Source organism: Bremerella sp. JC817 (genome assembly GCF_040718835.1).
GTDB lineage: Bacteria > Planctomycetota > Planctomycetia > Pirellulales > Pirellulaceae > Bremerella.
The window spans coordinates 1,037,771-1,095,441 of sequence record NZ_JBFEFG010000280.1; the positions used below are offsets into that span (position 1 = coordinate 1,037,771).

General features: G+C 57.8%; 51 protein-coding genes (2 of these 51 running past the window's edge). 24 read left to right on the forward strand and 27 right to left on the reverse strand.

The window, feature by feature from the left end; translation table 11 throughout:
* From AB1L30_RS22640 to AB1L30_RS22650, 3 genes are all read left to right on the forward strand, one after another.
* Window positions 1-392: the final stretch of an ATPase, T2SS/T4P/T4SS family gene (locus AB1L30_RS22640; RefSeq protein ID WP_367016247.1), read on the forward strand. 1,309 nt of this gene lie to the left of the window's left edge; the window shows 392 of its 1,701 coding nt (coding positions 1,310-1,701); its start codon lies beyond the left edge, outside the window; it ends in the stop codon at window positions 390-392.
* Window positions 393-475: 83 nt separating this feature from the next.
* On the forward strand, window positions 476-1,045 hold the full coding sequence (locus AB1L30_RS22645) for a hypothetical protein (protein WP_367016249.1): 570 nt from the start codon (window positions 476-478) through the stop codon (window positions 1,043-1,045).
* Between the two features lie 42 nt (window positions 1,046-1,087).
* Window positions 1,088-1,840 carry a DUF4190 domain-containing protein gene (locus tag AB1L30_RS22650; RefSeq protein ID WP_367016251.1) on the forward strand — a complete coding sequence of 251 codons (753 nt, stop codon included), beginning with the start codon at window positions 1,088-1,090 and terminating at the stop codon, window positions 1,838-1,840.
* Window positions 1,841-1,938: 98 nt separating this feature from the next.
* Here AB1L30_RS22650 and AB1L30_RS22655 read toward each other — a convergent pair whose 3' ends face one another.
* Window positions 1,939-2,892, reverse strand: a complete 954-nt coding sequence (locus AB1L30_RS22655) for a sugar phosphate isomerase/epimerase (protein ID WP_367016253.1) — start codon at window positions 2,890-2,892, stop codon at window positions 1,939-1,941.
* 214 nt (window positions 2,893-3,106) lie between these two features.
* Between AB1L30_RS22655 and AB1L30_RS22660 the strand changes: the two genes are divergently transcribed.
* The 4 genes from AB1L30_RS22660 to AB1L30_RS22675 all read left to right on the forward strand — a co-directional run bounded on the left by AB1L30_RS22660 (window position 3,107) and on the right by AB1L30_RS22675 (window position 8,820).
* Entirely contained in the window at window positions 3,107-3,940 is an 834-nt protein-coding gene (locus AB1L30_RS22660) for a TerC family protein (protein WP_367016255.1), read from the forward strand.
* Between the two features lie 154 nt (window positions 3,941-4,094).
* Window positions 4,095-6,860, forward strand: coding sequence for a PSD1 and planctomycete cytochrome C domain-containing protein (locus AB1L30_RS22665; protein ID WP_367016257.1), 2,766 nt, complete (start codon window positions 4,095-4,097; stop codon window positions 6,858-6,860).
* A gap of 84 nt (window positions 6,861-6,944) precedes the next feature.
* Window positions 6,945-8,414: a DUF1501 domain-containing protein gene (locus AB1L30_RS22670; RefSeq protein WP_345088438.1), complete on the forward strand. Its 1,470-nt coding sequence runs from the start codon at window positions 6,945-6,947 to the stop codon at window positions 8,412-8,414.
* Between the two features lie 133 nt (window positions 8,415-8,547).
* A complete protein-coding gene (locus tag AB1L30_RS22675) occupies window positions 8,548-8,820 on the forward strand; it encodes a hypothetical protein (RefSeq protein WP_345088436.1) in 273 nt (90 codons plus the stop codon).
* A gap of 221 nt (window positions 8,821-9,041) precedes the next feature.
* Here AB1L30_RS22675 and AB1L30_RS22680 read toward each other — a convergent pair whose 3' ends face one another.
* The 16 genes from AB1L30_RS22680 to AB1L30_RS22755 all read right to left on the reverse strand — a co-directional run bounded on the left by AB1L30_RS22680 (window position 9,042) and on the right by AB1L30_RS22755 (window position 30,101).
* Window positions 9,042-10,202, reverse strand: coding sequence for a TlpA disulfide reductase family protein (locus AB1L30_RS22680; RefSeq protein ID WP_367016259.1), 1,161 nt, complete (start codon window positions 10,200-10,202; stop codon window positions 9,042-9,044).
* 193 nt (window positions 10,203-10,395) lie between these two features.
* Window positions 10,396-11,529 carry a TlpA disulfide reductase family protein gene (locus AB1L30_RS22685; RefSeq protein ID WP_367016261.1) on the reverse strand — a complete coding sequence of 378 codons (1,134 nt, stop codon included), beginning with the start codon at window positions 11,527-11,529 and terminating at the stop codon, window positions 10,396-10,398.
* A 115-nt stretch (window positions 11,530-11,644) separates the two neighbouring features.
* Entirely contained in the window at window positions 11,645-12,850 is a 1,206-nt protein-coding gene (locus AB1L30_RS22690) for a TlpA disulfide reductase family protein (protein ID WP_367016263.1), read from the reverse strand.
* Window positions 12,851-13,114: 264 nt separating this feature from the next.
* Window positions 13,115-15,289: an alpha-amylase/4-alpha-glucanotransferase domain-containing protein gene (locus AB1L30_RS22695; protein ID WP_367016265.1), complete on the reverse strand. Its 2,175-nt coding sequence runs from the start codon at window positions 15,287-15,289 to the stop codon at window positions 13,115-13,117.
* 163 nt (window positions 15,290-15,452) lie between these two features.
* Entirely contained in the window at window positions 15,453-16,469 is a 1,017-nt protein-coding gene (gene galT, locus AB1L30_RS22700; RefSeq protein ID WP_367016267.1) for a galactose-1-phosphate uridylyltransferase, read from the reverse strand.
* Between the two features lie 29 nt (window positions 16,470-16,498).
* Window positions 16,499-17,980, reverse strand: a complete 1,482-nt coding sequence (glgA, locus tag AB1L30_RS22705; protein WP_367016269.1) for a glycogen synthase GlgA — start codon at window positions 17,978-17,980, stop codon at window positions 16,499-16,501.
* Between the two features lie 526 nt (window positions 17,981-18,506).
* Entirely contained in the window at window positions 18,507-18,929 is a 423-nt protein-coding gene (locus tag AB1L30_RS22710) for a hypothetical protein (RefSeq protein WP_367016271.1), read from the reverse strand.
* 114 nt (window positions 18,930-19,043) lie between these two features.
* On the reverse strand, window positions 19,044-20,006 hold the full coding sequence (locus AB1L30_RS22715) for a DUF1559 domain-containing protein (protein WP_367016273.1): 963 nt from the start codon (window positions 20,004-20,006) through the stop codon (window positions 19,044-19,046).
* Window positions 20,007-20,392: 386 nt separating this feature from the next.
* Window positions 20,393-21,058: a TrkA family potassium uptake protein gene (locus tag AB1L30_RS22720; protein WP_367016275.1), complete on the reverse strand. Its 666-nt coding sequence runs from the start codon at window positions 21,056-21,058 to the stop codon at window positions 20,393-20,395.
* Between the two features lie 6 nt (window positions 21,059-21,064).
* The gene (locus AB1L30_RS22725; protein WP_367016277.1) at window positions 21,065-22,441 is read right to left on the reverse strand and encodes a potassium transporter TrkG; all 1,377 of its coding nucleotides are present in this window, start codon (window positions 22,439-22,441) and stop codon (window positions 21,065-21,067) included.
* Between the two features lie 94 nt (window positions 22,442-22,535).
* Complete coding sequence (locus tag AB1L30_RS22730) at window positions 22,536-23,189, reverse strand: DUF6580 family putative transport protein (RefSeq protein ID WP_367016279.1); 654 nt, start codon at window positions 23,187-23,189, stop codon at window positions 22,536-22,538.
* 365 nt (window positions 23,190-23,554) lie between these two features.
* Window positions 23,555-24,697: a poly-gamma-glutamate system protein gene (gene pgsW / locus AB1L30_RS22735; protein ID WP_367016281.1), complete on the reverse strand. Its 1,143-nt coding sequence runs from the start codon at window positions 24,695-24,697 to the stop codon at window positions 23,555-23,557.
* Window positions 24,694-25,182, reverse strand: a complete 489-nt coding sequence (gene pgsC, locus AB1L30_RS22740) for a poly-gamma-glutamate biosynthesis protein PgsC (RefSeq protein ID WP_367016283.1) — start codon at window positions 25,180-25,182, stop codon at window positions 24,694-24,696. The genes pgsW and pgsC overlap by 4 nt, the downstream gene beginning before the upstream one ends.
* A complete protein-coding gene (gene pgsB, locus AB1L30_RS22745; RefSeq protein ID WP_367016285.1) occupies window positions 25,179-26,372 on the reverse strand; it encodes a poly-gamma-glutamate synthase PgsB in 1,194 nt (397 codons plus the stop codon). Before pgsB ends, pgsC begins: the two co-directional genes overlap by 4 nt.
* Window positions 26,373-26,773: 401 nt before the next feature.
* Window positions 26,774-29,155: a VIT domain-containing protein gene (locus AB1L30_RS22750; RefSeq protein ID WP_367016287.1), complete on the reverse strand. Its 2,382-nt coding sequence runs from the start codon at window positions 29,153-29,155 to the stop codon at window positions 26,774-26,776.
* Between the two features lie 196 nt (window positions 29,156-29,351).
* Window positions 29,352-30,101, reverse strand: a complete 750-nt coding sequence (locus AB1L30_RS22755) for a hypothetical protein (protein ID WP_367016289.1) — start codon at window positions 30,099-30,101, stop codon at window positions 29,352-29,354.
* 595 nt (window positions 30,102-30,696) lie between these two features.
* Here AB1L30_RS22755 and AB1L30_RS22760 point away from each other — a divergent pair.
* From AB1L30_RS22760 to AB1L30_RS22780, 5 genes are all read left to right on the forward strand, one after another.
* On the forward strand, window positions 30,697-31,596 hold the full coding sequence (locus tag AB1L30_RS22760; RefSeq protein ID WP_367016291.1) for a hypothetical protein: 900 nt from the start codon (window positions 30,697-30,699) through the stop codon (window positions 31,594-31,596).
* Window positions 31,589-33,352, forward strand: coding sequence for a bifunctional diguanylate cyclase/phosphodiesterase (locus AB1L30_RS22765; protein ID WP_367016293.1), 1,764 nt, complete (start codon window positions 31,589-31,591; stop codon window positions 33,350-33,352). Before AB1L30_RS22760 ends, AB1L30_RS22765 begins: the two co-directional genes overlap by 8 nt.
* Before the next feature lie 642 nt (window positions 33,353-33,994).
* Entirely contained in the window at window positions 33,995-35,014 is a 1,020-nt protein-coding gene (locus tag AB1L30_RS22770; RefSeq protein ID WP_367016295.1) for a DUF1559 domain-containing protein, read from the forward strand.
* Window positions 35,015-35,133: 119 nt separating this feature from the next.
* Entirely contained in the window at window positions 35,134-35,586 is a 453-nt protein-coding gene (locus AB1L30_RS22775; RefSeq protein ID WP_367016297.1) for a carboxypeptidase regulatory-like domain-containing protein, read from the forward strand.
* 138 nt (window positions 35,587-35,724) lie between these two features.
* On the forward strand, window positions 35,725-36,213 hold the full coding sequence (locus AB1L30_RS22780) for a magnesium-dependent phosphatase-1 (protein ID WP_367016299.1): 489 nt from the start codon (window positions 35,725-35,727) through the stop codon (window positions 36,211-36,213).
* Here AB1L30_RS22780 and AB1L30_RS22785 read toward each other — a convergent pair.
* The gene (locus AB1L30_RS22785; protein WP_367016301.1) at window positions 36,210-36,614 is read right to left on the reverse strand and encodes a hypothetical protein; all 405 of its coding nucleotides are present in this window, start codon (window positions 36,612-36,614) and stop codon (window positions 36,210-36,212) included. The two genes, AB1L30_RS22780 and AB1L30_RS22785, sit on opposite strands and share 4 nt — an antisense overlap.
* A 93-nt stretch (window positions 36,615-36,707) precedes the next feature.
* The gene (locus tag AB1L30_RS22790) at window positions 36,708-38,069 is read right to left on the reverse strand and encodes a PhoPQ-activated protein PqaA family protein (RefSeq protein ID WP_367016303.1); all 1,362 of its coding nucleotides are present in this window, start codon (window positions 38,067-38,069) and stop codon (window positions 36,708-36,710) included.
* Window positions 38,070-38,345: 276 nt separating this feature from the next.
* On the opposite strand from AB1L30_RS22790, the gene AB1L30_RS22795 reads away from it, so the two are divergent.
* Complete coding sequence (locus AB1L30_RS22795; RefSeq protein WP_367016304.1) at window positions 38,346-38,882, forward strand: hypothetical protein; 537 nt, start codon at window positions 38,346-38,348, stop codon at window positions 38,880-38,882.
* A gap of 47 nt (window positions 38,883-38,929) precedes the next feature.
* Window positions 38,930-39,451, forward strand: coding sequence for a hypothetical protein (locus AB1L30_RS22800; RefSeq protein ID WP_367016306.1), 522 nt, complete (start codon window positions 38,930-38,932; stop codon window positions 39,449-39,451).
* Here AB1L30_RS22800 and AB1L30_RS22805 read toward each other — a convergent pair.
* Window positions 39,429-40,487 (reverse strand): HAD family hydrolase, encoded by a 1,059-nt coding sequence (locus AB1L30_RS22805; protein ID WP_367016308.1) that lies wholly within the window; start codon window positions 40,485-40,487, stop codon window positions 39,429-39,431. The two genes, AB1L30_RS22800 and AB1L30_RS22805, sit on opposite strands and share 23 nt — an antisense overlap.
* Before the next feature lie 102 nt (window positions 40,488-40,589).
* Window positions 40,590-40,955: a hypothetical protein gene (locus tag AB1L30_RS22810; protein WP_367016310.1), complete on the reverse strand. Its 366-nt coding sequence runs from the start codon at window positions 40,953-40,955 to the stop codon at window positions 40,590-40,592.
* Window positions 40,956-41,158: 203 nt separating this feature from the next.
* Between AB1L30_RS22810 and AB1L30_RS22815 the strand changes: the two genes are divergently transcribed.
* The 6 genes from AB1L30_RS22815 (at window position 41,159) to AB1L30_RS22840 (ending at window position 48,076) form a co-directional block, all read left to right on the forward strand.
* Window positions 41,159-43,534, forward strand: coding sequence for a hypothetical protein (locus AB1L30_RS22815; RefSeq protein WP_367016312.1), 2,376 nt, complete (start codon window positions 41,159-41,161; stop codon window positions 43,532-43,534).
* 21 nt (window positions 43,535-43,555) lie between these two features.
* The gene (locus AB1L30_RS22820; RefSeq protein WP_367016314.1) at window positions 43,556-43,825 is read left to right on the forward strand and encodes a hypothetical protein; all 270 of its coding nucleotides are present in this window, start codon (window positions 43,556-43,558) and stop codon (window positions 43,823-43,825) included.
* Window positions 43,826-44,086: 261 nt separating this feature from the next.
* Window positions 44,087-45,019 carry a DUF1559 domain-containing protein gene (locus AB1L30_RS22825; RefSeq protein ID WP_367016316.1) on the forward strand — a complete coding sequence of 311 codons (933 nt, stop codon included), beginning with the start codon at window positions 44,087-44,089 and terminating at the stop codon, window positions 45,017-45,019.
* A gap of 111 nt (window positions 45,020-45,130) precedes the next feature.
* Window positions 45,131-45,625, forward strand: coding sequence for a hypothetical protein (locus tag AB1L30_RS22830; RefSeq protein WP_367016318.1), 495 nt, complete (start codon window positions 45,131-45,133; stop codon window positions 45,623-45,625).
* A 33-nt stretch (window positions 45,626-45,658) separates the two neighbouring features.
* Window positions 45,659-46,810: a PepSY-associated TM helix domain-containing protein gene (locus AB1L30_RS22835; protein ID WP_367016320.1), complete on the forward strand. Its 1,152-nt coding sequence runs from the start codon at window positions 45,659-45,661 to the stop codon at window positions 46,808-46,810.
* 162 nt (window positions 46,811-46,972) lie between these two features.
* Window positions 46,973-48,076, forward strand: a complete 1,104-nt coding sequence (locus AB1L30_RS22840) for an alkene reductase (RefSeq protein ID WP_367016322.1) — start codon at window positions 46,973-46,975, stop codon at window positions 48,074-48,076.
* A gap of 78 nt (window positions 48,077-48,154) precedes the next feature.
* Here AB1L30_RS22840 and AB1L30_RS22845 read toward each other — a convergent pair whose 3' ends face one another.
* The 4 genes from AB1L30_RS22845 to AB1L30_RS22860 form a co-directional block, all read right to left on the reverse strand.
* Entirely contained in the window at window positions 48,155-48,586 is a 432-nt protein-coding gene (locus AB1L30_RS22845; RefSeq protein ID WP_367016324.1) for a carboxypeptidase-like regulatory domain-containing protein, read from the reverse strand.
* A gap of 27 nt (window positions 48,587-48,613) precedes the next feature.
* Window positions 48,614-49,678 (reverse strand): DUF1559 domain-containing protein, encoded by a 1,065-nt coding sequence (locus tag AB1L30_RS22850; RefSeq protein ID WP_367016326.1) that lies wholly within the window; start codon window positions 49,676-49,678, stop codon window positions 48,614-48,616.
* A gap of 265 nt (window positions 49,679-49,943) precedes the next feature.
* Window positions 49,944-50,366, reverse strand: coding sequence for a carboxypeptidase-like regulatory domain-containing protein (locus AB1L30_RS22855; protein ID WP_367016328.1), 423 nt, complete (start codon window positions 50,364-50,366; stop codon window positions 49,944-49,946).
* Window positions 50,367-50,449: 83 nt separating this feature from the next.
* On the reverse strand, window positions 50,450-51,376 hold the full coding sequence (locus AB1L30_RS22860; protein WP_367016330.1) for a DUF1559 domain-containing protein: 927 nt from the start codon (window positions 51,374-51,376) through the stop codon (window positions 50,450-50,452).
* Between the two features lie 306 nt (window positions 51,377-51,682).
* On the opposite strand from AB1L30_RS22860, the gene AB1L30_RS22865 reads away from it, so the two are divergent.
* From AB1L30_RS22865 to AB1L30_RS22875, 3 genes are all read left to right on the forward strand, one after another.
* On the forward strand, window positions 51,683-52,231 hold the full coding sequence (locus AB1L30_RS22865) for a sigma-70 family RNA polymerase sigma factor (RefSeq protein ID WP_367016332.1): 549 nt from the start codon (window positions 51,683-51,685) through the stop codon (window positions 52,229-52,231).
* Window positions 52,232-52,311: 80 nt separating this feature from the next.
* The gene (locus tag AB1L30_RS22870) at window positions 52,312-53,679 is read left to right on the forward strand and encodes a FecR family protein (protein WP_367016334.1); all 1,368 of its coding nucleotides are present in this window, start codon (window positions 52,312-52,314) and stop codon (window positions 53,677-53,679) included.
* A 169-nt stretch (window positions 53,680-53,848) separates the two neighbouring features.
* Window positions 53,849-54,103: a hypothetical protein gene (locus AB1L30_RS22875; RefSeq protein WP_367016336.1), complete on the forward strand. Its 255-nt coding sequence runs from the start codon at window positions 53,849-53,851 to the stop codon at window positions 54,101-54,103.
* A 149-nt stretch (window positions 54,104-54,252) separates the two neighbouring features.
* Here AB1L30_RS22875 and AB1L30_RS22880 read toward each other — a convergent pair whose 3' ends face one another.
* Both AB1L30_RS22880 and AB1L30_RS22885 read right to left on the reverse strand, forming a co-directional pair.
* Complete coding sequence (locus AB1L30_RS22880; protein WP_367016338.1) at window positions 54,253-54,702, reverse strand: hypothetical protein; 450 nt, start codon at window positions 54,700-54,702, stop codon at window positions 54,253-54,255.
* A gap of 77 nt (window positions 54,703-54,779) precedes the next feature.
* A complete protein-coding gene (locus AB1L30_RS22885) occupies window positions 54,780-55,739 on the reverse strand; it encodes a DUF1559 domain-containing protein (protein WP_367016340.1) in 960 nt (319 codons plus the stop codon).
* Between the two features lie 883 nt (window positions 55,740-56,622).
* On the opposite strand from AB1L30_RS22885, the gene AB1L30_RS22890 reads away from it, so the two are divergent.
* Window positions 56,623-57,671: the 5' portion of a PAS domain-containing methyl-accepting chemotaxis protein gene (locus AB1L30_RS22890; RefSeq protein ID WP_367016342.1), read on the forward strand. The gene runs 946 nt beyond the window's last position; the window shows 1,049 of its 1,995 coding nt (coding positions 1-1,049); it begins with the start codon at window positions 56,623-56,625; the stop codon falls past the right edge of the window.

Genomic DNA, 57,671 nt, shown 5'->3' on the forward strand with positions numbered 1-57,671 from the left:
ATGGCGTGCTGTACATGCGACTTTGCCGCCGACTGTGCAAAGGCTGCCGTGAAGAGTTTGAACCAAGCGTGCAGTTGCTCAAGCGATTGGGCATTCCGCCGAACAAGGTCGAGAAGTTCTACAAGACGCCCACGCCTCCGGGGCCTGATGATCCGAAGAAGCCGCCATGCGAGCTTTGCGGTGGCATCGGTTTCCACGGCCGCGTCGGCATCTTCGAGTTGATGAAGGTGAACGAAGGGGTTCGTCGCGCGATCGCCAAGACGCCTAAGCTGGAAGCGATTCGTGCCGCCTCGAAGCAGGCCGGCAACCATACGTTGCAGGAAGAAGCCATTCGGTTAGTGGCCAGCGGGGTGACCTCGCTGGAAGAGATCAGCCGCGTCTTCAAAGAGTAAGCGGTGTTATCGTTGGGAACGGCCGCTGCCGGCGTTCCCTTTCGCCTCTGCCGACTATCCATCCAAGAATCGACAACAATACCATGTACTCGTTTGTGTTCTTCTTTCTCCTGCCGATCGTGATCTTCGCGGTGGCGTGGAGTCAGTGCTTTTGGACGAACCTGATCAACGGTCTTTTGATTGTCTTGTCGAGTGCGTTGGCATTTAACTATGCCCAGTTGCTCGCCGACATGATCAACAAGCAAGCCCCAGAATGGAGCGCGTTCACCGAGTTCGGTGTGATGTGGTTGCTGTTCTGGATCATCTTCTCGTGCTCGAAGTTCCTGACGATGAGCTTGTCCAAGTACCCGGTGCGGTTTGGTGGCAAGCGTGACCCCTGGTTCGACTTCATCGGCTGCGTGTGGGTGATGAACCTGATGTACGGTTGGATCTGCTTCACCTTCTTCGCTTCGCCCATCGGCGACCCAGGCTTCATCAACATGATGGCCAGCCGCGGCACGCCAACCAACATGATGGGCATGATGTACGGTGCTTCCGTCATCGGTTTGCCATCGCACTTGGGGATGACCGGCAGCCAGCCGTTCGATCCAACGAAGTGGGCCAAAAGCCGCCTCGAGCGTGCCCGAGACGAAGTGAACAACGTCTCGAAATAAGTTTGCAGCTCGACGTTTCCTTTCTCTTTCGATACAAGTTTCATGACCGAGACCACCGAGCCATCGACCGAGTCCCGTTTTTCGGCTGAAAACGAAGACCTGCTAGAGTACCGCGAGCTAAGCCGACTGGCGATCGCCGCGATGGTGCTGGGGGTTCTCTCGGTGCTGTCGATCTTCACGCCAGTGCTGTGGATCTTGCCGGTCCTGGCCATCATCCTCGGCCTGGTCTCGTACTTTCAGATTGCCAAATCGGAAGTGCTGACCGGCAAAGGGATGGCACTCACCGGCATCGGCCTGGCCGCCATCTGGCTAGGTATCGGCGTCACCCAAGGCGTGGTTCGCGATCGGATCATGCGCGAGAACTCACGCGTGATGGCCCAGGCCTGGCTCGACTTGATGTTGGAAGGGAAGATCCTGGAATCGCATCAGTTGACCCTCTCGCCGAAAGGCCGCCAACCAGCGAGTGCTTCGCTGGAAGGGCACTATCAGAACGATCAGCTTCAGAAAGAAAGCCTCGAAGGTTTCAAGTCGCAAGAGTTCCTCGAACGGCTTCAAGACCGGACTGGCGGTCCGCTCGAATCGAAGTTCGTCGCCGACGAGCCGACCACGCATGACGAGTCGGTCTATTACGGTCGCCACTTGTTCGATGTGATCGACAAAGACTCCGGCGAACGTCTCTGGCAGGTGCAAGTCATGATGAAGCGTCAGGCCGGCTTCGGCGAAGAGCAGAACGTCTTCCACTGGGTCGCAGGTTCAATCTCGGTGACGGAAGTCTATCCGGCTGCCCGCAAGTAATCGCTCGGCAAGTTTCGTTGCCGAAGCGTTCGCACAAAAAAGGTCCGCTGCCAATCTTGGCGACGGACCTTGTTCGTTTCTTGAAGGAAGCTGCCTGCTTAGCTGAGAGCCGACTCGACGCTTGCCTTCATTTTGTCGAGACCTTCTTTGGCGACTTCCAACGCATCGCGCTTCCAGTACTCTGGGTTGAACAGCTCCAGCGAGAACACCCCGCTAAAGCCATTACCGACCAGCGTCTGGATCATCGACTTCAGCGGAGCGACGCCATCGCCAGGGAAGACGCGGGCACTGTCGTTGATCTTTTCACGGGGTGGCTCGGCCGGGTAATCGTTCATGTGGAAGACCGGGATCACGTGACCACTGATCGCTTCCAGTCCGCTGAACGAAGAACCGCCTTTGTAGATGTGATAGACGTCCGGCATCATGCAGGCACTCGGGTGATTCGCTTCGGTGACGACCATCGCGACTTCGCCCAGACGGTTCAGGTTCGTCGAGAAGCCCCACAGTTCGAGCTCGGGCACCACGCCGGCCGCGTCGCCGACTTGCAGCAGGGCGTTGTAGCGCTGGGCGACTTCCAGCAGATCGAGCTTGGGGCCATTGGTGGCACCAGCCGGAGGGGCCGCGATCCGCGTTCCACCGATGCTCGCCACCAGGTCCATGTCACGCTTGGCGGTCTCGAGGCCTGCCTTGCGCTTCTCGGGGTCGTCGACGATCCACTGGGCGAAGCCAATCGCGCTTTCGACCTTCAAGCCAAGGTCGGCGATCCGTTTGCCCAGGTCGTGCAGGCTCTTGCCGGAATCTTTGTAGTCCTGAATCTTCGAGATCCATGGCTCGATGCCGGTGTAGCCTGCCTTGGCGGCGATTTCGACCTCTTGTTCGATTGGCAGGTTCTGGCCGCGGATCGTGCTGGTGTTGAAGCAGTAGCGGAGCTTCGGAGTCGATTGGTCGGCGGCGGAAGCAGTCGTGTGGCCGATCAGCCCGGTGCCAAGTGTCGCGAACGCGGCTGCTCCGGACATAGAAAGTAGGTGTCGACGATCAATAAACGAGCTCATGGGCCGAAGTCCTCAGGTGGGAAGGAATATGCAGGTCGATTCATTGTGCTTGCCTTCAGGGTGCCACGCAACGGCGGAAAGTGCCAATTTCTCTCGGGAAAACGGCATGGTTGACGAGTTGGCAGTGGGGTATGATGCGACTGACAATCAGGTATTGCCCGTCTGAGATTTCTGTCGGTTTTACGCCGCATTTGGATACCCAAAGAGTAGCACCATGTTGGAAGCGTTGATTGCGGTCGTAGCCTTGGCGGCCATGGAAATCGTTCTTGGCATCGACAACATCGTGTTCATCGCGATCGTTTCGGCTCGGCTTCCGGAAGAACAACGTTCTGGGGCCCGCCGCTTGGGCCTACTGGCAGCTTTGGTTTCGCGCATTGTGCTGCTGTTCGGTATCTCGTGGATCATGAGCCTGGACGAGCCGTTCTTCTATTGGACGTCCGTGCTGGGCGATATCGAATACCTGCAGCATCACGAATCGATCAATGCGATCTCGGTCAAAGACCTGATCTTGCTGGTGGGTGGCTTGTTCCTGATCCGGCATAGTGTGATCGAAATTCACGAGAAGCTGGAAGGGGAAGAGCACGAAGATTCGCAGGAAGAGGTCAAGCACGCCACCTTTGGCCGCGTGATCTTCGAGATCATGTTCCTCGATATGATCTTCTCGCTTGATTCGGTGATCACCGCCGTCGGGATGGTGCAAAGCGAAGTGACCGCCTTCGGCATGACCTTCTCCGGGGTTTGGCTGATGGTGATTGCGGTGCTGATCTCGGTCGGTGTGATGATGACCTTCGCCAATCCTATTTCCGAGTTCGTCGAGAAGCACCCAACCATCAAGATGCTGGCCCTCAGCTTCCTGATCTTGATCGGCGTGATGCTGGTGGCCGAAGGGGCTGGCACGCACTTCGATAAGGGGTATGTCTACTTCGCGATGGCGTTTGCCCTGGTGGTCGAGTTCCTCAACTTGCGGATGCGAAGTGTCAGCCGCAAGCCGGTCGAACTCCGCCAAAAGAAGGGGGCTAGCGAAGTGGGGCCTGCGGAGGGCTCTTAATCGGACCTTCTACCCTGGATTTGGGGGTAATTTAAGGTCTCGCTCTGGCAAATCCACTTGGCCCTGGCCAAGCCGTTGCGGTAGAATGGAGGGAGCACGAAATTTCGTGTTCCCGCCTATTTTTTACCCCCACCTACCAGCAGCGTACGAATCTATGCGAATTATCGCGTTGTCACTGGTCGCTTCGGCGACGATGTGCCTGCCTGCCATCGCATTGGCCGAGACCAACTTCCCCCCTGAGCATGTCGAGTTCTTCGAGAAGTCGGTGCGCCCAGTGTTCATGAAGCATTGCGTCAGTTGCCACGGCCCCGAAAAGCAAGAGGCTGGCCTCCGACTCGATGCGCGCTCGGCGATCCTCAAAGGTTCCGACTCCGGCAAGGTGGTGGTAGAAGGCAAGCCAGACGACAGTGGTCTGGTGCAAGCCATCCGTTACGAAACCTACGAGATGCCGCCTGCTGCCCAGATGCCTGCCGAAGAAATCGCGGCGGTGGAAAAGTGGGTGAAGCTGGGGATGCCTTGGCCTGAAGAAGACGAGGCCCTGCAGCCGATGTCGTTCGACGATCGGTTGATCAACGACAAGCAGCATCATTGGTCGTTCCAGCCAATCCAAGATCCAGCCGCTCCGGAAGTCTCGGGCGATTGGGCTCACAACGAGATCGACCGCTTCGTGCAGAAGCGCCTGGCGGAAGCCGACCTGGCACCTTCCAAGATGGCCAGCCGTCCGACGTTGATCCGCCGTGCATCTTTCGACCTGACCGGCCTTCCGCCGACCCAGGCCGAAGTCGATGCGTTTGTGAACGACGAAAGCCCGGATGCCTTCGCCAAGGTGATTGATCGCTTGCTCGCTTCGCCGCAGTACGGTGTGAAGTGGGGACGCAACTGGCTGGACGTCGCCCGTTACTCCGATACCCGGGGTTACTTGAACGACGGCCAGGATCGCCGCTTCCCGTATGCCCACGCCTACCGCGACTATGTGATCGACTCGTTCAATCTTGATACGCCTTACGACGAATTCCTGAAGGAGCAGTTGGCTGCCGATTACTTCGCCGAAGAAGGGGACCGCCGCCTGGCAGGGCTCGGGCTGATTCGTATCGGTCGCCAGTTCCTCAAGCATCAAGACACCATCGACGACCGCATCGACGTCGTCACGCGTGGCGTGCTCGGTCTGACGGTCAGTTGTGCCCGTTGCCACGACCACAAGTACGACGCGATCAGCATGGCCGATTATTACGGCATGTATGGCATCTTCGATCAGATCAACGAAACGATGCCGCTGGTCGGTCCGATCGACGCCCATCCGCAGTATCCAGAGTTCAAGCAGAAGCTGGACGAACTGCAGAAGGAACTCGACGAGCACAACACCAAGGTCGAGACCGCCGTCCGGACCGAATCGACGACCAACTTCTTCGACTTCGTCGTTCGCGCCGTCTCGAAGAAGCAAGATGTCGAGATCGCCAAGTACGAGCAAAACGAACTCGATCAGAAGAGCGTGCGTCCGCACCTGGTGAACAAATGGAAGCAGTTTGCCGACCGCCTCTGGAAGCCAGAAGATCCGATCTGGGGGCCGCTGTGGAAGGCCCGCGACATGGGCGAAGAAGCGTATGCCGAGCAGCACGAAGCGCTGCTGGGTGAATGGACCGGCGAAGGAAGCAAGCTGAACGAAGCGATCCGCACCGCCCTGGCCGAGAAGCGTCCTGCGACGCTGCCAGCCCTGGTCGATACCTACGACGAACTGCTCAAGCCGCTGGGGCAAGCCTATCGCGAAGCTGGCTACAACAAAGATGCCGTCAAGCCGGAAGGCCCGACCGCCGAGATCGCCAAGTCGCTGCTGGGTCGGTTCTCGCCGATCGTGCTCGACGACAACGACGTTCGCCGGGCCGCCTATACCAGCGAGAACAACCACAAGAAGAAGCTGGAAGGCAAGATCCGCGGTCACGAGATCGACGCCGCCGGTTCCCCTCCACGAGCGATGGCGGTCGCCGAACGTGAGAACGTCAGCGATCCAGTCATCTATCTGCGCGGCGACCCAGGTCGACGTGGCGACAAGGTGAAGCGTCAGTTCGTTCGCGTGCTGGACGAATCGGAACCGCAGATTTACACCAACGGCAGTGGTCGTTTGGAATTGGCCGAAGACCTGGTCTCGGCCGACAACCCACTCACCTCGCGCGTCATCGCGAACCGAGTCTGGATGGGGCACTTCGATCAGCCGCTGGTGCTGACCCCTGGCGACTTTGGTGTTCGCAGCGATCCGCCTGCCAACCCACAGTTGCTGGACCACCTGGCCAGCTACTTGCAGAAGAACGATTGGTCACTGAAGAAGCTGCACAAGCACATCATGCTGTCGGCAACCTATCAGCAGTCAAGCGAAGACCGTCAGGATGCCCGGGCCAAAGATCCCGAGAACCGTTTGAACTGGAAGATGAACCGACGCCGGTTGACCTTCGAGGAAATGCGAGACGGCATGCTGTCGGTCAGTGGCAAGCTCGACGAGTCGCTCGGCGGCCGCGCGGTGAAGATCCTCGACGATCCGTTCCCGCCACGTCGCACGGTTTACGGGTTTGTCGATCGCCAGGACCTGCCGAACTTGTACCGGGCCTTCGACTATCCGAGCCCCGATGCCACCAGCCCGGAACGATCCAAGACGAGCGTTCCGCAGCAGGCGTTGTACTTGCTCAACAGTGCGTTCGTTCAGCGTCAGGCCGCAGCGTTGGCCAAAGACCTCGAAAAGAACGACCAGCTTGATAACCAGAAGAAGCTAGACCAGCTTTTCCATGCGGTGCTGCAGCGCGGACCGCGACCCGATGAAAACGAGTTGTTCCTGGCCTATGCCGAGAAAGCTCAGAACAATGGAGACTGGACCGCTTGGGACAACATTGCCCAGGTCTTGCTGGTTTCCAACGAGTTCATGTTTGTCGATTAACGTTCGCCGCGACGAAGGGTGCTCCTGCTGGCACCCATGCACCTTGTCAGCAGGCGACACCGCAATTGAAATCGAAAGATCACTATGAACAGCCAATACTCACATCATCCAGAAGCTTGCCACAATCGTCGCGATTTTCTGACGCGGATGGGAACCGGTCTCGGAATGATGGGACTGGCCGGTATGCTCGGTGATGAAAAGCTGCTGGCAGCCGATGCCGAGTCCGCCGCTCAGGCCAGCTCGTATGGCAATCCACTGGCTCCCAAGTCGCCTCACTTCCCAGCCAAGGCGAAGCATGTCATCCACTTGTTCATGACCGGTGGTCCTTCGCACGTCGATACCTTCGACCCGAAGCCGCTGTTGACCAAGTACCACGGCCAGCCACTGCCAGGTGGCGAGAACCTCCGTACTGAACGCAAGACGGGTGCCGCGTTCGCTTCGCCGTTCAAGTTTCAGAAGTATGGCCAAAGCGGGATCGAAGTCAGCGAGCTGTTCCATCACACGGCTCAGCATATCGACGACATCGCCGTCATCCGTTCGATGCAGGCCGAAGTTCCCAACCACGAACCATCGCTCGGTTTGATGAACTGCGGTGCCTCGGTGGCGGTTCGTCCTGCCTTCGGTAGCTGGCTGACCTATGGCATGGGTACGGTCAATCAGAACCTGCCTGGCTACGTGGTCATGTGCCCACACGGCTATCCGACCAAGCAAACCCAGAACTGGCAGTCGGCCTTTCTGCCGGGTGTCTATCAGGGGACCTACGTCGATACGCGTTACACTGAAGTCGAAAAGCTGATCGAAAACGTCAAGAACTCGCATCTGCCGCTCGACCAGCAGCGCGAACAGGTCGACCTGCTGCAGAAGATGAACTCGATGCATCGTCAGCAGCGAGGTTTCGACCCGGCCCTCGATGCCCGCGTGCAATCGTTCGAGCTGGCCTATCGTATGCAGATGGAAGCGACCGACGCGTTCGACGTGACCAAGGAACCGAAGAACGTCCTGGAAGCGTACGGCGATGGCATCCAGGCCCGCCAGATCCTGATCGCTCGTCGCCTGGTCGAACGGGGCGTCCGCTTTGTCCAGGTCTTCCACGATCAAGGGCAGCCATGGGACAGCCACGACGACCTCGAGAAGTCTCACCGCCGCCTGGCAGGTCAGTGCGACAAGGCGATCGGGGCACTGATTGCCGACCTCAAGCGACTTGGCCTGTTCGAGGAAACGTTGATCCTGTGGGGTGGCGAGTTCGGTCGTACGCCGACCGTCGAACTGCCGAAGCCAGGCTCGAACGCCGGCAAGATCAACGGCCGCGACCACAATCACTACGGCTTCACCTGCTGGCTGGCAGGGGGCGGTATCAAGGGTGGCCAGGTCTATGGATCGACCGACGAAACCGGCTTCAAAGCAGCCGAGAACCCAGTCCATGTCCACGACCTGCACGCGACCATGCTGCACGCGTTGGGCTTCGATCACAAGAAGCTGACGTACCGCTATGCTGGCCGCGACTATCGTTTGACCGACGTTCATGGCAACGTCGTCCACGAGCTGTTGGCTTAATCGCGAATCGGCTTTCCGGCACTGCCATGCTCTTGAAAGGCAGTGCCGAGCCAACCGGTCGCGAACCGATTGCCGTGCGGCGTGTCTTGTCGGGGATTGTCACTTTCCCGGTTCTTACCAAGGCCCCTAAGTCATGGCACGATGCGAACTCTGCGGCGCCGAGGCGTTCAACGACCATCATCTAATCCCGCGGCATTGCCATCGCAAGTCGTGGTTTAAAAGCCGTTTCAGCAAAACGCAGATGCAGCAGACGATCGATGTCTGCGCGATGTGCCACCAGATGATCCATCACCTGATTCCGGACGAGAAAGAATTGGGTCGCCAGTACAACACCATCGAGACGTTGTCGGCTCATCCAGAGATGGAGAACTATCTTACCTGGAAGCGGAAGCGAGTCCGCTGTTAGAGGCTGCGATTTGCAGCGAGTGTTTCTTTCTCGAAGCAACCACCAAGGACGCAGAGGGCACTAAGGGGGAGACAGCCGTGTGGCTGGCGAGGATCAAACCGATCTGCCTGATCCATCGCTCGACACAAGACCGCCGGATACGCTCTGCGTTCTGGGAGACTGTTCCGGGAAAAAGGGTTCCACACCGCGCCCGCCTAAGCGGCAGCTAACAGGGCGACGGGCTACGGTGTAGAGTCCTTTTCTGCTTCCTTCAAATTCGGGGCTTCCACGTCGGGAAACATCTCGGCCAGTAGTTCGGCCAGCTTCTCGCCGCGGGCTTCGGTATCCAAGACAATGCCATTGCGATCGACCAGGATCATCTGTGGGATCGCGTTGATGCCGTAGTAGACGGCGTTCTCGTCTCGGAAACCTTTGTAGTCGTCTCCTTCGGCGTTGCAGACGACAATCCAAGGGATCTCGCGCTGCGACACGAAAGTTTCGACGATCGATTTCGTATCATCCAGGCTGATGCCGACCACCTCGAACCCGTGCGGGTGATAGGCGGCGTACAGCTTCTTCAGGTTCGGGAACTCGCCGATGCATGGGCCACACCAGGTCGCCCAGAAGTCGACCAGGACCACTTTGCCTTTCAGCGAGGCGAAGTCGAGGTCTTGGCCATCCAGCCTCTTGCCCACCACGCGGATCGGATTGCCGACCAGGTTGATGCGACGCGAGAAGCCTTTCAGCTCTTCGGCGATGGCCTGGGCCTTTTCGTCGGACGATTCGGCGAAGTGCGAAGCGAGGCCATCGGCAATCTTGGAGGCGACCGCGTTGTCGGACACCATGCTCAAGTTCTTGGCCAGCGTCGTTGCCAGTCGCGTCGACAAAGGTCCGACCGGCATCGCTTCGATCTCTTGCTGCTTCTGCTGCATCAATTCGGTACGGGCTTCGGCGTCCAGCGAGCGAGCCAGCAGCAGTTCCAAAGTCAGTTGACCATCGATTGCTTCGGTCTTTACGGCCAGGTCTTCGTGTTGAGCGTATTTCTGCAGGTCTTCCTTCAGCAGGTCGACGCTGTCCTCCTCGCCCAGGTTGGCGAGCGTCAGGCGAAGCGAGAACCGCATCCAGACCATCTTCTTTTTCAGCTCGGCATCGGAAGGCATCTCCCAGACGACATCCATCATCTGGATACCCTTGAGCAGACGCTCGTTGACCGGCAGCGGATTGGATTGATCTCGCATGAAAGCGTCGGTCTGCTTCCAGCCTTCTTCGGCGTTGGCTGGGGCAAACGTGGTTTCCGCGGGCTGGGTCGCCGGGTCGGTAGCTTTCGCGTCGTCAGCATTCGCCGGAGCAAGCGCCGCGAGGGAAAGAACCAATGCGACCGAAACCTTCCACCAATCTTTCATCCACCTCTCCTCAGTTCCTAGCACTGTGTGATGGTTCCCCAATGAGTGGAAATCCATGCCTGCGGTTCTATTCTAGACCACGAAAAAAGGCTGCCTATTTTCATATGCAGCCATCGTGGTTATTAAATTGTTGCACGCCGGGTGGTTGTGCCGGTCCCTGATTGCCACGACCAAACGTCGGCATCGGAAGCACTTAAGGTGTTTCGTCGGCGGGCTTTTCGGCAGGTACTTCCACGTCAGGAAAGACCTCTTTCAGCAGCTTCGTCAGCCGCCGCCCGCGAGCAGAAAGCGCAATCGCCTTGCCATCTTTCCCCAGCAGAAACATCGCAGGAATGCCGCGCACACCGTAGCGCATCGCGTTGGGATTGAACCAGCCAGGCGTTCCTTCGGGCGGGGCATCCCAGACGAAGGTCCATGGCAACTCGCGTTCTTTCAGGAACTGCGTGACCGGCTCTTGGGTGTCGTCGAGACTGATGCTGACGATCTCGAGCCCGTGCGGATGATAGATCTCGTACAGACGTTTCAACTCGGGGAACTCGCGGATGCAAGGACCACACCAGGTCGCCCAGAAGTCGATCAGCACGATCTTGCCTTGCAGGTCTTGGGCGACATCGAGTGGGGTGCCATCGAGCCGCGTCGCTTTGATTTCGATCGGTGTGTCGACCAAGGCCAGTTGATTAGCCATCCCTGCTAGAAACTGCGAGTAGGTCGCCAGCGGTTTCGTTTGGATGCCGGCAAAGTGCTGGGCGATCTTCGAGGCCAGCTTGCCGGCAACGACCGGGCCATGCACACCATGCACGCTATCGATCAGCAGGAACGCAAGGTCGCCGGTGGCGGTCGACGGAGGGTTCTCGAGGACGCAGGCCTCTGCCTGATCGAAGTAGAGTTGCTTCTCGCGATTGGGCAGCGTGATGATCTCTTGCAGTTGATATTCCAGTAGTGAGCAACGGGCGGCGATCGCGACTTGCGGAACCTTACTGTGGCTTTTCTGTTCCAGGAAGTTCTTCGCGTCGAAACGGGCTCCCTGGTTGCCAGCCGCGCCGGCCTGATAGAGATAGCGGGCCTTCGTTTTCATCGCCTTGGTCTCTTCTTCCGGGCTCGGTTGAAGATCCCAGACCTGATCGATCAGTTTGGCCGCTTCCAACAGATCGTCGCTGGTGCGTGGCTGGGCTGCCTCGCGAGCCTTGATCAACACGGCTTCGACGGGGGAAGGTTCTTCGGCGGCGGGCTGGTCGGCTGCAGGTTCGGCCGACAAGCTGACGGACGAAAATGCGATGATCCAACCGGTCAGCAAGACTCGGAGCAGGGGAGAGAGGCCGAACATCATGACGATCCTTCGGTTCCATCAGGGCATGAAAAATGGCTGCTTGAAAACTCAAGCAGCCATTCAGCTTATCGGGGAAAGCGTTGTCACTCAACGAATTGGGTGACGGCAGCCAGGCTTATTCGCTGGCAGCTTCTTCTTTCTTTTCTTCTTCGGCTGGAACTTCGACGTCTGGGTAGGCTTCGGCCAGCAACTGGTCGAGCTGATGACCACGAGCGGTCAGCGACTGAACCTTGCCATCCTTACCGACGAAGATCATCGTGGGGATCGCATCGACACCGTAGAACACGGCGTTCTTGTCATCCCAGCCACGTTCGCCTTCGCCACGTTCGGTGTAGACGATGGTCCATGGCAGTTCGCGTTCTTCGACGAAGGTCGCAACCTTTTCACGGGTGTCGTCCAGGCTGATGCCGACGATTTCAAAACCGTGTGGGTGATAGATCTCGTACAGACGCTTCATGTTTGGGAACTCGGCGATGCAAGGACCACACCAGGTTGCCCAGAAGTCGACGACGACCGTCTTGCCCTTGAACTTGGAAGCAAACGCCAGGTCTTCACCATCCAGCGTGGTGCCGGTGATTTCGATCGGGTTGCCTGGCAGTAGCAGACGGTTGCTCAGACCAACCATACGTTCGTACGCTTTGGCAAGCTTTGGATCGTCGGCATCTTTGAAGTGAGCGGCGAGGACAAGCACTTCCGCGGCGGCCTCGGCTGGTTCCATGCTACGCGACAAAGCACGAGCCAACTGAGCGGCTTGCTGAGCGGTTGCTGGCGATGGTTCGCTTTCGAGAATTGGTGTCTTGATGCCGTTGATGACGGCTTCACGTTCGTCGGCAGGTAGCTCTGCCAACATGCTGAGCTTCATGTTCATCAGCGCGGTCTTGGCTGATTCGACCACCTTTTCGTCTTCATCTTCGCTGCTGCTGAACTTTTCGAGCATGGCCATCGCCTTCTTGCCCGCTTCGGCATCGCCAGAGTTCTTCAGCGCCATCAGCAAGCTGACGTTCATGTTCATCGCGCGGACTTTTTCTTCCGGCGTCAGATCCATGGTCCAGACTTCGTCGAACATTTCGGCCGCTTTGGCGAAACGTGCTGGAATCGGGAGCTTGTCAGGGCCGCCGGTACGAGCCACAGCAAAGGCTTCGTTCATGACGTCGATAGGCTTCTTGGTTTCTTCCGAATCCGCTTCGGCGGCCGCTTCGGGCTTTGCTTCGACCGTGGCTGCCGGCTTGGCATCTTCTTCGGCAGCGTGAACAAGGCTGGCACTACCCAACAGACCGATGGCCAGCGTTGTGGACCAACTCAATTTCCAAGCGAACTTCATCGCTAACTCCCTGTTTCTGGTTTCTGGCTAAGAGTACGAACGCGTCCGCCCTCGCGCTATTTAATACACGACATTGTAAAAGTGGTTGGCCGAGAGACCAACTACGATATTTACGATTTTGCGTAAGTCGTGTCAGAAAGGTGCCAAGTTTCACCTTGGTGGCCAATTCGAGCTCGCAAGAAACGAAACATCCCACCACGATGGATGGGATGTTCTGGTCGTTTCGAGCGGGGTGGATTCCCCCTGAGCGGCCACGAGCAACGCTTAGCTTGCGTTGACGCTTTCGCGAACGTCTTGCGGCATGCGGCTTTCGGCCAGAGCGGTGTCGATTTCCAACTGCATAACAACGCTCCAGCGGCCTTCGGCATCGCCTTGGACCCACCAGTGAGGCATCATGCAGACGCTCTGGTGAACCATCTCGAAGCCACCTTCCGATTGGCTGACGGTCGAGATCGGGAAGGTCCACACGCTGGTCGGACGATCGGCACTCCAGCGGCAATCGACGCCGAGCCATTCGTCCTTCAGACCGAGGTCTTGGACTTCGTGCAGGTCGAGGTTGGTACCGAGGTGGCCCAGCTTGTTGCCGTTGGCCTGGTGGAAGTAACGATCGTCGGCACCCGATGGGAGACCGGCCATGTTCATTTCCACGGCGAAGTGCAGGACCTGATCTTGTGGCAGGCCTTCCAGCATGTAGGCGATTTCCAGCGTGCTGCTGCCGGCCGACATGGTGACACCCTTGGTGATCTTCAGCGGGATACCCCAGGCATTGCCGCTACGCGACATCTGGACCTGGATCCGATCGGGGTTGCGGCGGATCTTTGCTTCAAATGGCGATCCGACAAAGTCGCCACGTTCCATAGCGTTGTTCAGCGCGACTTGGTCCAGCGAAGCGTTGTTGTCGAAGAAGTGATCGACCAACATCTTGCGCTGGTGGTTGTCGTACTGCAGCATCTTGTCGAGGCCTTCCTGCTTGAAGACCACGCGATCGTGGATCGACGCGACTTCGCCATTGCCCGACGACGGACCGGCGAGCACCTTGCGGTGATACGCTTCGGGACGACGCGACAAGGTGGCCAGCAGGTTGTGGCAGATCGAACGGATGTCGAGTTCGTACAGCATGCCGCCGGTGGCCGGAGCCAGCAGAGCGATCAGCTTGTCGTCTTCCAGGCGAACTTCCTGGCGAGCATCGAGGTTGAAGTCGGCGACTTCCGCTTCGATGAAGTTGCTGCCTTTGTGTTCGGCTTGATCGAGCAGGTTGTCGGCGGCGATCAGATGCTTGTAGACCGCATTGCGAAGGTGCGGCAGGTACGTGCCACCGAAGGCACCGTGCCAGTAGCTGCAATTGCACTGACCACGATACAGTTCGGTCTTGGCCTGGGCGAGCAGTTGCGAGTCGCAGCCGTTGGCTTCGGCAGCGGCCAGGCGATTGCTGATGCCCAAGGCACGGCAGTACATTTCGTCCGTTTCGGGGTAGCGAACCTTGAAGTTACGCCAGTAACCGCCACGGATGTACTTCTTGATGTTCGGCCAGTTGGCGTCATGTTCCAGCGAGTGGACCAGGTCTTCAAATTCAACCTGCTGAGCGGCTGGCATCGCCCACTCGGTCATTTCGCGGTAGCTGCCTTCTGGGATGTAGGTCTTGCCGACCGGAGCCAGGGCTTCGGTTGCTTCGGCTAAGGTAGTCGTCAGCAGCCAATCTTTGTTAGCGGTCAGCAGTTCGAAGAACTGGGCCAACCAGCCGCGATCGTAGACGTGTGCCTTGGTGTCGGGCCAGGTACCGAACTTCTCGCCGTCGTCACCGAAGACCAGGACCGAGTTCGGGAACTGGTTGGCGACACTACGCATGTATTCGATGGTGTCTTGTGCTGGTGCGAATGGCAACAGGTATCGCAGGCGTTCGCTGCCAGGAAAGACCGACAACAGCTTGCCGCATTCTTCGGTCACGTAGTAACCGTACAGATCGTCTTGCGGGATGCCGGCGTTCTTGAAGTGGAAGTCGTCCAGGATCGTGTATTGGATTCCGGCATCGGCAATGTCGGAAGTGAGCGGCTGTTCCCAGACCCGTTCTGGCATCCACATGCCCTGGATCTTGGCGCCCAGGCGATTGGTCAGCCACTGGGTGTAGGTCGAGATCTGACCGACGCGATCGCGCGGCGGGATCATCGGCAGAATGGCTTCGTAGAAAACACCACCGATGATTTCGATGCGGCCGCTACGGACATGGGCAGCCAGGCGATCGAGGTATTCAGGATGGTGAACGTCCAGCCATTCCATCAGCGGACCGCTGGTGTGGAGGCCGATCTTGATATCTGGGTAGCAGTCGAAGACGTCCAGGAAAGGAAGGTAACTGTCCTGGTAAGCCTGCTCGAAGACGCCATCAAAGTTGCCGATCGGTTGATGGTTATGCAGTACCAGGCACAGACGGATCGTGTTGTTCATAGGTTTCTCGGGGGAGTTTCCTGGGAGTCGGGGAGGTTTTCGGCGGTGTTCGCCTGATCGATACACGACGAATCGGCAGAACCATTGCCCTTTAGCTAGCTTTTCTAAACGACTTTGCCGGACGAGTCACCCTAAACTAGAGGGGTCGTGCGGTCCGTATCGATCAGGCCGGCTGGCGAAGGAGTTGAGCTGCCCGCTCTGGAGAAACAGGATTCACGTACAGACCCGTGCCCCACTCGAACCCGGCCCTAACCGTTACACGTGGCAAAACCTCTACATGCCAGTGATAGTGATCCGCAGGGAATGTGTCAAACGGCAACGTGTGAATCAGGTAGTTATATGCCGGGAAATTTAATGCCTTTTCCATTCGCCCGACCAGCGACTTCAACAACAAGGCAAGCTGTTCTAACAGCGTAGAATTTGCGTCCCCGAAATCGGCCTGAGGTTGCCGCGGCAGAATGCACATCTCTAGCGGCAATCGCGAGGCATAAGGACAGAACGCAACGAGGTTGTCGTCGGCGTAAACGATCCGCGATCCGTCGGCCAGTTCGCGCTCGATCAGGTCGCTCCAGAACGAGCGGCCGGTACGCTGAAAGTATTCGTGACTGGCGTTCAGTTCATGCTGGACAATCGGCGGCACGACCTTGGTCGCCATCAGCTGACTGTGGACATGCTCCAGCGAAGCCCCAGCCGCCGGTCCGTTGTTTTTGAACAACTGCACATAGCGACAACGGCCTTCTTCACGCAGCGCGTTCAGTCGCATCTGATACGCCTGAAAGGTCAGCACCGCGTTGCGATCGGGCAAGCGCGAGAACGACGTCACGTGCTCGGGCGATTCGACGATCACTTCCTGCACGCCGCTGGCCGAACGCGTCTGATAGAAGTCGTCCGCCGAATCGGCTTTGTCCGGAAAGTTCGGCGAGAGCGAAGGGTAGATGTTCGGCAGCACGCGCACTTCCCATGGCAAGTGATCGCTGGTGCGCGACAGGTTGCCTGGCAGAACGAGTCGTTCGTGCGGAGTGGCGTCTTCATGGCCGCCGCAGAAAGGGCAACGCATGGCGGAAGGTGCCGGTATCGAGGCCTTCCATTGCTGCGGACGATCTTCACGTCCCTCGGCGACGACGACTTCAAAGCCGAGCAGCGGGTCTCGGCGAAGTTGATTGTCAGAGCTACGACTCACGGCGACATCCTTGTCGGCGGAGCCCGGCGTTACAGGGAACGTCGGGCTTCGATCGTCTTTTGATAGAGTTCAATGTACTGCTGGGCACTACGATCCCACGACCAGTCCTGGGACATGCCGGTTTCGACAATCTGCTTCCAGGTATCAGGCTGTTCCCGATAAGTGGTGATGGCTTGTTCCAGGATGTCCTGCAACGCTTCGGCAGTGTACTCGCGGAAACTGAAACCATTGGCGGTGCCTGTTTCGAGTGTGGCCGGAGTCATGTTGGTGATCGTATCGGCCAGACCGCCCGTTTCTCGAACAACCGGCACCGTGCCGTAACGCAGACTGTAGAGCTGATTCAGCCCGCATGGCTCGTACAAGCTTGGCATCAGGAACATGTCGGCACCCGCTTCTACGCGGCGCGCTTTCGCTTCGCAGAACTCGACACGCACGCCGATCTTGTTCGGGTACAGGGCGTTCAGTTCTTTGAGCATCGCTTCGTGATGCGGTTCGCCGGTTCCCAGGATCACCCACTGGCAATCGCAGGTCTTGGCACGATCGCGAATCACCTTGGCGACCAGGTCAAAGCCTTTCTGGTCGGCCATGCGTCCCACCATGCCAATCACCGGCACGTTGGGGTTGGTCGGCAGATGGAAAGCTTCCTGAAGGGCCTTCTTGCACTGTGGCTTGTTCGTTTCCCAGTTGCTCAAGTCGTACTTGGCAATCAAGGCGTCGTCGACTGAAGGATCCCAACGGGTATAGTCGACACCGTTGACGATCCCTTCGAGCACCTTGCGACGTTCACGCAGGGCACCTTCCAGTCCGCAACCCATCGGCTGCGATTGAATCTCTTCAGCATAGCGGGGACTGACGGTCGTGATCGCGTCGGCGAAGACGATGCCGGTCTTCAGGAAGTTCAGATGGCCGTAGAACTCCATCTGATGCATGTTGAAGTACTTCCAGTCGAGCCCGGTCAGCAGCATGTCCCAGTGCCAGAAATTACCCTGGTAGGCCATGTTGTGAATCGTCAGGACACTGGAGATGTCTTCGTAACCACGCGTAGCGCGGTATTCAATGTTCAAGTACGCCGGGATCAAACCTGTCTGCCAGTCGTTACAGTGGATCAGGTCGATCTTCAGGTCGAGCAGACGAATCGCTTCCAGCACGCTGCGGCAGAAGAAGACGAAACGTTCGCAGTTGTCTTGGTAGTCGGTTCCCGCTTCGCGATAAAGCTCAGGGCGATCGAAGTACTCGTCGTTTTTGACAAAGTAGATCGGGACATCTGAATTCGGCAGATGCGATCGCAATAGCTGGCCCGAGGCAACCTGACCGCCAACGGGTACGTCGAAGTAGATCGGCAACTCTTCGATGGGCAGTCCCGACTTATAGATATGTCGGAACGCGGGAAGAATGACCGTAACCTGATCGACCAACCCTTGCAGGGCGATTGGTAGCGCGCCGCCTACGTCTGCCAAACCCCCAGTCTTGGCAAACGGGAAAACCTCGCTGCTGGCAAAGAGAACGTTCAAGAGGGATTGCTCCGTGGGTGGCTATCTTCCGGTAATCAGCAAGGTTGCGTCAAATAATAACACATGAAAAGTGCAACCGGGATAGCCTTGTGAAAAAAGGAGGTTTTCGTCGAATGTGGCGATTAGGCCCTTTCGGAGGTTGGGGCGTTCGCACCGTTATAAACACGCATTGTGGGAAATTGGATCCCCCCAATGGGCCTTAAGTGTCAAATGAAAATAAATCTTAAGGGTGCCTAAATCGAGGCATTCCAGCCAGAAGGGTGGGCTAGTGGTAAGGGATCGCCCACAGGCAGGACTTGAGGTAGGAGAACGCGACTTCCGCTTTTCGCGAATCGTGCGTAATTTTATCCGTCAATTTTTTGCCGGGCAAATCAAACTGCCTGATCCGCACCGCGATGCGGCGGTTCTGGACGCCACATTGCGCTGGGTATGGCAGCAACGAAAGGGGATCTCGCAGCCAATAAAAAAAGGGCCGCCCGGCCTTTGACAACCGGGCGACCCTTCTGCTTGGAGGACGGTTATGCCGTTACTTGCCGCTGGTCAGCTCGAACTTCAAGTCGTCTTGAGGTCCATCGATGGTGACCGTCAACGGAGTTGTTTGGAGAGCACCATACTGGGCGGGAACGACACTTTCGAGCTTGTCGCGTGTCGGGCTGTCAGGCGTGTCGTACAGCTTCTCTTGGCCGACGACCTTGTTGCCGATGATCACCACCTTCTTTTCGCCAGGCATGGTGAAGCCCATGAACTGGCCATCTTTGATCACCGCGCCACCGGTTGGTGCGGCTTTGTCGGTTGCCACGAACGAAAGCGAGCCACGCGGAATCGGTTGGCCGTCGATCGTGACGGTGCCTTTCACTTCGACTTCGCCTGACTTGCCGCCACTGCTGCAGCCAACGCACAGCGACAGAGCGATCAGGGGGACCAGGAACGAGTAAGAGGGAGTACGCATGAGGTTTTCCTGCGAGAGATATTCAGATCGGAATCGAAGCCAATCGCTTTAGGCCGCGGCATGCGTGGTTGCGATGCGGCGGCCTTCGCGTGGCGTTCAGGCCAAGGGAACCACTTACGGGGTTTCGAACACTTCGCCACCAAATGCGGAGAGCATCCCTTCCCACGTCGACTGATTGACCGTCTCGCCCACAAAACGGACCGAGCCATCGCAGTTGGCCACCAGGACGCCGCCGGGGTGATTGCTGCGAGCCGCGTTGTAAGCTTCGTGCGGCTGGCTGACGGTCGAGCATGGCATCCGGCGATAGTCGTTGCTGGTGGGGTCCATGGTCGAAGCCTTGCACTGACGGCACAGGTCGGGCGTCGAAGAGTTGGGCGTCAGCAGCGACATGAAGCCAGGGCTGCCTTCGTTGTTGAGGAAGTCGCCACGGTTGTCGTCCAGACCGCCTGGCGAAGCGATCAGCAGTTCCGAGAACAGCGCCGTGTTCGAGGTACCATCGGTGACTTCGCTCATTCGCGAGACGTGTCGAATCCGGAACGGAGCACCCAACCAGGCCACCGAGTCAGACGACGTATGGTGCAAGTGGGCGTTGCCGAAGTTGCCGACGTAGTTACCCATCACACGCCAATAGGTGTCGCTCTGATCTTGCGTCGCACCCACTTTGTCGGAAGGGCAATAGTACATGTCGATCGGCACACGCAGCGTGGCCATGTTCGGACCGTCGTGGAAGTGCTGGTTCAAGTCGTATTGATCGTACAACGCACCTTGTTCGATGAAGGGCCACAACTGCACGGCCCACGTGATGCGATGGTACGAATTGCCGTTCTGCACTTTGGTTGGGTTGTTGGTACCATTCATGCCACCCAGCGGAAACCAGCCGGCGTAGGTGTCGATATGCATATGCGTGGCCAACGCCCACTGCTTCAAATGGTTGGTGCACTGAATACGTCGCGCGGCTTCACGCGCTTGCTGGACGGCAGGCAATAGAAGGGCGATCAACACACCGATGATGGCGATCACGACCAGCAATTCAACCAGCGTGAAACCGGCCTTCGTTCGTTGGTTCCGGAGAGACATAGACGATTCCTGGTTAAGAGTTTGCGTTGGCGTATCCACTAAAAGCCATGAATATGAGGGGTAGCCAATTCGCTAGGAGTGGACCGGCAACTCTACTGGAACCACAAAAAAATGGCAAGTTATTCAGGAATTTGTCACGTTTTGACAATCGCCGCGTGACGTATCTGCAATCAGCAGGCTTGGATGTCCTGCGGCCCGAAACGTGAAAGAGGTCGCTGGATGCCAGACGCATCCAATGCCATGGCCCGCAGTTGTCGTTTCGGCAGCGCGAAGTTAGTGTGATGCGCCGCGGGCCTGGAAACGCCCGGAATCAGCGAGGGGGCGTTTCCGAATGTTTGAGCACAAGTTGCCAGCGCAGCGAGGCGTTGTCGCTGGCTTCGCAGTCGCTAGACCTGGTTGCGAAGTTGCTCGAGCGAAGACTGTTTGCCGACCACCAACAGCAGTTGATCGACCCCCAGCGAGTAGCCGCCATCAGGGAACATCTCGAGCTTGCCGGTCATCGGATCTTTCACGCCGACAACCCACACGCCGTACTGTTGGCGCAGATTCAGCTGCATCAGCGACTTGCCTATCATGCCGTCGGGTACGGCGACTTCCATGAAGCTGTATTCCGGATCGATCGGCAGGAAGTCGATGATGTTGGGCCACGTCATGCGGTCGGCCAAGGTGGCGGCGATTTCGGCTTCGGGGAAGATGACCCGTTCGACGCCGAGGCTTTTCAGCAGCTTGCCATGATCGTGACTCACGCCTTTGACGATGATGCGTTTGGCGCCTAGTTCCTTGGCATGCAGCGTGGCGAGCAGCGACGGGCTGATGTCTTCTCCCATGCTGATGAAAACACCGTTGGCATCTTTCAGCGACAGGTGCTGCAGCGTGTCGTAATCGGTCGCGTCGGCGATGATCGCTTCGTACAGGTCGTCCTTGATTTCTTCGACCCGTTCGCGCGAGCTGTCGACGCCGGTCACGCGGCAGCCGTTCTTATGCAACTGCTTGGCCAAGGCTCCGCCAAAGGAACCGAGTCCCAAGATGTAGAAATGTTTCACCGGAGGCATATCGGCCTATCCTATGAGAGGTTCTTCTTTGGGGTATTCGACCGGCACCGCTCGTTCCGATCGCGACAACGCGGCGAACACCGAAATCGGACCGATTCGGCCGAGGAACATCAGCGCGATGATAATCAGTTTACCCATGATCGAAAGCGTACCGGTCAGGCCTGTCGAAAGGCCCACGGTACCCAAGGCGGAAACGACCTCGAACGCCGCATCGAGGAACACGCCCTGGCTTTTGGGATGCGGGATCGACGATTGCTCGACCACCAGCAGCATGGTCAGTGCCGCGATCGCCACCACCGAGAAGAGCAGGGCAGTCGCCGTGGCGGCCTGGATCACTTCGTTAGGGATCGTGCGGCGGGCGAAGTTGATGCGGGTCGAACCTTGAAAGGTCTTCCACGCGTGCAGGGCCATCACCACCACGGTCGAAACCTTGAAGCCACCACCGGTCGAGCAAGGCCCGGCCCCGATCAGCATCAGGATCATCGAGATGAACAGCGTCGCGTTAGTCAGCGAAGCGAGGTCGATCGTGTTGAAGCCCGCAGTGCGGCAGGTCACCGAATGGAAACCGGCGACCATCATCTTCTTCCACAGCGGCATCTGATCGAGCACGCCATCCCATTCCAGAAACAGCGTTCCGCTGAAACCCATCAGCAGGAAGAACGCCGTCCCGGTCAGCATGAATTTCGAATGGATGTGCAGGTTCTGCCACCCTCGGGTAATTCCCAGCGGAAAGTTCTTATGCAGGTCGACCATCACCGGAAAGCCGATCCCGCCGACAATGATCAAGGCCGAGATCGTCAGGTTCACCACCACGTCGCCTTGAAACTGCATCAGACTGTCGTCGTGCAGGGCGAAGCCGGCGTTGCAGAACGCCGAGATCGAATGGAACAACGCGTGCCACGCCGCGGTCAGCGGGTCGTACAGAAACAAGTTGCGGACCAGCAAGATTAGAAACCCGGTACCCTCGGTAATGCCGGTCACCATTAACACGTGCCGCAAAATCCACTTCAGGTCGGCATCGTCGCTCGCCCCGAGGGTTTCCGTGAGGATCGCTCTCGCACGAAGGCTCGGTTTGCTGCCGAGGTTGAACATGGTGAAGGTCGTGATCGTCATGATCCCGATTCCGCCGACCTGAATCAGGCAGAGGATCACCAATTGGCCCCAAAAGCTGAAGCCATGCGGCGTCGAGCGAACCGCCAGACCGGTCACGCAACTGGCGCTGGTCGCCGTGAAGCAGGCATCCAGCAGCGAAACATTCGTCGAGCCAGAACCGCGGCAGATCGGCAGCGTCAGGAGCAGCGTTCCGAGCATGATCAGAACCAGGTACCAGGTCACCAGGTTCCGCGCCGGGTATTTGACGATCGAGCCAGTCAGTTGAGGCATAGCGATAGTGCCGAAAGATTACCCATCATGGCGAAGCGAACCGGGGAGAGTCCTTGCTGGTTCGCGTCATGTTCCGCTGGGCGTCGATGCCTGGTTATCGTCCGAACGATGGGCTTTGGTTGCCGGCGACTTCGCCGCTTTGCCCTGGCAGCAGCAAGCTGAGCACCACTGGGTTGAACAGCAGAACCGTTCCGACCACGGTGCCAATCATCATATTACGGAAGAACGGGATGGCCGCGACGTAGCAGCTGGCCAGGCCCGAAAGATCTTTGGTGTATTCCGGCAGCGTGATCCACGAGGCGAAGTTGGTCACCACGAAGAAGATCAGCGCGGCCATCAGACCGGTGCCGATCGGACGGATCCAGCTCCGATCGTTTCGCAGCGTCAGGCCCAAGCCAATCGTCGCCAGCATGCACAGATAGTTGAACGGCGTGCCGACGTAGAAGGCCCAGTTGAAGTGACCGCTCACCGCCCAGATACCCAGATCGCTCGCGACCAAGGCTGCCAGCAACAAACCACCAGCAACCCAAGGATTGCGGAAGGTCGCTCCGGCGAACAAGCCAACCGCCAGAATCGGGGTCAACGACCAGGGAAAGTTCATCGTGAACCATTCGGCCTGGGTGCCCATCGCGGTCAGAACATAAGGCAGCACACGAATCGCGACACAGTATGCCAGGCACAAACCGACCACCAACCAGATGCGGAGCGAAGTTGGTCGTTGAGCGGAAGTTGAGGTCGAATCGGGCATGCCACGTCTCGTTAGTCGTTACTTTTAAAGGGTTTCTATCCCCCAAGTATCGTAAGAATGGGCCTTCAACGTCAACCATTCTCCCCGTGAAGCTAGCAAACGCCCGCATCCTACGTCGATTTACCCCGCAGGAAGAGGCTTCTGCCGAGGGGATCGGGGTGGGGAATCTCGGGATGAGATCCCCTAAACCAAGCGTTTCCAACAGGTTGCCTGCGTTTGACAGTCGCTTTGTCGCAATGGACGCGCGTTTCGTCAAATGGACAACGCGAATTGTCGAATTCAAGGAAACCACTCCGCCGTCCCTCTCCCGTTTGAGGGGAGAGGGAAGTGGTTGGCGTTTACCAAGAAGGCAAACCCCCAGCCGGCTAGACCATCGGTTCTGGGGGACCGCTTGTCTTTTTCGGCGAGGCGACACGCAGCAGGCGGAAGCCGATGTCCGACCGAATGAAGCCATACAGGCCGCCCACGATCAGCACCAACAGCACGGCTGCCAAGGCTTTGTTGTAGTCGTTGACGACGAACACCGGACCGACGCCAACCTCGGGGAAGCTGGTCGGGGGAATCGGCAGGCCATTCTCTTCGGCGATCAGGGCGGCGTTGACGATGTGAATCACCGGCACCCCTTCCTGAATGAAGCGTGGCGCGACGCCGTCGATCTGGTCGATGTTCGGCGGAGGGACCAGGTTCACGCCGGTCTTGAACGACTGCTTGCCGAGGGCACGTCCGGTCGAGACCACCCCGCCGCCAATGTTGATGTAGGCGCGGATTGGTTTCTGGCCGGCGTACTGGCGATACAGCTTCATGCGCTGATCGGTGCTTTCCTTCACGCGGGCTTCGATCAGTGGCAGCTTGTTCCGTTCGATTGCCTTGCGAACGATCTCGATGCCATTTTCAGGCAAGCCCAGACCGCGATCGTTGTCGCCACCCATCGAGGCAGCCACGCTGCGAGTCGACAGGATCTGTTCTTCATTCAAGATCCGTTCCATGTCCAGCCACATCAGTTCCGGGATATTAGCACCCCACTGCGAACTGCTGGCCGAAGCAATCACGATCGGTTTGGCACCCACCGTTTCCAAAGCGGTCAGCATGCACAAGTTCAACGCCGGAAACGATCCGCTGATGCCGACCGCGACGACGTCCCCTTCTTGCACGCCCACTTCCTTCAGCATGTCGACAAAGATCGCCGCGAAGTTGGGGTTGGCCGAAGCCAGCTTCGATGGCAAGTCGCCCACCATGCTGGTCACCGGCGAGTTGGTCAGCCCGATCATGCCACTGCGGCCTGGGTCGAGCGACGGATCGACGTCGTAGCCCAACTCGGCGCGTGCCAGGTAAAGCGTTTCCATCCCTTTCGAGGCAGCTTCGGTGGCGATCAGCTTTTCTTCGTAATAGCGTGTCTTGCGATCGACACGCACGTTCTCGACGATGGCCAGGCCGGCCACCGCGACCGACGCGATCAGCATCAGCGCGGTACGCGAGACGGTTTTAGGTCGCCAATAAATCTTCTTCACAGGTGGAGTTCCGTACCGAAGGCCAGAATGAGGATCAAACGAATGGCGGTCGAAGCGATAAACAACGCGCTAAGGGTTTCGACCACACCCTGACGATCGAGCCAAATGGCGATCAGGCCCGGAATGATGTACCCGATGACTTGGACATGCTCGGTCGATTCGGCAGGACTGATCTGCAGTGCGTGCAGCGGGGCCAAGGCCCACACCGGCAAGGCATCGAACAGCGAGCGAACCAGGAAGCCCACCAGAATCATCAGCACCGTGCGGCGTTTGCCATACACGATGACAATGTTCGACAGCAGGTGAATCAGGAAGAAGGTCAGCAGCGAAGCCACGACCGTCATGCAGATATTCACCGGCTGATCTAAGAACAACGCAAAGTAGCCTGGGACCACCATGCCCCCGGCGGCCAATCCGAACACTTCGGAAAACACGAGGCTGACGGCCAGGCCAACCCCGATTGCGACTGTGATAATCCCCGTCATTTAAAGGTCTTCTGTGTACTGCGATTAGCGAAGTAGCGAACGACGTCGAGACCGACGCCACCAATGTTCGCGATTCCCATGATCAGCGAGGTTTTGCCCGAGTATTCCAAAATCGTCTCGAAGATGTCCGGAGCGGCCATGTCTTCGGCGAACACAAGTTTCAGCGGATCGATCCCGGCTTCTGTCGCCGTTTTGGCGAAGATGTACGTTCCGGTTCCAATCAACACGTAGTAATCGGCTGGCGGCCATTTGGTGACCGAGGTCCCCAACTGCTGCGAGCGGTCGGGGCGATCCTGGCGGCAGTTCACCACCAGCACCCGGCGTTCGACTTCCGGATAACGCTGGAGGGCCATCTTCCAGATGCGTTCGGTCGACTCTGGATCGTTCGCCGCAAAACCGTTGACGAAGTTGATCTGCCGTCCGAAGAAGTCCATCTCGTGAGCGGTCATCGCGCCTGGGTCAGGCTTGGCGGCCCACATCCCGCGAAGTGCGACGGCCCGGTCGACACCCAGGTCGGCACACACCTTGAGCGCCAAAGCGACGTTCTCGGCATGTTCGACATACATGAAGCCAGCTAGGTCGAGCGGTGTGATCGCGTCGACATCTTCTTCCGTCACGGCGACCAGCTGGGTCGAGCGGTCTTTCGAGGCATGGGCGAACACGTCCAGGTGGTCGCGCTCGGCGGTGAACAGCTTGGTCTTTACCGGAACCATGCCGGCCAAGGCCCACGCCACGTCCTTTTCGGTCGGACCCATCACGTCCAAGTGGTCTTCGCGGGCATTGGTGATCACACCATGCGTCGCGCGAACCAGCTTCGATTCGCACAGCCACTGCAGGTTCGGCCGCAGCGCCATGCACTCGATCACGAGGGCTTCCGCTTCGAACTCGACCGCCATATCGACGATGCGAACCTGTTCGATGACGTTAGCCTTGGAAGGACGAAAGACCGGGTACTCGGTACCGTTGGGGACGATCATCCGCGGCAGGGTGCCGGTCGTCTTGCAACAGGTACGCATGCCCGATGCGCGCAGGCCGGCGGCAATCAGCCGGGCGACGCTCGATTTACCACGCGTTCCGTTGACATGGACGCGAATCGGAATCTTGGCGAGCCGTTGCCGATGTCGGTACAGCTCCCAAACCCCGTAACCGATCAACAGACCGGTAGTGATCAGCAAAACAATAGTTGCCATGGGGCCTAGGCAATGGGGTGCCTAAGGGACCTCGGAGAATGTCGGATCGCGGCAAGGGTCATCCCGAGGACCGACCTGCCACTTAGCACTGGTGCGTGCTGGAAATCACCGCGAGAACGATCGACCCGTTCCGCCTGAAACGCGATTGATCCGGACCGCTTTGGGGGAGGTGAGAAGGCCTCTTAGAAACACGGTCAGGTGTCGATTTCGGAAGTATGTATCGTTTTTTCCCAGCGTCAACTGGAGGGAAAGCAGGGAAAACGAAAATTTCCGATAACGCGATTACCCGCAGCCTGACTTGGCACGAAAAAAGGCCGGCAGCATATGCTTGCTGCCGGCCCAGGATGGCTGCCTCGGCCATGGTGAATGATCGCTGGCCGACGCTATCGTCGGCTGCCAGCTTACTTGATCAGGTAGACCTTCCCGCGAAGCTTGACCAGCAACTGCTCGCCAGGACGCTGCTGCGAGAGCACCAGGTTCTCGTCCTTGGTGTTCTTGGCGACCAGCTCGAAGTAGGTCGGGCTGAACTGTTCGATCTCGACGACGGCGTCTTTCTTCTTTTCGACCGCCGCAGCCGCTTCTTCGTCGACCCAGGTCTTGTTGCGGTAGTACAGCGTGCGGTTGCCGATGTTCCGGACCGATTCGACCACCTTCAGCTCGTCGGTCTCGGTATCCTGCATCACCGGACCGGTCACGGCCGATGCAGCGTTGCCGATCCCGCGGCCAGGTCTGCTGCCTGACATGGCACCGAAGCCCCCCATCCCTTGACCGGCACTGTCGGCTGGGGCGTTCTTCGAGAAGGCAGGTGCCGGAGCGGTCGCTGCCGGGGCGTTTTGGGCGTTCTGATAACGCGACTTGAAGTCGCGCTGCGAGAAGGCGGATCGCCCGGTCGTCTCGGCCAGCTTCTCGGCCTCGACACGCGAACGTTCGAGACCCATCCCGCTACCACGTCGCGACAAGGCCAGCTCTTCGACCGACTGGTTCTCGTCCGCCAGGAAGCTGGTGTAAGGGGTCAGAATGCCATGCTCGGTCGACAATGTGACCAGTTCGGTCATCAGCTCGTCGTTCTGTCCGTGCAGGTCCATCTGGTCGATGATCTCGCCAATCCGGCGAACGGCCCACAGCTTCTCGACGAAGGCGTGCGACTGGTCGTGGCTCTCTTCGACAAACTTCGCCGGGAAGTCGAACTTCTCGGTCTTGCCGTTCACCTTGCCACTGATGGTGATCTTGGCGTTGCCCGCCTTCTTGTAGCGGCCAACTTGCACCAACTGTTCTCCGTCGAACAAGTCGACGACCTGTTTCGGAAGCAGACGATTCACAAAGTTGTTGCCCCCATTTTCCAGGTCGAACTTGATCTTCACGTCGGTCATCACCGGGGCGTTGATCTTGCGGTACAGCCGGGCGACGTGCTCTTCCAGATCTTCATCTGGCCGGACGTATTGGCTTTGCCCTTTGATCTCGCGCGAGAGGCGATCCATCAGGCGGCTGTTCACGTCGTAGCCGACGCCGAAGTTGATCATCCGGGCATCGTGCTGGTTATGCTTCCGAGCGTTCTCGACAATCTTCATCTCGTTCGTTTCGCCATGCGTCGGGCGACCATCGGAAAGGAACAAGATATAGCAAGGGCGATCGTCGTCTTGCACCATCTTCATCGCCGAGCTCAACGCACCGTCGATGTTGGTGCTGCCGCCGGCGTACAAGCCATCGACAAAGCCGATCGCTTCTTCGATGCTGCTGGCGTTCGCCTTTTGAAGTTCGGGACGGAAGCTTTCGACATCGCTGTCGTAGGCGACGATGTTGAACAGATCGTGCTCGTTCAAATGGTTCAGCACGTACTTGGCGGCTTCGCGGGCCTGGTCCATCTTGTCGCCACTCATGCTGCCAGAACGATCGACCACGAACAGCACCGTCTTCTTCGGTGGTTCTTCTTTCTCGTTACGGGGCGGCGGCGAAGCGAGCATCAGGAAGAAGCCTTCCTCGTCGTCGCTCGGACGATAACTGATTACGCTGGCCGAAAGCTTCTGATCGTTGCTTTCAAAGAAGAGACGGAAGTCGCTGGTCGGGATGAAGTGATCTTGCTCGAACGTGACGACTGCCCGCTGCTTGCCATTGCGTTGGATGTCGACTTCATGCGTGGGACTGTAGATGCTTTTCAGCCGGCTCGCACTTTCCAAAGCGAGGCGAACCTTGACCTTCTCGATCGGGCGATCGGTGTACTTGGCGGTCGATAGCGGGAACAGAAAATCGGTCAGCCGGCCATCCTTCTTCAGCAACTGCGAATAGGTGATGTTGACCTCGCGACTGGCCCCGGCCGGAACCGGAAAGACGCTCGTTTGAAACATGCCGGTGCCGGTCCATTCCAACAGTGCCGGATCTTTGTTGGTCCGCACGATCGACTCGTACACTTCGCGGGCCTTGTCTTTCGGCAGCAGCTTGGCAGGGAATTCCTTGCCATCGACCATCAACGTCAGGCTGTCGATCGCTCCGTCGTAAGGTAACGGAAACAGAAACGAGACCTCCATCTGCCGGCTGCCGGTGTTGGTGAACTGCTGAGCGACTTGCACCTGGGCGACCTGATCGGTGACCTTCGCGTTCACTTCCAGCTTGCTGATCTTGTACGACTGCGGAGGAGGCGTCGGCATCGGTCGCGGAATGGGACGTGGCAGCGGAATCGGATGCGGGTGATGAATCACAATCACCCCTTGAGCCGATAAGGTGCCAGCCAACAGCAATACGCCGAGCGACGACAACAACGACCGGACGATCAAAGCAATGCGGGACATGGGGGAAAACTCCCAAAGCGGAGAGAAGGTTCGCGTTCGGTTCCTGGTCTGCCAGTAAAGACGAACCGGCTCGCGATTAGGTTTCCGCCGCGGCAGAAAAATCTTACGCTCCGCCATGTTCAGCCGCAAAATGGCCTGGTGCAGCGAACATCGGAGCAGGGGGATCCGACGCAGGAAGTTGGCCTGACCGAGCGACTTACGCCGCCTCGATCTTCGCGACGATCTTGGCCGGAGCCGGTTTGCCAACTTTGGCCTTGGAAACGGCAGGCTTCGAAACGGCGGCTCGCTGCTTGGCGTACAGAATCGAGTTGCCTTCTTTCCCCACCACACCCAGGGCGCCTGTCTTGCGAAGGGTGTAGACCATCTTCTGGGCGATCCAGCGAGGGCGAGCCAACTGCTGGGCCAGGTCACCGGTGTGGAACTGCCGCGGCAAGCCGGCGGGCAGCAGCTTCAGGAGATCGGCCGCCTTGCGAAAGCGATGCGACGAGACGATCTCGGTCAGCAGTTGATCTTCCACGACGAAATCGTTCTCGCGACGGCGTCGGCGTTTGCCATGCCCTGGGTAGCGAATCTCTTCGATCTCGATCAGCGGGATCTCGAGGGTCAGGTTCGGATGCGGAAACGCGTTGGTGAAGTGAACCAGTTCCTCGAAGACGTGATACAGGTCGCAGCGCTTCGGGCTATAGCGAGCCGAAACGATCTCGCCCCCTTTCTTGTCACGCTTCACGACCTTCTTCCGAGCGACGATCGGTTTGATGACCCGGACCCGGTGCTCGTCGCACAGTTCGCGGATCTTGTCGCGAATGGCAGCCAGGCCCGACCACTGCACTTCGATCAACTGACCCCGAGCAACGGCGTCGATGATGTACCGACCCAGACGGACCTCGGTCTCGGCTTTCTTGCCGGCGTAGTGTTCTTTCAGGGCTTTGTGCAGGGAGGTTTCCATCCGGCAAGCTGCAGGGGCTGGAGAAACGGCGAATGCGAAACAACGCTTGTAGGCAATTTCGGCATCCACCGATAGCCATATCCAGCCGAATCGAACCAAACCCCACCCCGCGACTCTTCGTTCCGGCGACTTCCTGCCTCCCAGGCTCTTTCGCCAGCTCTCCCCCAAAGGGGCCCCCTTGGGGCTTTTTGTTCTTCTTGAGTTTTGGTTCTTCTTGTTCTTCTTTTTCTTCTTCTATATGGCTCAACGCGTGCGCACCCCGTGGCTCAAGTGGTGGCTCACACCGTGGCTCAATGTCTGGCTCAAGGCGTGGCTCAAGCTGCGGCTCAATTCGTGACGAAGAGGAACCCTCTCTTGCGCGGGATGCGCAGGGGATCGCTGCCTGCTTGGGAACTGGAATTTGCGAGCTAGCTAATGCTCGTTGGGTACTTTCCTGGATGCACTGATCCCCCCAGCTTTTGGTGTCGGGTACCCGCAAAGTGACCCTGGATTGCTAGGAATTCGGCCGCGAGAAAGTCGTTGATATCCCAGAGTTTCAACGAACGTACCACCCAAAATATCCAGTGGACGTCTAGCAGTTTTGGGCAATGCTCTGATGGTATTGAGACAGCATCTGGCCGCGCTGGCGGTCTTTATATCGGCGGCGATTCTCGTCAACGTGGCAGGCGCTCAGCAAGCTGGGCCAGGGCCATCGTTCCCGGCGATTCCGTTGCTGGCGGAAGAAGACCAGCCCGACGTAAACGACGATCGCCCCTTCGCCACTGACGAAGACGATGACTTCGCCGACGACGACCAGGACGATCGGGACGACATGATCCCGCAGATCGTTCAGGAAGTCTTCTTGGGGACGAGTATCTATCCGCAAGAGAAGGGGGAACTGCAGTTCGACAGCGGTTACTTCCAAGGGAACGAGTGGCTGAACGACGCCCAGGTTCCTTTCGAGATCGAATATGGCATCACCGATCGCTTCCAGGTCTCGTTCGAGTGCCCGCTCGACGTGGCATCGCCGGAAGACGAATTCGAGCGCGGCGTGAACGCGATCGAGATGGGGGTCTACTACAACTTCTACAACAACCCGCACATTCGCCGCGCGTTTGGTGTTGGTTACGACATTGAAGTCGCAACCGAACTGGATGACGAAGGGAACCGTCTGTGGGTGCATTCGCCCTACGTGGTCGGTTATCAAGAGTTCGGCCCGGTCGCGCTGAATGTGACAGGACGTTTGGAAGTGGGGAATACGCAGGAAGAAACCGAAGTGGCCGGCAACGTCGCCTTCTCGGCCTTCACCGAGATGGGCAACTGGGTGCCGATGCTGGAACTGGGACTGCAGTGGGAAGAAGAAAAGAAACCAATCGTGCTGGCTCCAGGTTTGTTCTGGAAGCCCAGCCGCGGCATGCAACTAGGAGCTTCACTACCAATTGGCCTGAACGACGACGCCCCTCATATCGGAGTCTTCGCGCTGATGGTGCTGGAGTTTGGGGGAAACGATGACTAACGATCCAGTGCCTGCGGAAAACCTGTTCCACCAGGCCATTCAAGACACGGCTGCCGGCGAAAGTTTCCGACGCAAGATGTGGACCGACCTGATCGTGCTGTCGCTTGTGGGCGTGTTCGTGCTGGGCGTGTGTATCTGGTTCGATGTCTTTGAAGCCGTGGCTGAGCTAAGCAGGGCCCACGACAACTGGGAAGTTGATGAGATCGTCATCGCGATGAATGTCTTCGCGATGGTCGGCTTCATCTTCTTCATTCGCCGTTACCGCGAATCGCTGAAACTGCTGAAAGAACGCAACCAGATGTTGTCCGACTTGATCTATGCCCAGAAGACGATCGAGCTCGACAAAATCAACCTCCGCAACGCGGCCCTCAGCGACTTTTTGACCGGCTTGCCGAACCGGGCCTGGCTGTTGGAATATCTCGAGCGTTACGCGCTCAGCAGCCATTCGACTATTCTGGTCTTCTACGATATTGACGGGTTCAAGCAGGCCAATGACCTGCACGGCCATAATGTGGGCGACGAACTGCTCCGCGAGATCGGGCGACGCTCGTTGGAAGTGTTCGGCTTGCCAGGCGGCTTGCCCACGCTGGAATCGACCCGCGCGGTCGCGCGGCTGGGCGGCGACGAGTTCGTGGCCGTGATCCGCGACATCGACGACATCGAAAAGATCCGTTCGCTGGTCAGCCAGTTGGAAACGGCCCTCAGTCTGCCGTATTACCTGCAAGGTGCCAACATTTCGGCAACCGCCAGCATTGGCGTGGTGCTGCAAGGCGATCTGTCGGAAGGAACCGAGAAGCTGCTCGCCGACGCCGATGCCGCCATGTACCAGGCCAAGTCGGAAGGGCGTGGCCGCACGAAATACTTCGAGCCAACCATGCGCGAACGCCTGACCCGACGCGCACGCTTGAGTGCAGACCTTCGCGACGCGATCCGTTTCAACCAACTGCATGTCTTCTATCACCCGATCTTGTCGCTCAACACCGGGCGACTGGAAGGTGCCGAAGCGCTGCTCCGCTGGACTCATCCGATCATGGGCCCGATCAGCCCGGCCGAGTTCGTTCCGATCGCGGAAGACACCGAACTGATCTTCGACCTGGGAACGTGGGTGCTGCAGGAATCGTTGCACCAGATGGCTTCGTGGATCAAAGACCATCCTCACACCGCACCAGAACTGATCAGCGTGAATGTGTCGCGTAAGCAGTTCTCTGATCCGCATATGATCGAGAAGTTCCGCACGATCATCGAATCGTCCGACGTTCCCACCGAACGGATTCAACTGGAAATCACTGAGGACTTGGGCGACAAAGACATGGAGCTGGTCATCGATCGGATGCACCGGTTGAAGCAGATGGGGGTGAAGATCGCCATCGACGACTTCGGCACCGGCACGTCGACCTTCGCCGCGATCGAAAGCTTTCCGATCGACACGATCAAGCTCGACATGTCGCTGGTCTCGCGCATCGTGAACTCGTTCGACCGTGCCGCCATCGTCCACTCGCTGGCGATCCTGGTCCGCAACTTGAACGTGAAGATGGTGGCCGAAGGGGTCGAAGTGCCCCAGCAGATTTCCGTGCTGCAAGAGCTCGGCTGCCACTCGGCCCAGGGCTACTACTTCTCGAAACCACTCTCGGCCGCAGACTTCGAAGCCCAATTCGAACTGTTCACCAGCAGCTCCTTCACCGTCGAAGGCTACCTCAGCTTCCCCAGCCCCTGGAAAGAACGCCTGGCCGCCTTCAAAGAACTGAACGGGGTCTAAACGAAAAGTGCCCGCGGACCAAACGTCGCGGGCATCTTCGCAGGCGACTCTCATGCCACGAGATGGCATGAGGTTCGATCGTGATCGGTGATTAACGTTCCGGCTTGGCCGCTACTGTAGCGTCGGCTTACGCGAGCCATCATCTGGCCTGTTTCCAGGTCTTCTTACTGCTCGACGACATCGCAACCATCCAGCATCGGCCCATGCTCGAGTTGACCGCGCCAGACCGTTATCGCGATCCTCGCCAATGCTGGCCTGATTCTCTTCGTTGATCGCTGGAGCGAGTCGCTTTCGGCATCGCGGTGCTGGGGCGGAGCGGTCACACCCCAGCCTATCTGGCTAGTTAATGCGGGGGCTGGCGGTTACCTCGTAGTGGCTGTTTGTTGGGGTGTTACTGAGAATTTTTGCGAAAATGACAGTCATTTTTACATGCCGCTAAGGTCGCAAAGGGGGGTGTTTGTGGGATCCAGTATCCCGCAATGGGCCATTAATGGCGATCCAAGTATGAATATACGCCATTGGTGGGATGTCAAAAAACAATCAAATAGAGAATTATTACGTCCCTGGTCGGTGTCTCGGCGCAAATTCGTACCTCTGCCGGTCAGTTCATACTTCCTTTTCTTCTCGTGCTGGAGAGTTCTCATGTCTACTTTCGGATCGGGTCGTCGATTGCGTGGTTTTACGCTCGTCGAGCTTCTCGTCGTGATTGCCATCATTGGTGTTTTGATCGCGTTGTTGCTGCCGGCCGTTCAACAGGCCCGCGAAGCTGCTCGCCGTATGCAGTGCACCAATAACCTAAAGCAGATGGGTCTGGCGATCCACAACTTCCACGATACCTATGGCAAGATGGCTCCGATGAGCACGGAGGACTGGGGGGACGAGAACATTCATGGCAACTGGGGCTGGGGCGTGCTGCTGATGCCGTTCCTGGAACTGTCGAACACGGTCGAAGCCTTGGACCCGACCGCTGGTAACAGCTGGAACAAGAACTGGGGTTACAAGACGAGCGGCAATCGCCTGCACGATGCCGTTACCAACTCGACCCTGCTCAACGTCCTCCAGACGCCTGTCTCCGCGTTCATGTGCCCATCGACGGCTGGCCCGGAACTGAACGACATGAAGCCGATCCCTTATAGCAGCGGCAGCGGTACGACGTACCTGGCCCGTGCGGACTATGTGGTGGTGAACGATGCCGACACGATCAATCGTGGTGACGTCGCTTCGAACACCTGGCCGGATGGTTCGTGGGTTTGGACCCGTTACACGCCACCGATGACCTTCGCCAGCATTTCGGATGGTTTGTCCAACACGCTCTTCATGGGCGAACGTTGCTACCAGCTGGGTGGCGAAAAGATCGGCAGTGGTGTCGTCTGGGGCCATGCCGGTAACGAAACGGGCGGCGGGGCTTCGGCGGCTCAGACCGGCTTCTTCTACGTCGCCGGCGCCGGCTACTATCCGATCAACTCGACCAACGGTGGCAGCAGCAACGGTCATCGCCAAGGGTTCGCCTCGAACCATCCTGGCGGTGCCAACTTCGTGCTCGGGGATGGCTCGGTCCGATTCATTCCTGAAACGATCGACCATAACACCGACGACGCTCCGAACAGCACCTTCGAGTACCTGTTGCAGCGTGACGACGGTCAGGTCGTCGGCAGCTTCTAATTGCGGAATCGTTCTCTTGCCGCTTCACGCCGGGAATCACTCTGCGTGAAGCGTGGGGGAGAACGCCTCGGCCACTGGCCTTATTGCACCTATCGATTCAGAAGGCATCGAACCCCATTATGTATATTCAACCCAAGAATCAGTTGCTGGCCGCCGCGGTCATGCTTTCGCTCTCGGCCGTGATCGGCTGTGGAGCCTCCAGCGAACATGGTCACGTCACCGGCGTGGTGAAGATCAACGGCAGCCCGGTCGAAGGGGCCGACATCACGTTTTCACCGGCCGAAGGTGGACGCTCGGCACTTGCCACGACCCAAGCCGACGGCAGCTATGAACTGAACTACACGCCTGGCGTGAAGGGGGCCAAGGTGGGCGTCAACAAGGTGCGAATCACCACCTACATTGCACCACGCTTGGACGACAATCGCCGCGTGACCGATCCTGGCAAGCCAGAACGCTTCCCGCCAGAATACGCCAGCGGCCGAGAAATCACGGTCGAAGTCAAACCAGGCGAGAACCCGATCGACTTCGATATCCCCGCCGACAAAGACAAATACCCACCGCAAGATGGCTAGTCGTCGGCCTGGTTATCAAACCAGCACGGGGACCAGGGACGTTTCCACCGGAAACGACCCTGGTCCCATTTTTTATGCGCCGATGGTAGAACAACGTCTGCTTTGCCTGGAACTGTTTCGGAAGGACTTGCGACGTTGTTGCCTCGATTGATTGTGTTCGATCTCGATTTCACGCTATGGGACTGCGGCGGTACGTGGTGCGATTGTCTCAACCCGCCGTTTCGCCAGCAGCACGATCGAATTGTCGATCGCACCGGTCGGCATGTTCGGTTGTACGGCGATGTCGAAGCGATCCTGGCTTATTGCGATCAACATGAAATCACGATGGGGCTGGCCTCGCGAACCGAGCAGCCGCGCTGGGCGAGCGAGCTTCTCGACATGCTCGACATTACACACCGCTTTCCCTTCGCCGAGATCTATCCGTCATCGAAGCTGCGGCACTTCGCGGCGCTGCAGAAAGCGACCGGCTGGGACTACGCGTCGATGCTCTTCTTCGACGACGAAATGCGAAACATCCGCGAGGTGGGGGAACTGGGCGTGACCAGTATTTACGTTCGCGATGGGATGTCGAGCGAGCTGTTTCACGACAGCTTGCAGCAGTTTGCCGACACCAGCCGCGATGCCTAGAAGTTCGCGTACCAGGCCCTCGTAAAGCCTTGGATGAAGCCATACACGAAGCCGCCCATGAAGATCAGCCAGTAGAGACAGCCGATCATTCCCAGCAGCAGCACAAACAGATAGCCGCCGCGAAACTTCTGTCGCAGTTCCTGCCAACAGGCGATCGTGCCGGGCAGGATCAACGCGGCGAACGAAGCATGCAGCAGCGTCACATCGAACAGCAGCGACAACAGCGTGTAAAAGCCGAACAGCGTCGGGATCAACTGCAACCGGCCGATGACCATGCCTGACAATCCGAGCAGCGTGATGGCAATCGCTGGCAGTCGCCGCGTAGGTGACGGCGCAATTCCTTCCACCAGTTGCGGCGAGGTATCGGTCGTTGGTGAATGGAAAGGATTGATTTCATTCATCGGCGTGGTCTAAGGCTGCCCGGCAGGGAAAGGAAAGCCCCCGAAGGCATCAACCTTGGGGGCTTCCTCTAGGTTAGCAAGAATCGGTCAGGATTACTCGGCCGGCCCTTGCACGCGGATCGTGGTGCTTAAGTGAAACGGAACCGTGTCGTGAGCATAAATGACTTCCGCATACGACGCCGTGTAGCCACTTTCCGGCTGCGGCAGATCGACGGTCGCCACGCCAGCGCTGTCTCGTGTGAGAGGCGTGCTGGTCCACTTCGCTTTGCGGAAGTCGCGGGTCGGGGACTGGGCTGTCCACAGGTGCACGGCCGCGGCCTTCTCGCCAGGATTGACGGTAAGCTTCAACGGAACATCGCCGCCGGGGGTGATGTAATCCCAAGCCAGGTTGGGCAATGCCTTCTGGCCGTCGACATCGCGGCACAATGCACGCAGGCTGCCGAAGACGCGTCGCCAGTCGTTCGCCAGGTCGTGGTCTGCGTTGGGAACGTAGACGATGTACTTCTTGCCTTCCAGATCGTTCCAATACAAGTTCAGCGAATCGACTGTCCAATAGGCGTCGTTGGTCCCCAGGAAAATCAGCTTCGGCTGCTGGATCTGATCGCGATAGAAATAGGGATCGACAATCCGCCGCAGGTCCGCCCCTTCATCCGACAGCATCCGCTCTTGCAGGTTGCGTTCGGTGTAGTCGTGAATGCGGTTTGAAAGTTCGCCATACGATTTCTGCTGATGCTGAAGCTGCGCCTTCATGTTCAGCGTATCGATCACCATTGGGGCGAGTCCTTCCACGCGCGGATCGACCGCCGAAACAAGCCAGGTCGTCCAGCCGCGCTTCGAGGCCCCGGTGACGGTGAAGCCATCGATCTTCATATTAAGGTCTTGCGCGGCGAACTCTTGCATTGCGTCCATGCCGCGGACGGCGCTTTTGACCATGGGCAGCAGCAGCGGCCAGTCGCTTTCGCCGGTCTTCAGGTATTGATCGAAGGTCAACGCAATGATCGCGTCTTCTTTTTTTCCGTCGAAGATCGGTTGCTGTGGAACGTTCAGCAGAATCCCGATCGGGCGACCGACTTGCTGAGCATAGGTCGACAGCAGCCGGGCTTCCTTCGGGATCGAGCTCTCACCTTCGGCGATGGGTTCGGCGTATTCGTCTTTCCACGAACCGCCTGCGATCACCAGGACCGCGCTAGTTTCTTTCGGCACCCCTTCGGGCAAGATCACAAACAGACGATGCTTCCAGACAATATCGCGCCAGGTTTGCGAAGTGAGCGTCAGTTCGGTAACGTCGCAGGTACCGATCTTCTCGTGATGACGGACCTTCCAGCCATAGCTGTCGTCCGCCTTGGCGACGTAGGTGGCCAGCGCGTCGGCAGGTTCGACAGCCGATGCCGGACGTGGGACAATAGCGACAGCCAGCAGCAAACAAAAACTGGCAAGCAGGCGTTGAGTATTCAAGGGAGAAAGCTCCTGATGGGGAAGAGGGGGTTGGGCAGTCGCGCCGCGTAAGGGCCAAGGCAAGTTCTTTTCACTTACTACCGCCAAGGGCAATGAGTTTCAATTTAGATTCGCTCCTTAAGGCGGCGACCACCAACGGGGCCCATTCTCTGGCATTGCCAGACCGGAATCAAGCAATTCGATTTCACCCGATTTTCGCCAAGCAAATGGCCCTGGAAACGAATAACCATCACACATGTCAACTTGGAAATTATTTGTGGAATGGATAGGCCGGAAATGGACATCGTCGCCGTAAGCTGCCAGCATTGCGGGGCGTCTTTAAAAGTCCCCATGGGAACGGTGCATTTGACCTGTGGTCAGTGCGGAACGCCTTTGCTGGTCCAGTATCAGGGACAATCGATCTTCACGCAGCGTCAAGACGCCAGTGATGACTCGGCCGCGAACGTGCAACAGCAACTTCACGATTTGCGCACCGAAGCCGAAATCGCGCGGCTGGATACCGCTTGGCAGGCGAAACGTGAGTCTCTCAAGATTAACTACGGCCATTGGGGGCGTGGTGCGCCGCGTCATGAGTTCGCGGTGCTTGTCGCGGTCGTAAGCCTGGGCATCGCCGGGCTGTTTGGGGCTGCTGGGGAAAACGCTGCCATGGTGATCTTTGGATTGCTCGGGTTGTTGAGCGCGGTCATGACGAGTGTCCAGGCAAGCCGCTATCAAAAGGCCGAAGCGAAGTACCTGAAAGAGCGTCAAGCGTTGAGCCCCAATGAGATGTCAGCAAAGCACATCAACGACCCTCGCAGTGGTTACCATTTTTAGTAAGAGGTCGCCAACGGAGTGTTGGCGCGAGAAAGGATAAGACGTCGATGGACATGGTTGCGGTTAGTTGCCAGAACTGCGGGGCTCCACTGGATGTTCCCGCAGAGTTAAAGCACGTTACGTGCGGCCATTGCGGGACGGCGCTCGTTGTTCGGCATTCCGGATCGGTGCTATTTACAGAAACGGTTCGGCAACTCGAGAAGCATGCCCAAACCATGCAGGTCGAAATCCGGCAGTTGCAGATCCAGCAAGAAATTGAAAGGCTGGATCGCGAGTGGGTCGACATCGAGGATCATCATCGCCTCCCTTCAAAATATGGCCATGGCGATGTGCCTACGTTGGAATTGGCAATCCTCATCTGGATATGCGGTGGTGGGTTCACGATCGCGTGTGCGATCTTTTTCCAGGCACCGCTGTGGCTCATGGCGACCGGTGTCGCAGCGGCGGCTGGCTTGGTCATCAAGCTTCTGGCGGACAGCTACCAACGGGACCGCAAGGATTATCTCGCCAAACGAGATCGACTGGTGGAAGAATCCGAGGCGTTGCTTACTCGCTACCAAAGAAAATAGTCTTCCAATCGTCTTTCATGCTGACGACGGTCCAGCCGTACTTTGGTGCGGCTTCCAGGGCGGTCACCAGTTTGCCGCTCGATGGTGGATGGCTGTCGTAGGCATAGGCCCGCTTCGCATCGGTGTGGTGCACCAGCAGTCCGAAGCTGGGATAAGGATTGTCGATCGTGGTGTACTCGAGCATTTGTTGGTCACCATCCGAATTGCCAAACGCGGCAATCGGTCGGCGGCCGATGAACTGGTGAATACCGACCGGCTTGCCTGCCTTGTCGTCGACAAACATGTGGTCCATCGTCTTCATCAAAACGGGCTTGCCATCGACCAGCTCGAACTTGGTCAGCGTGTTCGTCCCGACGATCTGATTGGTCGGAATCCCATAGATGCGATAGGCGAAGACTCGCATGAAGTCGGCACCGCCGCCGGAGACGATGAACGTTTGAAAGTCGTTTGCCCGCAGGTATCGCAGCAACTCTTGCATCGGCTGATAGGTCATTCCGGCCAGGCTGCGATCGAAGCGAGGATGTCGGAAGGTCTTCACCCAGGCCTTCACAGCCGCGTCGTACTCGGTGGTCGTCATGCCGGCGTGCGTGAGGCCGATGATCTCGACCAGCCCGTCGTAATGCGTACCTTGCAGCAGCTTCTCGAAGTCTCCGGCGAGGGCCGCTTTGACCATTGGCTTCTCGGCCAACGTCGGATCTTGGGCGACCTTTTCTTTGAGTGCGGCCAGCACGTAATAGACCTGCATCGGCAGCGGTGCTTCACACCATAGCGTGCCATCGTTGTCGAAGACTGCGACCCGGTCGTAGATCGGTACGTAGGTATCCGAGTTCTTGTCGGTCACCTTCTCGACAAAGTCAATGATCGACTGCTTGGCAGGCCCTTCGTTCCACGAAGGAAGCGGATCTTCAGCCAGGACCAAACTCGGGATCAGCAGCAGCAAAAGAGTCGCTAGCGTTTTCATGCCGTCATCACTTCCCATGTAAGAACGAGTCGCACCGCCGATCGATCCCGGCGAACCAGTTGAAGTGTACGTCATCGATTCAAGCGACACAACGAAATGCTATTCGACGTGAAAGGATGCGCAAATCAAGAAGCTTATTAAGAATGGATGATGCCTGATCGATTCCATTCCGCGAACTTAACGCCAGCGATTGTCGATGCGGACGATCTCGTCTCGCATGCTGCCAGGCATCCGCTGGTGAACGGCCTCACGTCGCTGCGAAGTGAAGTCGCCCAGCGCGAAGTCTTCCAGAAACGAGACGCCAATCGCGTTGTCGAGCGAATCGTCGGCGTTAACTAACGCATCGGCCAGAAAGCGGCAGTAACGCTCGACATCCCACCCGCGACCTTCGTCCATCGCCCGCTCGACGCAGCGGCGAAAGGCGGCGACTTCCAGATGCAGGAGGCCCTGATCGATCTCGCCGAAGGTCTCGGCCACTTCTGGAAATTGTGCCTCGATCGCCTGAATGAACGCGTCGCGGTTGAGTCGTTTCGAGGGGCTCATGCTGGATCGGGAATTGCTAGAGGTTTGGGGCAGAATCAGGTTACCGTTCGGGGCGAAGCGAGGCAACGTGAACCGAGGAAATGCGAAAGTCTGCGTCCGGATGCTTTCTGGTGGCGTCGGCGATTTTCAATCCTTATGATGAGCCGGTTGGAACCTGTCTCGCGCTTCGCCCGTTTGCACATCTCGGTTGAGGGAACAGATCGATGACTCTTCGTTTGCACTGGCGGCTTGGACTGATGGTTTCGGTTTGCCTGATAGGCTGCTCGACGGATAAAGCCGACCCGGTTGCCCAGGCCAACCCTGACCAGACTTCCTCCGAGAGCCCCGCCGATGCGAAGCCGAAAGGAGTGAAGACGATGTCGTTGAACGAGAAGCCAACCACCAAGCCGGCCGAGACCCCTGCGGAAACTCCGGCGGCGGAAACGCCCAGCGAACCAGCGACGCCTGAGCCTGAGATGAGACCGGAAACCCCGGTCGCCGAAGAGCCTGCCACGCCCGAGCCGATGGAGATGAAACCGGAAACGCCGATGCCATCTGCCGCCGAACCGGCCGACACCAAGCCCAGCGAGGAAAAGCCAGCCGTGGCAAAACCTGCCACGACGGTCGCTGCCAAGATCCCGCCGCTGCAGTTGAATCTGACACCGGTCCAGAAGCTGATGTTCGCGGTTCGCGAGCGTCCTTGGGATAAAGAGCCGCTGCTCGCCTTGGCCGCAGGGGTCGAGAAAGACGATCCCGGTCTCGCCGAACTGATTCGGATCAATGTCGAGAACACCAACCAGCAGATCTACAGCAACCCAGAACTGCGGGCAAAGACCACCGCGCTGAGCCAGGCTTCAAGTCCCGGCTGGAGCGAAGGGATGGCACCCCTGGTCGAGCACAAGAATGCGTTGGATTCGTACGAACTGGGCATGCTTCAAGAGATCAATCTGACCGAGCCGGTCGACGAAGATATCGACCTGATCATCGCCCAGAATCCGGAGGTTCGCGCCGTCTTCCTTTCCTCGCCGAAGCTGACGATGGCAGGCTGGGATAAAGTGATCGCGTTGCCTCAGCTCGATCAGTTGAGTTTCGATGGCGAGGTCGAGCTGACGCCGGAACTGCTGGGCAAGTTCGAGCAGCTTGCTCCGTGGGCTCGCATCAACTTCTGGATCGATGGCGACTACGATCGCGAAGCAGTCGCCGCGATGAATGCCCGCCGCTATGGCCGGTTCAACGATTTGAACGAAGAGCAAAAATTGATGGCCTGCGAACGCTTTCTGCGAACGTTCGAGTACACCGGCGAGCTGGGCGAACCGATCGATTTCGTCAGCATGAGTCAGTCCGGCGTGGTCGACATGGAGCTGGCCTTTCTCGCCGCGAAGCCAGGCCTGAAAGGAGTCGATATCAGCGAGGCCGACGTCACGACCAAGGGAATCGAAAACCTTGCCGGAGCGACCGACCTGGAGTTCCTCAGCCTGATGGATACCCGCGTCGATTCGATTGCGTCGCTCAAAGGATTGACCAAGCTGAAGAACCTGAGTCTTTATCCCACGTACGATGTCGAGATGGGGGATGACGGCCTGGAAGGGCTCGAGAACTTCAAGCAGCTTGAAGATTTGTATCTGACCGACGAAGCGGCAGGAGAGAAGACGGTCCGTCGCCTGGCAGGCATGACCAAAATGAAGAAGCTGGACCTCTCCACCGGCAAAGTCGAAGACCCCGAAGCGTACGCTGTGCTGGCCGATATGAACGACCTGGAGACGTTGTCGATTCATTCAGGCGGGCTCGATTCTTCGGTGCTGAAGTACCTGGAAGGGAAAGACAAGTTGACGCTGGTCAACCTGTCGATTGATCAGGGATCGCCTGAACCGTTCCAGGTATTGGCCAAACTGAAGAACGTCAAGCGGCTTTACTTGAGCGGCGATGGTGTCACCGACGAAGCGATCGCGAACCTCGCTCCGATGACGCAGCTCAGCGTGTTGATGGCTCAGGGCTCGGCGGTGACGCCGGAAGGTGCCAAGGCGTTGGTGGCCAAGATGCCGAACATGACCGTCATCCTGGACGAGGCGGTGGTGAAGACACCGGTCGAGAAGTATGTCTTCCAGCGGCACAAGCTGCGTGACAATATTTCGATCAGCTATCCTTCCGAGTGGCCGGTGACCAGCGATGTCGAAGGCGACTTCTTCCTGAAGGAATCGGGCTGGGATCAGATCGGAAGTTGGTCTGGCGATGTCGGGCCGGTTGAAATTCGGTTCTTTGATTGGTACGCCGACGAATCGGCCGAAGATGCCGTGAAGGGCATCATCGAGAACAACAGCCACGCCGATCCCAAGGTTCTCAAGCGAGACGTCGTGAAGGTTGCCGGCTTCGAGAAGATGGCTTCGTGCATCTTCGAGAATTCCTTCGGCAAGCACTTCGTGTTCGCAGGCGAGCTGAACGGAAAGACCTATTGCGTGGAAGGAAGTGCCCCGGCCACGCGGTTCGACGAGTTCTATCCGCTGATGGTGAAGGTCGCCGAGTCAATCCGGGTCAGCGACGATCCTCAGCAGCATGCCGACGAGAAAGTCGACGTCCTCGCGAGCGAACTTCAACCCAAGTAACCCAAACGAGAGCCAGGCCTGATGGGCGATCTCAAGTCACCGACACTGATCTATTGGAAGGGGCTTCTGTTCGTCCTGCTCGGGCTGTTTGCCTCGGGCATCTTGCTGGCGAAGGTCGGCGACTGGCAGATCGCGTTGCTATTGGGGCTCGCGATCTGGTCGTTCTGCCGGGCCTATTACTTCGTCTTCTACGTCATTCAGCATTACGTCGACCCAGACTACAAATTCGCCGGGCTGGGTTCCTTTGTGGCGTATCTCTGGGCCCGTTCTCGGGCCACAACCGGGGAATAGGGGGCATCTGCCCCTCGGAGGCACAAGACGCGGTCCCTCGCTATTACCGATTTCGACCCGGTTTAAGGAAAGTTGGCGACCACTGGTTGTTCATCCACACCTGCGCAATTACCATATTGAGCTAAATGAGAGCCAGTATCAATAACGTCGCTAGCTAAATGTCCTACCCCTTGGCAACCAGCCAGCCTCTCGTCAGGCAAGCCACTTGCTGTCTTCATTATTTGCCCCGACTGGGCACATATCTAAGAGCGAGAGAATTCCATGGAAACGCAAGTTTCGACTGCCCGTCGTGGCGGTTTTACGTTGGTTGAATTGTTGGTTGTCATCGCCATCATCGGCGTGCTGATCGCCTTGCTATTGCCGGCCGTCCAACAGGCCCGCGAAGCGGCTCGACGGATGCAGTGCACCAATAATCTGAAGCAGCTGGGCCTGGCGATTCATAACTATCACGACGTGATGGGCTGCGTGCCGCCGATCGGTGGTGCACCGACGCGAAGTGCCTTCGTGGCTTTGTTGCCTTACCTCGAGCAGTCCAACCTCGAGAAACAGTACAACTACAATCAGCCCTGGCATCATGCCGATAACCTTCCGTTGGCAGCCACCGTGCCTGATGCCCTGGTATGCGCTTCGGCCCCCAACGGCGGCGGACAAACCGTTGCTGGTACCGCAACCTCAGACTATGCCTATTTGTATTCGCCATTCAATGCGGCCGATCAATACAATGCGCCTGGCAAATCGTTCTTCATGTGGGGCGATAAGATCAACTTCCGTGACGTGACCGATGGGCTCTCGCATACGATCTGTTTGTTTGAGTCGGCTGGCCGTGCTCATTGGTGGGTGGATGGTCAACAGGAACCAGGTGGGGCAGCGACGCCGCAACTTTACTCGGGCTACTCGACGAACTACGGCGAAGAACGCGAAGCGTGGACTTCCAATGTCCTGGGAACCTACTTTGCACCTGTTTTGGTAACGCCAGCCGCGTCTTCCGGTGACGAACCTACGATCACCTTGTTTGCTGGTTCGCAGGTCATGAACGTGACCAATCTTTACAGCGGTCCTTATTCGTTCCATCCCGGCGGGATCAATATTCTGCTCGGTGATGGCTCGGTACGGTTTCTGCCGGACACGATCAATCTCGACACGCTGTGGGCAATGACCTCTTGTGCCGGAGGCGAAGTCCCGGCCCAGTACTAATCGTCATTCGTCCGCGTCATGCTCAGCCGCAATGCCCTCTCGAACGAATCGTCACAAGAGGGCAGTTGCTGAGTTTCTTGAACGAGTCCCACTGGCAGGATTTCTCCAATTATGCATAGCCGATTATTAATTCCCTCAAAGCTCTTGGTGCTGTTGACCTCGATCGGTCTGATCGGCTGCAGCAGCAAAGAAGCATGGCACACCGACGTGGTGCCGGTCGTTGGCAGCGTGACTGTCAACGGCGAGAATCCCGAAGGGGCCATCATTATGTTTCATCCGGTCAACGGCGATATCGATGCCCGCGCATCGCGTCCTTCAGGCCTGGTGACCGACGATGGTACCTATCAGTTGACCACCTACGAATATGGCGACGGGGCGCCTCCCGGCGACTACGTGTTCACGATCCTTTGGCCACAAGAGCCCAAAATGGGCGGACTTTCGCCTGACCGGATGGGGCGTATCTACGCGACGCCGAAGGCTTCGGACCTGCGTATTACCGTTCCGGCCGAAGGTGGCACGCTCGATCCTGTCGTGATCGAGAAAGTGAAGATCACCATGAAGAAGTCGTCATCCGCAGGCAATGGTGCCCCCGGGCCCGGTCACTAATCGCGCCGTTTCCTTCGCGAAGAGAATCTTCCTATGAAATTGCAATTCCGCCGACTATGGCTGGTGGTGCATCGTTGGTTAGGGCTGACGGCTGGGCTGGTGTTTGTGTTGATTGGTTTGACCGGAAGCCTGTTGGTTTTCGATCATGCCATCGACGAATGGATGCATCCGCAGTTGCTGCTGACCGAAGGGACCGGCGAGCGAAAGTTACTGGCCGAGATCATCGATGCCGCCAACGCTGGTTATCAGGGAGATTCCACCGGAACCAAGTCGGAAGCTTTGGCGGTCGTCCGTCCACGCATCGAGCAAGGGGTCTGGACGGTCTGGTTTAGTGGCGGAACGAAGGAGAAGCCAGAGTTCATCGCGGTCTATGTCGATCCCTATTCGGCGGAAGTCAACGGCCAGCGCGCGTGGGGCACCGATCCGATGGGCATCATCTATCGGCTGCACTTCCGTCTGCTGGCAGGCATGTTCGGCGGACTGGCCGTGGGGATCATCGGCGTCGTGCTGTTGGTTTCGCTGGTCAGCGGCATCGTGCTGTGGTGGCCGCTGCTGAAGGGCGGGCTGCGAGCGGCGCTAGCCATTCGGCGCGGCAGTCGCTTCAACTACGATCTGCACAAAACGGTCGGCATCACGACGGCGCTCTTCCTGCTGGTGATCACGTTCACCGGCGTCTACATGGAATTGCCGTTCATCATCAAGCCGGTGCTGAATCTGGTCTCGGCCGAAACCAAGCCGCCCAAGGACATGAAGTCAGGCGAAGCAAGCGAACGCCAGCCACTGACGGCCGACGAGGCGATTGCGATCGCGCAGAAGCAGTTCCCAGGGGCGAAGTTCGATCACCTTCATCCGCCTGAAGGAGAGGAGGGGGTCTACGAAGTCGCCTTCCGCCAAGAGGGAGAAATCCAAACCTCGTTCGGCCGCAGCCAGGTCTATCTCGACCAATACAGCGGCGAAGTGGTCTACATGCACGCCCCGAATCAGTTCACCGGAACCGACCACTTCGTGGCCTGGCAGTTCCCGCTGCACAATGGCGAAGCACTCGGAATCGTCGGCCGCTGGGGCGTCTTCGTGCTGGGAATTGCCCCGGCCATCCTCTACGTAACCGGCTTCCTCCTCTGGTACCGAGGCCGCAAATCGCGGCAGAAGCAAAAAAATCGTCGGGCGCAAGTGGCGTCTGTTTAAATAGTTAGGGAATGAGGCGCACATTCTCCGCAGGCAAAAGGTTGATATGTAAATAAAAGTCAGGTAGAGTAATTGCGTCGGAGCTAATTCCGGCCTTTTGCCTTCGCTGTGCGTCCTTAGACCAGGACGTGTCCGTCCATCCAGTATTCCAGGGGAAATACGATGAGCCAGAATCAATCGCCGCTGCTTCAACCGTTCGATTTGCGTGGTCTATCGCTTGCCAATCGCGTGGCGATGGCTCCGATGACGCGGGCTCGGTCCGGCAAAGACCGCATCCCGACCGATGTGATGGTCGAATATTATCGACAACGGGCCGGAGCAGGGCTGATCATCACCGAAGGGGTCACGATCTCGCCGCAGGCCAACGGTTGGAGCGAATCGCCCGGCATCTATACGGAAGCGATGACCGAGGGCTGGAAGAAGGTGACCGACGCCGTGCATGGGGAAGGTGGCAAGATCTTCCTGCAGTTGTGGCACACCGGTCGGGCATCCCATAGCAGTTTTCATGATGGTCAGTTGGCGGTCGCGCCGTCGGCCATCATGATCGACGATGGCGAAATGCAGCACACACCCAATGGCAAAGAAGCTCGCGAGGTCCCGCGTGCTTTAGAAACGGATGAAATTCCGGGCGTCGTCGCCGACTATGCTTCCGCAGCTGCCAACGCCAAAGAAGCTGGCTTCGACGGTGTCGAGATTCACTCGGCCAACGGTTACTTGATCGACGAGTTCTTGCAGTCGAAGTCGAACCACCGTACCGATCAGTATGGCGGCAGCATCGAGAACCGCTACCGCTTCCTGGGCGAAGTGGTCGAAGCGGTTGCCAACGCCTGGTCGGCCGATCGAGTTGGCATGCGGCTTTCGCCCAACGGGATTTACAACGGCATGGGATCGCCTGACTATCGCGAGCAGTTTTTGTATGTCGCGAATCAATTAGATCAGTACCCGCTCGCTTACCTGCACGTGATGGATGGCACCGGGTTTGGCTTCCATGAACTGGGCGAGCCGATGACGCTGGGCGAATTCCGCCAGGTGTTCCACGGACCTTTGATGGGCAACGTGGGGTACACGAAAGAGTCAGGGGAAGAAGCGATCGCCAGCGGCGATGCCGACCTGGTCGCTTACGGCCGACCGTTCATCAGCAACCCAGACCTGGTGACCCGCTTTGCCGAAGACGCTCCTTTGAATCCGGAGGCCGACTTCTCGGTTTGGTATTCGCCCACCGGTGCCCAAGGCTACACCGACTTCCCGACCTTGTCGGCAGTCTAAACGACCACGCAAGAGAGAGGCCTGCGATCGAGCTTCCGATCGCGGGCCTTTTCTGTTTCTTGACTGAGTGATCCCAGTTTAGCGGTCCGCTGGAGGCTGAACGGTGATCTGCCAGTGGGACGAATTGCCGGGGACCTCGAAGATTAGCTCTGACTGTTCAGGATCGCTGAACCGGGGATGGATCAGCGGTTGAGCCTGAAAAACGCGGTCACCCCAATCGGCAGGTGGAAGGGACTCGGCATTCTGAATCGATACCTGGTAACGCCCCGGCGGGACGCCGTCGTCGACGTCGAAGGTTCCCAGGGTGAAGCTGCCATCGGGATGGATCAAACCCCAAGACGAGACTTCTGCCTTGGGGTTTCGGTTGTGCAAGACGACCCGGCCGTTGGAAAGGGGCTGGCCATCGGCGAATTTCACTTCGCCTTGAATCGGAACGAGTCCGGTCTTGGAACATGCGATCGAACTTGCCGCCAAACCAAGACAGAGCATCAGACAGCCGCGATGAATCATCGGGTTCACTACCTTCCTGAAACGCGATTAGGGAAGAGAGATCACTTCGCCACGGTTGGCCGTCCCCAGAGCAATCAGCACCGCCGGATCGATGGTGACGCTCAGATTGCGAACCGATCCGTCGGCTGCCAGGAAGTTGCTCACCCCTGGGTGCCAGCTTCCGAGGGCAGGCGCGCTGCTGACGTTCAGTTCTTCTCCTTCCCGGGCCGAGCGTGCCAACCCAAGATTGACCGAACCGGCCAGCCAGTACTCGCCATAGCCACCGCGACCATTGCTGCGATTCCAGAAGATGTAGCCGTCGCGACCTTCGGGACCATGATTGTTCTTGCAGCACTTGTTCATATACTTCGGCGTGACATGTTTCTCGCCGATCACCACGGTGTTACTCAAACCATCGTTCACCCAAGAGAAGTCATCGCGTGGTCGCCAGCCGCGGTTGGGAAAATCGACTGGTGCGCTGACCGGACCGTTCGAGATGTTGATCAGGTTGGTATCGCCAGGAGCCCGAGCGACTCGCAGCGCTTGCTGCTGGGTATCGGGCGAACTCCAGAACAGCCACTTCTGCGGTCCGGCGATGATCACGGCATAGTCGCCGGTCGGAACGTTGTAGTTGTTCACCGCATCGGAAGCCGCGCGGCGCGAAGGACACGCGAAGAGTGAGATGCGTGCCTCCTTCAGCAAATTGAAGTTGAGCGAACTGGCCGCCGCGGCATCGGCACCAATGTGGACAGCGTTGGTACACGCATCGACTCCGCCAGAGGCCTCCATATCAAGCTGATCGGACAAGGTCCGCTGCTCGAGAAAGGGAAGCAAGATTGCCCACAGCGTCAGTCCGGTGTTGCCGGTGGTGGCGGGAGGCATGCCGTTGTAGGCGGCGTGAAAGTTGTGAATTGCCGCTCCGAACTGCTTCTGATGGTTGACGCATTGTGTTCGCCGGGCAGCCTCGCGGGCTTGTTGCACGGCTGGCAGAAGCAACGCGACCAAAACCCCGATGATGGCGATCACCACCAACAGTTCAACAAGCGTAAAGCCTTTCTTTAAAATAGGTTTCGTTGAAATAGAAGTAAGCTGCTGGCCAATATTTTCCCCCATGACGATCGTCTCCTTCCCCTAGTATGTGACGACTGCCAGTTGTGGCGCATATGATCCGAGAGAAGCGAGTCGGCGATCATAAAGGTGGGTATCGCCAAAATCTGCCCCTCGCCAAACCCCTTCGAACAGGCTATTGGTAAATGCCCAGAGGTGCAAGGTTTTTCACGAAGATTCGAAAAATGCTGACAAGAAAGAAAAGAGCCGCCAATAGCGGGGAAGGCTATCGGCGGCTTGGATGAGGGAGATCGGCAGCAGTGTGCGGGACTTACTTCGATTGCAGATCGAAGTTCATATCGTCATTGGCGCCAGGTTTCACTTCGACGGTCAGATCGGACTTTTCGTTGTAGCGAGGCGGAATTTTCTCTTTGGGAGGCCGGGCCGGGCCCCCTTCACCTTGGACAGTGGCGACGGTGATCTTTACGGTGTGCTTACCAACGACCGCCCCTTGTTCGTCGGCCGTATAGTCCAGCACATAGTGGCCACTGGAATCGGTCGTACCGGACGAAAAACGACCTTCTTCCGGATAGAACGAAACGAGCGCGTCGGGTAGCGGGCTACCATCGAGGGTCACTGTGCCGGAGACCGATGCCAGGCCAGAGCCGGAACCGCAGCCGGCCAGGGTCATCAGCGCGAGTGCCGCCAATGGCAAAATGAAAAAACGTTGAAGAAGCGCGGGGGCATATTTCATGGAATTGACTCGTGGGGAAATCCAGAATTAACAAGAAAAAGGGCCGATTCCACGAGGAAATCGGCCCCGGAAGATGGCGACGATTAGTACTCGCCGATCACTTCGCCACCATCGATCGTGCCCAAGGCAGCTTGAACGCGAAGCGGAATGGTCTCTTTCAGCATGACAACGCTCGCGTCGCCACGCAGGAACTGAGCTCCGCCTGGGTGATTGCTGCTGGGGTTATAAGTGGTGTTGCCGTTGATGACGTAGTCGGTGTCGTTCGAAGAACGTTCCATGCGGAGACGAACCTGGAACTGGGCGATGCTGCCGCTGATGGCGCCGCCGTAATCGTTGTGATAGCCGATCCACAACGAACCGGTCGGGCCGTTGGATGGACGTTCGGCACGTTCGGCGACGATGATCGTGTTGCTCAGACCATCGGTGATGTCGCTGAACTGGGTCGACGAGTTGTCGTAGAACGTGGCGTCGCGATCGGTACCGCCGGCGCCGTTGGTGGCAACCGGATCGCTGGCGTTGTAGTACGCGCTGTAGATGCCGATGTAGTTGGACTTGCCGAAGTTGTTGCCACCGGTGCCGCCCAGACGCATGTTCAAACCGTTGCCACGGCTCGAATCGGACGGACAGATGTAGCCCTGCAGAACCGTCTTGGCGAGCGGTGGGTTACCCGTCGAAACCATCTCGGGAACATCTTCCCATGGTTCGTCGAACGCCCCGACGGCGCCAATGCGGTCGTACAAGGCAGACTGCTCGATCTGGGGCAGAATCTGCGTCAGCCAGCACACCTGGTTGCTGGTCACCAGCCCGGGCGGCAATGTCAGGAAGGTGTCGTGATAGTTGTGCAGGGCGATACCGACCTGCTTCAACTGATTGCTGCACGACATACGACGGGCCGCTTCACGAGCCTGTTGTACGGCGGGCAGAAGCAGGGCGATCAGAACTCCGATGATCGCGATCACAACAAGAAGTTCAACGAGCGTGAAGCCGCGGGGCCTCCAAGAACGTTTCATGGCGAGTACCTCAGAATGATGGGGAAACCGAAAGGACTATGGATAAGAAAGCGGGGCTGCCCCTGGTTCAGAGGCACTCCAATCTCCCTTAACGTGCGACGGGCGATTTCCTGACAGGGAAATCAGGAAAATTATTTTCTGAGGACAAAAATGCATTAGATGCGCAGAAAGTTGGTCCCCATATGTCAGGATTTCGCGCCAAAGCCGTTGATATGGGGGACGGGCTGGGTGCGTTCTGTCAGAGAACTTCGAGCTAGGGTTCCTGTGGTTGGTATTCATCCAATAACAAACACCACGATTTTCCGCTTGAAGATATCCAGCAGCATTGATGCGAAATGGTTTTTGATGGTCGAGAGTGACGTAGTACGATGCCTGCTCGAGGCGCGAATTCGATTGACGGTTCCTATCTGGTCGATCGTGCGCGAATCGCAGACGGTCGAAGACATTTTCCAAGAGGTCGTCTTGCGAGCCCTGAAGCAGCACGATCAGTTCACCGACGAAGGTCACTTAATGGCCTGGTCGCGAACGACCGCCAAGAACTTGGCGGTCGACTTTCTGCGGCAACGTGGCAAGTCGCAGGTGATGGATGCCGGTGTGATGGATCGGATCTGGACCATTTCGGACGAAGACTCCCAGGGGCTGAAAGAACGCCAAGATGCCCTGCGGAACTGCTTAAAAACGGTCCCGCCGCGGCAACGCGAGATGATTCGCCTGCGATATGGCGAAGGGTTGAGCTGTGGCGAAGTGGCGACGCGAATCGGTACGACGCTCGATGCCGTCTACAAACGACTTTCCCGCACCCATAGCCAGCTGAGAAAATGCGTCGAAGTGGCTTTACAGGGAGAAACGTCGTGATTCGCGGATATAATACCGACAAACACCCATGGACTGGCATGTCTCCCGTGCCGGCCACTATCAGGGGCTAAGCTGTTGCGATGAACGATGCTGCCCAATCTTCCGACTTGCCAGACGACGATCTGCTCGAGCTGATCGTTCGCTATCACGATGGCCAACTCGACGAGTACGAAATGGTCGCTCTGATGGCGCTTCTCGAGGGAGACGACCGCGCGCTGGCCATCTTCCACGACACGGCGCTTCAGGCCCTCACCATTGCCGAGCATGCCACCGTGGTGGCCGAGCCGAAACCTGCTTCACAGATCTGGCGACTCTCGACGTTATCGTGGCTGGCGTTGGCGGCCAGTGTGGCAGTGGTGGCCGCGATCGCCTGGGCGAGTTGGCAGCCCCCGTACGTCGTTCGCGTCGCCGACTTGGAGGGACAGATCGTCTTGCTCAACCCAGATGGAAGCGAACGCCAACTGCGTCATGGCGATCTGCTGTACGACAATCAGCACATTGCCTCGCGCGACATCGGCAGCTTTGCGACGCTGCTCTTCGCCGACGGCACTTCAATTCAAATCTTCGATCAGACCGAAATCAGTTGCCGCCAAGGGGCTGGCAAAGAGGTCGAGGTATTCCAGGGAAACGTGGTGGCCGATGTTGCTCCCCAGCCGGAAGGACACCCACTGCAAATCATCACGCTCCATTCGATTACCGACGTTCTGGGGACGGTTCTGGCGATTCAAGTCTCGCCGCAACGCACCGATGTCGACGTGCTGGAAGGTAAGGTCCGCGTGGCACGGACAGGCGATAGCAGCACGGTTGACGTGGCAGCCGGCGAAAAGACCGTTGTCTCGCGGAAGGTGCCTTTGTCGAGCCGTCCCCGCAGTCCAGTCGGTAACACGTGGAAGGTGGACTTCGAGAACGGCCTGCCTCGTGAATGGATCAAAGGCATCTGGCTCGATCAACCTTTGCCGGAAGGCTCGAAGGGAGGAGCTCGGGCCGAACAACGTCCCAGCTTTTGGGACCCTGCGGTCACGTGGTACGAGGTGGAATCGTACAACCGCTGGAGTCGCGGGCTATGCATGGTCAACGACGAGTCACGGCTGCAGATGCGGTTTTTCACCGAGCGAGCAGGCTGGATCCAAATGATCCTGTTGACCCGCGATCCGAGCTTCAAACAGTCGGATGTTACCTACGAGTACATCATTCGCAACTACGGCAAGATGAAGGAAGCTGGCTGGCACACGGTCGACATTCCGTTGTCTGAATTTCGACGGACGATCAAAGACCCGAAGATTGGCTACGCCCAGTCGCCGATCAATCCGCCGCGACCAGGACTGGTGATCTTCAAAGTGATTGTCTCGACCCAGCATCGCGACCTCGGGCTGATCGTCGACGAGATGTCGATCACGTCCCCCGGCGACCCACCACCGATAGCCGACGAGCAGGAAGCTGCTTCGTAGGGGTTACCTCCGCCACCTGGCAATCTTCGCGGAATCTCTTTTTTTCACGCAACGCGGCGGCGGCTTGCTCGATGATCTTATTGACCGGCAGGAAACCGAATTCAAGGCATTGATGGCCTGGTTTCAATCCGTGCTCTCCCGGGAGCACACGTCGATAAGGTACAGAGCGATGGCTATTTTCAATATCGGTGAATGGGAAGAAGCAGTACGAACTGCATTGGGACGCGGCGGTCACTTGGTCGCGATGTTGGTTGCATTGGTTCTGGTCGCCACGTACATGACCGGAGGCCAACTGCTGGAGAATCCGGCGAAGCTGATCATTGGCGGGTTCTTCGTCGGAGCTGGCGTCGACATGCTGCTGAGCATGAGTTGGGCCAGCTTTCATCCTCGCCGCATCGAACGCCAGACACGATTTCCTGTCTGAGTTCTCGCCTGCATTTGCCCACCTCTCGCCACCTAGTTTCTTGTGGCAACCTTGCGTCTGCAAACTTCAGGTGGCGACTGCGCGCAGAAAAAAGGGGCGGCGACCCCTGCCAGGTTCGCCACCCCCATCTCATCGTCATGAGAAGTGAACTATCGGATGCCCATACCTTCCGGGATCGAGCCATCTTTCTTCAGGTCGAAGTCGAAATGATGGTTGCTCGAATCGACATTGATTCGCAGCTTCGACTGCTGATTGTATGGAGCCGGCAGGATCGAAACCGTTTCTTCGGTCAGACCACGTTCGATTTGTTCCTGCGTGGGATTCTTAACCTGGACTGTCTTGTGCGCGTGGATCTGAACAGCCATTTCACCCGGAGCCGAGCGGGCATCGATCTGACCATTTTCGATCAGGCCTCCACCCATGCTTCCGCCGTTAACCGGCATGAACGAGATCGACCCATTCTCGATCGGCTGGCCATCCAGGGTCACGGTGCCACTGACATGCAGTAGTCCGTCGTCAGGACCGCAACCGGTCAGCAAAGACAGAAGAGAAAGCGTGGTGACGGCCGCACCAAAGGCACCTAAGCGTAGCGATTTCATGATGAGGGTACTCCGACTATCGCGAGCGAAGTCATGGCGATGCGAAAGAGCATGCCATGACCCAATCGCGGAGGACGTTACAGGCCGATAACTTCGCCACCTTGAGTCGACGTGCGTGCACGCCAGGCCCAGATGTCGATCGTTTCAGGCACGAAGCTAACCGAACCGTCGAAGTTGCTGGCGTTCACACCACCTGGGTGCATGCTGAAAGCGGCGAACGTGGCGGTTCCCCAGTTGTCGCCATTGTTATGGCAAGGAATCTTCTGGAGGTAATCGTCTGGGTTCCAGCAGCGGCGACCACCGTCGACCGAAGCCTTGGTGTTGGGTGTCAGGTAACCGGTGAAACCAGCACCCGATGCGTAGATGCCGGCAGCGTACATGCCCTGCCAGCCGCTGGTGTTCTGGTTCATCGGAACTTCCGAAACCATCACGGTGTTGCTGGTACCGTCGGTAACCGAACCCAGGCCATGGATCTTGGTGCCCATCTGGAAGGCTGAACCACCGTTGTTGTAAGTCCACAGACCGTCCCAGTTGTTGGCGTTTTCCTGACGATAGTTGGTGTTACCCACGCAAACCGCGTAGCTGTAGCGCTGGTGCGACCAGTTCAAGTCGGTGGTCGTTTCGCCCAGGGTGACCTGTTCCGAAGGGCAACTGTAGATGTCCAGCGGCGTGGTGCGGTACAGGCGGTTGTTACCACCGTTGGCACGCACGTTGAAATCGAGCGTGTCGTACATGGCTGGCTGCTCGACGAATGGCAACAGACGGCCGAAGACCGAGATCATGTCGCCGTTCCAGTTGTCGAACCCGAGGTAAGGCAGCTTCTGGAAGGTGTCGTGATAGTTGTGCAGCGCGAGGCCGATGTTCTTCAGGTTGTTCACACACTGGGTGCGACGAGCAGCTTCACGAGCCTGTTGCACGGCAGGTAGCAACAAGGCGATCAAAACACCGATGATGGCAATCACCACCAGCAGTTCGACGAGGGTGAAACCACGGTGTTGGCGGGTATAGGAGCCTTTTCCAATGCGAAGCGACTTCATGAGTAATGCCTTTCACCGCTATGCGGCAAAACGATGAGATTGGGATGAGCGACGGACTTTTTGAGAAGGGATCCGTCAATAAAGGGGCCTACGAAAGTCAATCTTGTAAAAGAGATTTTCCTGTACTTTTTCAGAAAGTGAATGAGAAGCGACGTTTAATTTTTGAGAACCGTTGCTGTTCTTTTCCGGTGCCATCTAAGTGTAAAGGAATCGGCGTCCCGATAGATTGCCGGTTAGCGAAGCTGCCATTCGCATAAAAGTAGGGTGCTCTGTTTGTGACCACCCTTTTTTTGATACGCATTTCGGGGTAGGTAATCGCTCTTAGAAGGGTCGTTTACCGGCAGGTATGCCAACGTAAAACCACCGGATTTCCCGTTTTATGTCGGTGACCGACGCGACTTGAGTAGGGCGGACAACTCGAGATTGAGCTCTGTTTTGCTCGTCGGACGACCAGCTAGCGGTCGAATTATGCGCGCGGAAATAGAACATGACATATGGAAATTGAGGCTCTTTGAGGGGCCTTGTCCCAGGGCTTACGGGACAGTTAGCCAGCTAACTCTTTTGGCATGTCTTTACAGGGAGGATTTTGACCGGGTTTCCCGCAATTCGAACGCGTCGTTGCCAAGTCATTTAAGGGGGGAAGGTGGGTGCCTCAGAAGTGGATTTAAGTCGTTACAGCGATGGAAGTTCCCGTAGCAAGTCACGGATATCTGAAAGGAGAAACTCGACCAACTCAGGCCGAGCGATCATTTGACTTCGATTAGCAGCAACGTAGATAGCTCAGACGCCAAAGCGACCACCGCGAAAAACCAAAGCGGGCGTATCAGCGTCGATCAAGATCCAAATCAACTCAGATATTCGCAAAAGGGCAGGAGAACGAATCATGCCAACCGCTGGTGCAACGCTTGAGGCTCCCAAGAAGACTACGACTTCGTCCACGCGCAAGAAAGCGTCGACACCACGTGCGAACCAGGCCGAAGCGGAATTGCGGCGCGAAATCGCCGTGCTGAAGGCCGAGAACGAAGCGATCAACAAGTCGCAGGCCGTCATCGAGTTCAATCCTGATGGCACGATTATCACGGCCAACGAAAACTTCCTCAACGCGATGGGTTATACCTTGGCGGAAATCCAAGGCCAACATCACCGCATGTTTGTCGATCCAACCGAAGCCCGTTCGATCGAATACCGCGAATTCTGGGATCACCTGAACCATGGTCGTTTTTCGACCGGCATGTATAAGCGAATCGGCAAGGGTGGCAAGGAAATCTGGATTCAGGCTTCGTACAATCCCATCCTGGACGAAGATGGCAAGACCATCAAGGTTGTGAAGTACGCCTCCGACGTGACCCAGCAGAAAATGCAAGCCGCCGATACCGGTGGTCAGATCGCCGCGATCAACAAGGCTCAGGCCGTGATCGAGTTCAACATGGACGGGACGATCATCTCCGCCAACCACAACTTCCTGACGACCATGGGTTATACCCTGGGCGAAATCAAGGGCCAGCATCACCAGATCTTTGTCGAGCCAGATTACGCTCGCAGCCCAGAATACAAGCGTTTCTGGGAAAAGCTGAATCGCGGTGAATTCGATACCGCCGAGTACAAGCGGATTGGTAAGGGTGGCAAGGAAGTTTGGATTCAAGCTTCGTACAACCCGATCCTCGACCTGAATGGCAAGCCATTCAAGGTTGTGAAGTACGCCACCGACGTGACCGCCTCGAAGATGCGGATCGCGGATACGTCTGGCCAGTTGGACGCGATCAGCAAGTCGCAGGCAATCATCGAATTCAGCCTCGATGGCACGATCATCTCGGCCAACGATAACTTTCTGAATGCCCTCGGTTACAGCCTGAAGGACATTCAAGGTCGTCATCACTCGATGTTTGTCGAAAACGACTACGCAGCAAGCGCCGAGTATCGCGAATTTTGGGC

Excerpts from the sequence above, each read along its gene's own strand:
- AB1L30_RS22730 (WP_367016279.1), bottom strand. The coding sequence starts at position 23,189 with ATGCCCGATTCGACCTCAACTTCCGCTCAACGACCAACTTCGCTCCGC.
- AB1L30_RS22800 (WP_367016306.1), top strand. The coding sequence starts at position 38,930 with ATGGACATGGTTGCGGTTAGTTGCCAGAACTGCGGGGCTCCACTGGAT.
- AB1L30_RS22665 (WP_367016257.1), top strand. The coding sequence starts at position 4,095 with ATGCGAATTATCGCGTTGTCACTGGTCGCTTCGGCGACGATGTGCCTG.
- AB1L30_RS22785 (WP_367016301.1), bottom strand. The coding sequence starts at position 36,614 with ATGAATGAAATCAATCCTTTCCATTCACCAACGACCGATACCTCGCCG.
- pgsC (WP_367016283.1), bottom strand. The coding sequence starts at position 25,182 with ATGACGGGGATTATCACAGTCGCAATCGGGGTTGGCCTGGCCGTCAGC.
- AB1L30_RS22850 (WP_367016326.1), bottom strand. The coding sequence starts at position 49,678 with ATGGGGGAAAATATTGGCCAGCAGCTTACTTCTATTTCAACGAAACCT.
- AB1L30_RS22695 (WP_367016265.1), bottom strand. The coding sequence starts at position 15,289 with ATGAACAACACGATCCGTCTGTGCCTGGTACTGCATAACCATCAACCG.
- AB1L30_RS22870 (WP_367016334.1), top strand. The coding sequence starts at position 52,312 with ATGAACGATGCTGCCCAATCTTCCGACTTGCCAGACGACGATCTGCTC.
- AB1L30_RS22860 (WP_367016330.1), bottom strand. The coding sequence starts at position 51,376 with ATGAAACGTTCTTGGAGGCCCCGCGGCTTCACGCTCGTTGAACTTCTT.
- AB1L30_RS22880 (WP_367016338.1), bottom strand. The coding sequence starts at position 54,702 with ATGAAATCGCTACGCTTAGGTGCCTTTGGTGCGGCCGTCACCACGCTT.
- AB1L30_RS22750 (WP_367016287.1), bottom strand. The coding sequence starts at position 29,155 with ATGTCCCGCATTGCTTTGATCGTCCGGTCGTTGTTGTCGTCGCTCGGC.
- AB1L30_RS22835 (WP_367016320.1), top strand. The coding sequence starts at position 45,659 with ATGAAATTGCAATTCCGCCGACTATGGCTGGTGGTGCATCGTTGGTTA.
- pgsB (WP_367016285.1), bottom strand. The coding sequence starts at position 26,372 with ATGGCAACTATTGTTTTGCTGATCACTACCGGTCTGTTGATCGGTTAC.
- AB1L30_RS22690 (WP_367016263.1), bottom strand. The coding sequence starts at position 12,850 with ATGAAGTTCGCTTGGAAATTGAGTTGGTCCACAACGCTGGCCATCGGT.
- AB1L30_RS22815 (WP_367016312.1), top strand. The coding sequence starts at position 41,159 with ATGACTCTTCGTTTGCACTGGCGGCTTGGACTGATGGTTTCGGTTTGC.
- AB1L30_RS22805 (WP_367016308.1), bottom strand. The coding sequence starts at position 40,487 with ATGACGTACACTTCAACTGGTTCGCCGGGATCGATCGGCGGTGCGACT.
- AB1L30_RS22685 (WP_367016261.1), bottom strand. The coding sequence starts at position 11,529 with ATGATGTTCGGCCTCTCTCCCCTGCTCCGAGTCTTGCTGACCGGTTGG.
- AB1L30_RS22770 (WP_367016295.1), top strand. The coding sequence starts at position 33,995 with ATGTCTACTTTCGGATCGGGTCGTCGATTGCGTGGTTTTACGCTCGTC.
- AB1L30_RS22820 (WP_367016314.1), top strand. The coding sequence starts at position 43,556 with ATGGGCGATCTCAAGTCACCGACACTGATCTATTGGAAGGGGCTTCTG.
- AB1L30_RS22710 (WP_367016271.1), bottom strand. The coding sequence starts at position 18,929 with ATGCGTACTCCCTCTTACTCGTTCCTGGTCCCCCTGATCGCTCTGTCG.
- AB1L30_RS22720 (WP_367016275.1), bottom strand. The coding sequence starts at position 21,058 with ATGCCTCCGGTGAAACATTTCTACATCTTGGGACTCGGTTCCTTTGGC.
- AB1L30_RS22760 (WP_367016291.1), top strand. The coding sequence starts at position 30,697 with ATGGTATTGAGACAGCATCTGGCCGCGCTGGCGGTCTTTATATCGGCG.
- AB1L30_RS22655 (WP_367016253.1), bottom strand. The coding sequence starts at position 2,892 with ATGAGCTCGTTTATTGATCGTCGACACCTACTTTCTATGTCCGGAGCA.
- AB1L30_RS22825 (WP_367016316.1), top strand. The coding sequence starts at position 44,087 with ATGGAAACGCAAGTTTCGACTGCCCGTCGTGGCGGTTTTACGTTGGTT.
- AB1L30_RS22680 (WP_367016259.1), bottom strand. The coding sequence starts at position 10,202 with ATGAAAGATTGGTGGAAGGTTTCGGTCGCATTGGTTCTTTCCCTCGCG.
- AB1L30_RS22670 (WP_345088438.1), top strand. The coding sequence starts at position 6,945 with ATGAACAGCCAATACTCACATCATCCAGAAGCTTGCCACAATCGTCGC.
- AB1L30_RS22885 (WP_367016340.1), bottom strand. The coding sequence starts at position 55,739 with ATGAAGTCGCTTCGCATTGGAAAAGGCTCCTATACCCGCCAACACCGT.
- AB1L30_RS22755 (WP_367016289.1), bottom strand. The coding sequence starts at position 30,101 with ATGGAAACCTCCCTGCACAAAGCCCTGAAAGAACACTACGCCGGCAAG.
- AB1L30_RS22775 (WP_367016297.1), top strand. The coding sequence starts at position 35,134 with ATGTATATTCAACCCAAGAATCAGTTGCTGGCCGCCGCGGTCATGCTT.
- AB1L30_RS22675 (WP_345088436.1), top strand. The coding sequence starts at position 8,548 with ATGGCACGATGCGAACTCTGCGGCGCCGAGGCGTTCAACGACCATCAT.
- AB1L30_RS22840 (WP_367016322.1), top strand. The coding sequence starts at position 46,973 with ATGAGCCAGAATCAATCGCCGCTGCTTCAACCGTTCGATTTGCGTGGT.
- AB1L30_RS22810 (WP_367016310.1), bottom strand. The coding sequence starts at position 40,955 with ATGAGCCCCTCGAAACGACTCAACCGCGACGCGTTCATTCAGGCGATC.
- AB1L30_RS22830 (WP_367016318.1), top strand. The coding sequence starts at position 45,131 with ATGCATAGCCGATTATTAATTCCCTCAAAGCTCTTGGTGCTGTTGACC.
- AB1L30_RS22715 (WP_367016273.1), bottom strand. The coding sequence starts at position 20,006 with ATGTCTCTCCGGAACCAACGAACGAAGGCCGGTTTCACGCTGGTTGAA.
- AB1L30_RS22645 (WP_367016249.1), top strand. The coding sequence starts at position 476 with ATGTACTCGTTTGTGTTCTTCTTTCTCCTGCCGATCGTGATCTTCGCG.
- AB1L30_RS22650 (WP_367016251.1), top strand. The coding sequence starts at position 1,088 with ATGACCGAGACCACCGAGCCATCGACCGAGTCCCGTTTTTCGGCTGAA.
- AB1L30_RS22845 (WP_367016324.1), bottom strand. The coding sequence starts at position 48,586 with ATGATTCATCGCGGCTGTCTGATGCTCTGTCTTGGTTTGGCGGCAAGT.
- AB1L30_RS22795 (WP_367016304.1), top strand. The coding sequence starts at position 38,346 with ATGGACATCGTCGCCGTAAGCTGCCAGCATTGCGGGGCGTCTTTAAAA.
- AB1L30_RS22765 (WP_367016293.1), top strand. The coding sequence starts at position 31,589 with ATGACTAACGATCCAGTGCCTGCGGAAAACCTGTTCCACCAGGCCATT.
- AB1L30_RS22725 (WP_367016277.1), bottom strand. The coding sequence starts at position 22,441 with ATGCCTCAACTGACTGGCTCGATCGTCAAATACCCGGCGCGGAACCTG.
- AB1L30_RS22855 (WP_367016328.1), bottom strand. The coding sequence starts at position 50,366 with ATGAAATATGCCCCCGCGCTTCTTCAACGTTTTTTCATTTTGCCATTG.
- AB1L30_RS22875 (WP_367016336.1), top strand. The coding sequence starts at position 53,849 with ATGGCTATTTTCAATATCGGTGAATGGGAAGAAGCAGTACGAACTGCA.
- AB1L30_RS22660 (WP_367016255.1), top strand. The coding sequence starts at position 3,107 with ATGTTGGAAGCGTTGATTGCGGTCGTAGCCTTGGCGGCCATGGAAATC.